The organism is Halobacteriovorax sp. (assembly GCF_048381875.1).
Lineage (GTDB): Bacteria > Bdellovibrionota > Bacteriovoracia > Bacteriovoracales > Bacteriovoracaceae > Halobacteriovorax_A > Halobacteriovorax_A vibrionivorans.
Window position 1 is genome coordinate 1 of sequence record NZ_JBLXBP010000005.1, and the last position, 57,671, is coordinate 57,671.

The 57,671-nt window shown below is 36.0% G+C and carries 52 protein-coding genes (1 of these 52 running past the window's edge); 25 read left to right on the top strand and 27 right to left on the bottom strand.

Features of this window, described 5'->3' with window-relative positions; all coding sequences use genetic code 11:
• Positions 1-472: 472 nt before the first annotated feature.
• The 7 genes from pheT to ACN5L8_RS13555 form a co-directional block, all read right to left on the bottom strand.
• Positions 473-2,899 (bottom strand): phenylalanine--tRNA ligase subunit beta, encoded by a 2,427-nt coding sequence (pheT, locus tag ACN5L8_RS13525; RefSeq protein ID WP_419173278.1) that lies wholly within the window; start codon positions 2,897-2,899, stop codon positions 473-475.
• Between the two features lie 19 nt (positions 2,900-2,918).
• Positions 2,919-3,980: a phenylalanine--tRNA ligase subunit alpha gene (gene pheS / locus ACN5L8_RS13530; protein WP_114706256.1), complete on the bottom strand. Its 1,062-nt coding sequence runs from the start codon at positions 3,978-3,980 to the stop codon at positions 2,919-2,921.
• A gap of 89 nt (positions 3,981-4,069) precedes the next feature.
• Positions 4,070-4,585 carry a DUF4416 family protein gene (locus ACN5L8_RS13535; protein ID WP_419173279.1) on the bottom strand — a complete coding sequence of 172 codons (516 nt, stop codon included), beginning with the start codon at positions 4,583-4,585 and terminating at the stop codon, positions 4,070-4,072.
• Between the two features lie 7 nt (positions 4,586-4,592).
• A complete protein-coding gene (locus ACN5L8_RS13540; protein WP_419173280.1) occupies positions 4,593-5,615 on the bottom strand; it encodes a bifunctional heptose 7-phosphate kinase/heptose 1-phosphate adenyltransferase in 1,023 nt (340 codons plus the stop codon).
• Between the two features lie 10 nt (positions 5,616-5,625).
• Positions 5,626-6,693, bottom strand: a complete 1,068-nt coding sequence (locus tag ACN5L8_RS13545) for a glycosyltransferase family 9 protein (protein WP_419168587.1) — start codon at positions 6,691-6,693, stop codon at positions 5,626-5,628.
• The gene (gene cmk, locus ACN5L8_RS13550) at positions 6,690-7,379 is read right to left on the bottom strand and encodes a (d)CMP kinase (RefSeq protein ID WP_419173281.1); all 690 of its coding nucleotides are present in this window, start codon (positions 7,377-7,379) and stop codon (positions 6,690-6,692) included. Before cmk ends, ACN5L8_RS13545 begins: the two co-directional genes overlap by 4 nt.
• A gap of 88 nt (positions 7,380-7,467) precedes the next feature.
• Complete coding sequence (locus ACN5L8_RS13555) at positions 7,468-8,397, bottom strand: lytic transglycosylase domain-containing protein (protein ID WP_114706261.1); 930 nt, start codon at positions 8,395-8,397, stop codon at positions 7,468-7,470.
• A 172-nt stretch (positions 8,398-8,569) separates the two neighbouring features.
• On the opposite strand from ACN5L8_RS13555, the gene ACN5L8_RS13560 reads away from it, so the two are divergent.
• Both ACN5L8_RS13560 and ACN5L8_RS13565 read left to right on the top strand, forming a co-directional pair.
• Entirely contained in the window at positions 8,570-10,633 is a 2,064-nt protein-coding gene (locus ACN5L8_RS13560) for a thioredoxin domain-containing protein (protein ID WP_419173282.1), read from the top strand.
• A complete protein-coding gene (locus tag ACN5L8_RS13565; protein WP_419173283.1) occupies positions 10,626-11,564 on the top strand; it encodes a CoA transferase in 939 nt (312 codons plus the stop codon). The genes ACN5L8_RS13560 and ACN5L8_RS13565 overlap by 8 nt, the downstream gene beginning before the upstream one ends.
• Here ACN5L8_RS13565 and ACN5L8_RS13570 read toward each other — a convergent pair.
• From ACN5L8_RS13570 to ACN5L8_RS13580, 3 genes are read right to left on the bottom strand one after another with little or no spacing between them, the layout of a single operon-like run.
• Positions 11,548-11,928 carry an MAPEG family protein gene (locus tag ACN5L8_RS13570; RefSeq protein WP_114706264.1) on the bottom strand — a complete coding sequence of 127 codons (381 nt, stop codon included), beginning with the start codon at positions 11,926-11,928 and terminating at the stop codon, positions 11,548-11,550. The genes ACN5L8_RS13565 and ACN5L8_RS13570 overlap by 17 nt on opposite strands.
• Positions 11,929-11,957: 29 nt before the next feature.
• A complete protein-coding gene (locus ACN5L8_RS13575) occupies positions 11,958-12,794 on the bottom strand; it encodes a mechanosensitive ion channel family protein (RefSeq protein ID WP_419173284.1) in 837 nt (278 codons plus the stop codon).
• Positions 12,787-14,658 (bottom strand): hypothetical protein, encoded by a 1,872-nt coding sequence (locus ACN5L8_RS13580; RefSeq protein ID WP_419173285.1) that lies wholly within the window; start codon positions 14,656-14,658, stop codon positions 12,787-12,789. The genes ACN5L8_RS13575 and ACN5L8_RS13580 overlap by 8 nt, the downstream gene beginning before the upstream one ends.
• A 149-nt stretch (positions 14,659-14,807) precedes the next feature.
• Between ACN5L8_RS13580 and ACN5L8_RS13585 the strand changes: the two genes are divergently transcribed.
• Positions 14,808-15,245 (top strand): GNAT family N-acetyltransferase, encoded by a 438-nt coding sequence (locus ACN5L8_RS13585; RefSeq protein ID WP_419173286.1) that lies wholly within the window; start codon positions 14,808-14,810, stop codon positions 15,243-15,245.
• On the opposite strand, the gene ACN5L8_RS13590 is transcribed toward ACN5L8_RS13585, so the two are convergent.
• On the bottom strand, positions 15,242-15,640 hold the full coding sequence (locus tag ACN5L8_RS13590; RefSeq protein WP_419173287.1) for a hypothetical protein: 399 nt from the start codon (positions 15,638-15,640) through the stop codon (positions 15,242-15,244). The two genes, ACN5L8_RS13585 and ACN5L8_RS13590, sit on opposite strands and share 4 nt — an antisense overlap.
• Positions 15,641-15,765: 125 nt before the next feature.
• Here ACN5L8_RS13590 and argS point away from each other — a divergent pair, with 125 nt between their 5' ends.
• Complete coding sequence (argS, locus tag ACN5L8_RS13595; protein WP_419173288.1) at positions 15,766-17,532, top strand: arginine--tRNA ligase; 1,767 nt, start codon at positions 15,766-15,768, stop codon at positions 17,530-17,532.
• A gap of 5 nt (positions 17,533-17,537) precedes the next feature.
• Here the strand turns inward: argS and ACN5L8_RS13600 are convergent, their stop codons facing one another.
• Positions 17,538-18,155, bottom strand: coding sequence for a DUF938 domain-containing protein (locus ACN5L8_RS13600; protein ID WP_419168590.1), 618 nt, complete (start codon positions 18,153-18,155; stop codon positions 17,538-17,540).
• Positions 18,156-18,179: 24 nt separating this feature from the next.
• Here ACN5L8_RS13600 and ACN5L8_RS13605 point away from each other — a divergent pair, with 24 nt between their 5' ends.
• Positions 18,180-19,439: a pseudouridine synthase gene (locus ACN5L8_RS13605; RefSeq protein WP_419173289.1), complete on the top strand. Its 1,260-nt coding sequence runs from the start codon at positions 18,180-18,182 to the stop codon at positions 19,437-19,439.
• On the opposite strand, the gene ACN5L8_RS13610 is transcribed toward ACN5L8_RS13605, so the two are convergent.
• Complete coding sequence (locus ACN5L8_RS13610) at positions 19,402-20,265, bottom strand: rhomboid family intramembrane serine protease (RefSeq protein WP_419173290.1); 864 nt, start codon at positions 20,263-20,265, stop codon at positions 19,402-19,404. The two genes, ACN5L8_RS13605 and ACN5L8_RS13610, sit on opposite strands and share 38 nt — an antisense overlap.
• Positions 20,266-20,459: 194 nt before the next feature.
• On the opposite strand from ACN5L8_RS13610, the gene ACN5L8_RS13615 reads away from it, so the two are divergent.
• The 6 genes from ACN5L8_RS13615 to ACN5L8_RS13640 are packed head-to-tail and all read left to right on the top strand — an operon-like array spanning position 20,460 to position 26,190.
• Entirely contained in the window at positions 20,460-20,894 is a 435-nt protein-coding gene (locus ACN5L8_RS13615) for an RrF2 family transcriptional regulator (protein WP_158536812.1), read from the top strand.
• On the top strand, positions 20,887-22,320 hold the full coding sequence (gene sufB / locus ACN5L8_RS13620) for a Fe-S cluster assembly protein SufB (protein ID WP_114706274.1): 1,434 nt from the start codon (positions 20,887-20,889) through the stop codon (positions 22,318-22,320). Before ACN5L8_RS13615 ends, sufB begins: the two co-directional genes overlap by 8 nt.
• 24 nt (positions 22,321-22,344) lie before the next feature.
• Positions 22,345-23,103 (top strand): Fe-S cluster assembly ATPase SufC, encoded by a 759-nt coding sequence (gene sufC, locus ACN5L8_RS13625; RefSeq protein WP_114706275.1) that lies wholly within the window; start codon positions 22,345-22,347, stop codon positions 23,101-23,103.
• Positions 23,104-23,131: 28 nt separating this feature from the next.
• Positions 23,132-24,382: a Fe-S cluster assembly protein SufD gene (gene sufD / locus ACN5L8_RS13630; protein WP_419173291.1), complete on the top strand. Its 1,251-nt coding sequence runs from the start codon at positions 23,132-23,134 to the stop codon at positions 24,380-24,382.
• A complete protein-coding gene (locus tag ACN5L8_RS13635; protein ID WP_419173292.1) occupies positions 24,382-25,602 on the top strand; it encodes an aminotransferase class V-fold PLP-dependent enzyme in 1,221 nt (406 codons plus the stop codon). The genes sufD and ACN5L8_RS13635 overlap by 1 nt, the downstream gene beginning before the upstream one ends.
• A 24-nt stretch (positions 25,603-25,626) precedes the next feature.
• Positions 25,627-26,190 (top strand): NifU family protein, encoded by a 564-nt coding sequence (locus ACN5L8_RS13640; protein WP_114706278.1) that lies wholly within the window; start codon positions 25,627-25,629, stop codon positions 26,188-26,190.
• Between the two features lie 450 nt (positions 26,191-26,640).
• Here the strand turns inward: ACN5L8_RS13640 and trhA are convergent, their stop codons facing one another.
• Positions 26,641-27,273 (bottom strand): PAQR family membrane homeostasis protein TrhA, encoded by a 633-nt coding sequence (gene trhA, locus ACN5L8_RS13645; RefSeq protein WP_114706279.1) that lies wholly within the window; start codon positions 27,271-27,273, stop codon positions 26,641-26,643.
• 101 nt (positions 27,274-27,374) lie between these two features.
• Positions 27,375-27,602 (bottom strand): hypothetical protein, encoded by a 228-nt coding sequence (locus ACN5L8_RS13650; protein ID WP_114706280.1) that lies wholly within the window; start codon positions 27,600-27,602, stop codon positions 27,375-27,377.
• Positions 27,603-27,778: 176 nt separating this feature from the next.
• On the opposite strand from ACN5L8_RS13650, the gene ACN5L8_RS13655 reads away from it, so the two are divergent.
• Entirely contained in the window at positions 27,779-27,928 is a 150-nt protein-coding gene (locus ACN5L8_RS13655; RefSeq protein ID WP_158536813.1) for a hypothetical protein, read from the top strand.
• Here the strand turns inward: ACN5L8_RS13655 and hemF are convergent, their stop codons facing one another.
• The gene (gene hemF, locus ACN5L8_RS13660; protein WP_419173293.1) at positions 27,929-28,828 is read right to left on the bottom strand and encodes an oxygen-dependent coproporphyrinogen oxidase; all 900 of its coding nucleotides are present in this window, start codon (positions 28,826-28,828) and stop codon (positions 27,929-27,931) included.
• Positions 28,829-28,915: 87 nt separating this feature from the next.
• Between hemF and ACN5L8_RS13665 the strand changes: the two genes are divergently transcribed.
• The 5 genes from ACN5L8_RS13665 to ACN5L8_RS13685 all read left to right on the top strand — a co-directional run bounded on the left by ACN5L8_RS13665 (position 28,916) and on the right by ACN5L8_RS13685 (position 35,652).
• Positions 28,916-29,278, top strand: a complete 363-nt coding sequence (locus ACN5L8_RS13665) for an ArsC/Spx/MgsR family protein (RefSeq protein WP_114706282.1) — start codon at positions 28,916-28,918, stop codon at positions 29,276-29,278.
• Positions 29,279-29,451: 173 nt separating this feature from the next.
• A complete protein-coding gene (locus ACN5L8_RS13670) occupies positions 29,452-30,834 on the top strand; it encodes a FecR family protein (protein ID WP_419173294.1) in 1,383 nt (460 codons plus the stop codon).
• A 132-nt stretch (positions 30,835-30,966) separates the two neighbouring features.
• Entirely contained in the window at positions 30,967-32,538 is a 1,572-nt protein-coding gene (locus ACN5L8_RS13675) for a hypothetical protein (protein ID WP_419173295.1), read from the top strand.
• Between the two features lie 11 nt (positions 32,539-32,549).
• Positions 32,550-34,826: a CHASE2 domain-containing protein gene (locus tag ACN5L8_RS13680; protein WP_419173296.1), complete on the top strand. Its 2,277-nt coding sequence runs from the start codon at positions 32,550-32,552 to the stop codon at positions 34,824-34,826.
• 151 nt (positions 34,827-34,977) lie between these two features.
• Positions 34,978-35,652, top strand: coding sequence for a transposase (locus tag ACN5L8_RS13685; protein ID WP_419173297.1), 675 nt, complete (start codon positions 34,978-34,980; stop codon positions 35,650-35,652).
• Here the strand turns inward: ACN5L8_RS13685 and ACN5L8_RS13690 are convergent.
• The 3 genes from ACN5L8_RS13690 to adeD all read right to left on the bottom strand — a co-directional run bounded on the left by ACN5L8_RS13690 (position 35,649) and on the right by adeD (position 40,088).
• The gene (locus ACN5L8_RS13690) at positions 35,649-37,700 is read right to left on the bottom strand and encodes an alpha-ketoacid dehydrogenase subunit alpha/beta (protein WP_419168596.1); all 2,052 of its coding nucleotides are present in this window, start codon (positions 37,698-37,700) and stop codon (positions 35,649-35,651) included. The two genes, ACN5L8_RS13685 and ACN5L8_RS13690, sit on opposite strands and share 4 nt — an antisense overlap.
• Positions 37,701-37,834: 134 nt before the next feature.
• Positions 37,835-38,338 carry a hypothetical protein gene (locus ACN5L8_RS13695; protein ID WP_419173298.1) on the bottom strand — a complete coding sequence of 168 codons (504 nt, stop codon included), beginning with the start codon at positions 38,336-38,338 and terminating at the stop codon, positions 37,835-37,837.
• On the bottom strand, positions 38,328-40,088 hold the full coding sequence (adeD, locus tag ACN5L8_RS13700) for an adenine deaminase (RefSeq protein WP_114706289.1): 1,761 nt from the start codon (positions 40,086-40,088) through the stop codon (positions 38,328-38,330). The genes ACN5L8_RS13695 and adeD overlap by 11 nt, the downstream gene beginning before the upstream one ends.
• Before the next feature lie 55 nt (positions 40,089-40,143).
• On the opposite strand from adeD, the gene fbaA reads away from it, so the two are divergent.
• The 3 genes from fbaA to ACN5L8_RS13715 all read left to right on the top strand — a co-directional run bounded on the left by fbaA (position 40,144) and on the right by ACN5L8_RS13715 (position 42,984).
• Positions 40,144-41,169 carry a class II fructose-bisphosphate aldolase gene (gene fbaA / locus ACN5L8_RS13705; RefSeq protein ID WP_114706290.1) on the top strand — a complete coding sequence of 342 codons (1,026 nt, stop codon included), beginning with the start codon at positions 40,144-40,146 and terminating at the stop codon, positions 41,167-41,169.
• A gap of 95 nt (positions 41,170-41,264) precedes the next feature.
• Positions 41,265-42,194: a TIGR01777 family oxidoreductase gene (locus ACN5L8_RS13710; RefSeq protein ID WP_419173299.1), complete on the top strand. Its 930-nt coding sequence runs from the start codon at positions 41,265-41,267 to the stop codon at positions 42,192-42,194.
• 19 nt (positions 42,195-42,213) lie between these two features.
• Positions 42,214-42,984, top strand: coding sequence for a sulfite exporter TauE/SafE family protein (locus ACN5L8_RS13715; RefSeq protein WP_419173300.1), 771 nt, complete (start codon positions 42,214-42,216; stop codon positions 42,982-42,984).
• On the opposite strand, the gene ACN5L8_RS13720 is transcribed toward ACN5L8_RS13715, so the two are convergent.
• The 3 genes from ACN5L8_RS13720 to pepN all read right to left on the bottom strand — a co-directional run bounded on the left by ACN5L8_RS13720 (position 42,971) and on the right by pepN (position 46,973).
• Positions 42,971-43,483, bottom strand: coding sequence for a hypothetical protein (locus ACN5L8_RS13720; protein WP_419173301.1), 513 nt, complete (start codon positions 43,481-43,483; stop codon positions 42,971-42,973). The genes ACN5L8_RS13715 and ACN5L8_RS13720 overlap by 14 nt on opposite strands.
• 76 nt (positions 43,484-43,559) lie before the next feature.
• Entirely contained in the window at positions 43,560-44,345 is a 786-nt protein-coding gene (locus ACN5L8_RS13725) for a nitroreductase family protein (protein ID WP_114706294.1), read from the bottom strand.
• A gap of 12 nt (positions 44,346-44,357) precedes the next feature.
• Complete coding sequence (gene pepN, locus ACN5L8_RS13730) at positions 44,358-46,973, bottom strand: aminopeptidase N (protein ID WP_419173302.1); 2,616 nt, start codon at positions 46,971-46,973, stop codon at positions 44,358-44,360.
• Positions 46,974-47,145: 172 nt separating this feature from the next.
• Between pepN and ACN5L8_RS13735 the strand changes: the two genes are divergently transcribed.
• A complete protein-coding gene (locus ACN5L8_RS13735) occupies positions 47,146-47,877 on the top strand; it encodes a hypothetical protein (RefSeq protein WP_419173303.1) in 732 nt (243 codons plus the stop codon).
• Here ACN5L8_RS13735 and ACN5L8_RS13740 read toward each other — a convergent pair.
• Positions 47,843-48,805 carry a hypothetical protein gene (locus tag ACN5L8_RS13740; RefSeq protein WP_419173304.1) on the bottom strand — a complete coding sequence of 321 codons (963 nt, stop codon included), beginning with the start codon at positions 48,803-48,805 and terminating at the stop codon, positions 47,843-47,845. The genes ACN5L8_RS13735 and ACN5L8_RS13740 overlap by 35 nt on opposite strands.
• A gap of 106 nt (positions 48,806-48,911) precedes the next feature.
• Here ACN5L8_RS13740 and spt point away from each other — a divergent pair, with 106 nt between their 5' ends.
• Genes spt through ACN5L8_RS13755 form a run of 3 tightly spaced genes read left to right on the top strand, consistent with a single transcriptional unit; the run spans position 48,912 to position 52,238 of the window.
• Positions 48,912-50,120 (top strand): serine palmitoyltransferase, encoded by a 1,209-nt coding sequence (gene spt, locus ACN5L8_RS13745; protein ID WP_419173305.1) that lies wholly within the window; start codon positions 48,912-48,914, stop codon positions 50,118-50,120.
• Between the two features lie 16 nt (positions 50,121-50,136).
• Positions 50,137-51,267, top strand: a complete 1,131-nt coding sequence (locus ACN5L8_RS13750; protein ID WP_419173306.1) for an N-acetyltransferase — start codon at positions 50,137-50,139, stop codon at positions 51,265-51,267.
• Complete coding sequence (locus ACN5L8_RS13755; protein ID WP_419173307.1) at positions 51,264-52,238, top strand: NAD-dependent epimerase/dehydratase family protein; 975 nt, start codon at positions 51,264-51,266, stop codon at positions 52,236-52,238. Before ACN5L8_RS13750 ends, ACN5L8_RS13755 begins: the two co-directional genes overlap by 4 nt.
• Here ACN5L8_RS13755 and ACN5L8_RS13760 read toward each other — a convergent pair.
• The 4 genes from ACN5L8_RS13760 to ACN5L8_RS13775 form a co-directional block, all read right to left on the bottom strand.
• Entirely contained in the window at positions 52,235-52,849 is a 615-nt protein-coding gene (locus ACN5L8_RS13760; RefSeq protein WP_419173308.1) for a sterol desaturase family protein, read from the bottom strand. The two genes, ACN5L8_RS13755 and ACN5L8_RS13760, sit on opposite strands and share 4 nt — an antisense overlap.
• A gap of 364 nt (positions 52,850-53,213) precedes the next feature.
• Positions 53,214-54,293 carry a metallophosphoesterase gene (locus ACN5L8_RS13765; protein ID WP_419173309.1) on the bottom strand — a complete coding sequence of 360 codons (1,080 nt, stop codon included), beginning with the start codon at positions 54,291-54,293 and terminating at the stop codon, positions 53,214-53,216.
• Positions 54,294-54,295: 2 nt separating this feature from the next.
• Positions 54,296-55,258, bottom strand: coding sequence for a GGDEF domain-containing protein (locus ACN5L8_RS13770; protein ID WP_120404615.1), 963 nt, complete (start codon positions 55,256-55,258; stop codon positions 54,296-54,298).
• A gap of 9 nt (positions 55,259-55,267) precedes the next feature.
• Entirely contained in the window at positions 55,268-56,935 is a 1,668-nt protein-coding gene (locus ACN5L8_RS13775) for a hypothetical protein (RefSeq protein ID WP_419173310.1), read from the bottom strand.
• 213 nt (positions 56,936-57,148) lie between these two features.
• Between ACN5L8_RS13775 and ACN5L8_RS13780 the strand changes: the two genes are divergently transcribed.
• Positions 57,149-57,671, top strand: partial view of a L,D-transpeptidase family protein gene (locus ACN5L8_RS13780; protein ID WP_419173311.1) — the start only. 539 nt of this gene lie beyond the right edge of the window; 523 of the gene's 1,062 nt are visible here — the first part of the coding sequence; the start codon lies at positions 57,149-57,151; its stop codon lies off the right edge, out of view.

Genomic DNA, 57,671 nt, shown 5'->3' on the forward strand with positions numbered 1-57,671 from the left:
TCAGATCTTTCAAAAACCGTTTAAAACTTTTTTTGGATTTCTTCTCATCTTGATTGCTACCGAAGCAGCAAATCTTTAATACTTTATTTGAATGTTAAAGAGCTGTCCGAGACTACATGTTCATGTTCAACATGTAAAGCCTTTTTTTAACAATGTGAAAAAAAGTTATCAGCGTTGTTTTCCAACGTTTGTTTTTTTTCGTTTGTTGTTTGGAACGAGATGCATATTATGAAACCGTACCTGGTCCGTCAATACTTTTTTTAAGTTTTTTTCATTTTTTTTTATCTTAATTTCAATAACAATATTAATTACTTACGATTATTAGAGTGTACTTAACTTGGATAGTAGCTTAACCTACTGACAAACCTGTAACATACTGAAAACTCGAAAAGTCGAGATATGTAAAAAATGCATAAAAAAAGGCCACTCTGTGAGTGGCCTTTTATAATCGGTAGAAATCTAAAATCTTTAACTATTTTTTTAGTGGAAAACCATTTTTTTCGAGAGTTTCAACGATCTTATTACTTGCTTCAGTAATAAATTCTCCAGATAAAGTGCTATTTGGATCCAAGAACTCACTTCTTAATGTTACTGACTTCATATTATCGTGCTTATAAATGTCTGCAATAGTTGTAGAAGTTAATTCTTTAATCTTAAGCTTAGATAAACTCTTTAAGATATCACCTACAGCGACTTCTTCACTTACTTCAACTGTACAGTCAAAAGTAGAACCAGGGAATTTTGCTAGCGGTTGATACTTTACTTTATCTTTTTGTGGACGCGATTCAAAAGCACTCATATTAACAAGAGCAATAGAAACATTACCTTTAATCTTAAATTGTTTTAGTACTAGAGGATGTACAGAGAAGATTACACCATCCATCTTTCCTTGAATTCTTAAGTTATAAAACTCGTAAGGATGAATACCATTCCAATCTTCATCAACTGCATTACTTTTAAACTTAGGGTTACGATCATTTAATTGATAATTAATATTAACACTATCAAGTAAGCGAGTTGTATCGTTTAAGAGATCCATGAACGGAGTTGCTTCTTTATCAAAATAAAGTGCTCCATACACACTCTCTTCTTTAACAAAGTCTTTATCATTTGCATGATACGTACGACCAATCTCAAAGAATTTGAATGCACTAGAGTTCTTAGCATTGGTCGCAGCTGCTTCTAAGAAACTTGGGACTAATGACTCTCGCATAAGTGCAGCGTCTTTAGAAAGGGCATTAATGAGCTCTAAACCACCTTTGTGATCATACATTGCTTTCTTTAAAAGTTTTGGTCCAATCATAGGATATGTCATGACTTCAAAAGCACTTGCATGGTTAACCATAAAGTTTTTCATGCTACGATGAAGTTTCTGTGCTGGTGAGAGCTTTACTGGAGAGATATCAAGTTTTGGAGAAGTCGGAGCAATATTATCAAAGCCGATAACACGTCCAACTTCTTCTACAAGACATGATCCTGTTTCAATATCTTTCGTAGCTCGATAACTTGGAATATGTGCAATAAACTTGTCTGCACTTCCCTCAATTTGAATATCTAAGCTTGTAAAGATTCTCTTCATTTCATCAAAAGAAACTTCTTTACCAAGTGCCTTATTAATTTTTGCAGCACTTGATTCAATTGATACTGGTTTAATCTCTGAAAGATTAGGGCCATCATATTGAATATCACCAATAACTTTAGCTTCAGGGTTTTCTTTTAGGATATATTCTAGAGTTCTTAGTAGTGTTCTCTCTAGCATTAAAGAATCAAGAGTTTTTTCATAACGAGATGAAGAGTCTGTACGAAGACCTAAACGCGTTGATGTTTTTCTAACTTCAGCAGCTTTCCAATTAGCAACTTCAATGAAAATCTTAGAAGTATTTTCATCAACTCCACTATTAAGCCCGCCCATAATACCTGCAAGAACAAGAGGCTTATCACTATCACCAATTACAGTATCTCCTGCAACAAGCTTGCGTTTTTCTTCATCAAGAGTTGTAAATTCAGTTTCATCTTTTAGAGAACTGATTACAACAGTATCACCACTAATCTTTTCACGATCAAAGATATGTAGAGGAATCCCTAGCTCAAGCATAACGTAATTAGAGATATCAACGATATTATTAATAGGACGAAGGCCAACAGCTTGAAGGCGTTTCTTCATCCATAGAGGAGACTCTCCTACTTTTACGTTATCGACACTAAGGCCAAAGTAACCAAGACAACTTGTCCCTTCTTCAACTTTAATTTTCATTGGAGCTGCATCACTAGAGAACTTAGACTTCAAGTCCTTTGACCAAGCTTCATTAAATGGGTTTTGTAACTCATTTTCAAAAATCGTTGCAAATTCACGAGCAATACCAAAATGCCCCCAAAGATCTGGTCTGTGAGTTAAAGACTTATTATCTACATCTAAAAGAACATCTTTCTTTTCGTTATAAAGCTCAAGCATATTCTTACCAAGCTCTGGGTTATCAAAAACCTTATCAAGTTCAATGATCCCTGCAGAGTCTTCAGCGAAACCAAGCTCTTCTTCAGAACAAAGCATTCCTTCAGATAAAACGCCACGAATCTTCTTTGGCTCAAGAGTTAATCCATTTGGTAATGTAATTCCCAATGGAGCATATGCAGTACGCATTCCAACGCGAACGTTTGCAGCACCACAAACAACTTGAAACTTATCCTTTCCATTTGTGAATGTAACAAGATTAAGCTTATCAGCTTCAGGGTGCTTTTCTTTTTCTAATACTTCAACAACAGTAATAGCTTCTAAGTGATCTCCAACAGAGAGAACATCTTCTACTTCTGCTGTGGCCAGAGTAAATTTTGATCCAATTTCATTTGCATCTAAGTCTGGAACTTTTACGAAGTCTTTAATCCAATCGATACTAATTAACATATATATTCCTTAAACCTTTCTAATATTCTTTAAATTGTGAATTAAATCTTAGATCACCTGATTGTAAGTGGCGGATATCATCAATCCCATACTTCATCATTACAAGTCGATCTAAACCAAGACCAAATGCAAATCCATTATATTCTTCAGGATCAATGCCACCTGCTCTTAGAACATTTGGATGAACCATTCCACACGGAAGTAGCTCGACCCAACCAACTTGTTTACAAACAGAGCATCCCTTACCGCTACAAACTTGGCATTTAATATCAAGCTCAAATCCAGGCTCAACAAATGGGAAATAACCTGGACGAAGTCTAACTTCGACGTCTTTTTTGAAGATCTCCGTTAGGATTTCTTTCATGAAGTAGATTAGGTTTGAAACAGAAATATCTTTTCCAACCATCATTCCTTCTAATTGTTGGAAGACCATCTCATGCGAAGCATCTGTTCTTTCACAACGAAATACAGTTCCAGGAGCAATAAAGCGGAATGGAGGCTTGCGAGACTGCATCCCTCTGACCTGAATTGTTGATGTGTGAGTTCTAAGAAGGTGCTTATTACCTTCAGGAGATTTCTCATCTTTAAACCAGAAAGTATCTTGCATATCTCGTGCAGGGTGATCTCCTGGGATATTTAGTGCCTCAAAGTTATAGAATTCTGTTTCAATATGTGGGCCATCAAGGACCTCAAAGCCCATTGATAAGAAAATATCTTCTACTTCTTGCTGAACTAGAGTTCTTGGGTGAAATCCACCATGATTATTATTTTTGGCCTTTACAGCATCTGTAAAAGTAATATCGATCTTATTTTTACTAAGTTTTTCATTTATTTGAGCTAATTCAATATCTGAAAGCTTCTTAGCAACTAATTTCTCAATTTCTTGTTTAATTTCATTTGCTTTTGGTCCAATCTCTTTTCTCTCTTCTGGAGTTGCATCCTTTAGTGATTTAAGGATCTCAGAAACGGCTCCTTTTTTCCCAAGGTAACTCGACTTAAGAGATAATACATCAGCTTGTGCACTAAGAGTTTCAATTTCAGCTTGAAACTTTTCATAAGCCTCATTTAGCTTATCAATCATAATTCCCACCTATTCGACTATTTATAAACATTCAATAATAACCTTGGGAGTTTTTCATGCGGTGTGCGAAAAGGCAAGACGTGGGGTGTTTAAAGTGCCAATAAAAATGAGCGAAACCAGTTAAATTGCTGGATGATTTCGGGATGCTGGTAATCAGGATATGTCCACTCTAATTGATGGTAGCTATTTGCTTTAAACTGATAAGTTAGTTCCGCGTAAACGCCGTCTTTTAGATAGATTCGATGAGAGTATGGTTTACCACTACTTAATAGAACTTGATCAAGAGTTATAAGACCAGGATCAAGATTGAACAATCGGCCACTTGTTTGCTGACGGCCTTTTTCAAGCTCATCACAATACACCTTAATGCTAACAAGCTCTTCACGAGAAATAGGCTTAGGATAGAAAATAAAAGAGCGTGAAAGCTCCTCACCCATCTCCTTACTATAATACTCTTTCATTGGAAAAAAATCGTGTTTAAAAATAATAGGTCGTTCATAACCACTTCCCAAAGTGGCAATGATATCTTCTAAATTACACTTCTTATGATTATAGAGAACGCTAATAAATAGCAATGCATCTGTAGCTGGCCTTAAATCACTCAAGAAATACCTATTTCATCTTTTCTTTAAGAACTTCGTAGTAATTTCTTAGCTCATCTTGAGAAACAGTTGCCGTTCCTACTTTTCCAACAACAACACCAGCACCACAATTGGCAACCCATGCTGCTTCCTCAAGACTGCCTCCTGCTTCTAAACAGGCAACAAGAAGTGAGATCGTCGTATCTCCTGCACCAGAAACATCATAAACTTCGTTTGCAACAGTTGGGATCATATGTAGCTTACCATCACCTTTAGTATCAAGCATTGCCATACCACGTGCTCCAAGAGTGATGATGATTTTTTCTAGCTGCAACTTATCGACTAGAACATCTGCAATTTCTTCAACCTGCATATCCTGCGAGTAACCTAATTGATTTACCATTAACTTGGCCTCAACATGATTTGGTTTAAGAAGAGAAACCCCTTTGTAAAATAATGGAGGTGTAGTGCGACTTGGGTCAACAGCGATTAAACTCTTTGACTCTTTAAATTCATTAACAAGTCTTGAAATAAGACTTTCAGTGAGAACCCCTTTAGAGTAATCCTCTAAGATAAGGGCACCATGGTTTTCTTTTAATTCGTTAATTCGCCCAATTAGTCTCTTTTCAACATCTTCACTAATTGGCTTCTTTGATTCGTAGTCGATACGACATATTTGTTGGTGATCAGTTACAATTCTTTCTTTAAAAACAGTTGGCCTTTCTTCACAACGAACAACTCCCCATGTAGAAAGCCCTGCTTCCTCTAGAAGATCCTCAAGAACATTAGCGTTAAGATCATCACCCATTACTCCACAAAGAGTAGACTCTACTCCCAAGGTCTTTAAGTTTTCTGATACGTTTGCTGAAAGACCAAGCTTTTGCCATTCCTTTTGTACTTCAACTAAAGGAACAGGTGCCTCTGGGGAAATTCGATTAACGACTCCAGATGTATACTTATCGATCCCTACATCTCCAACCACTAAGATCGGTTTGATATTACTAAGGTTAGATACAATTGCATCAAAGCGTTGAGGTGAAATTAATTTTGTCATAGTTATTCCATTATTTATTTAAAACTGATTTTGCTATTTCAATTACTCTATCTTCTTCTAATTTTGCCATACAATCATAATAAGGACACTCTATTCCTAGGCAAGTATCAGGCTCGCCACATACAACATTTGGGGTAATATTTTTAATAAAGCCCTTACCTTTCGCTCCCCAGCGTAAAGAAGATTGGCTCTTGATGGGAGAAAAAATTGCAATTAACGCCACTTCAAGAGCTGCGGCCATCTGAATTGCTCCAGAGCTTGGCCCGATAAATAGTTTAGCGTGTTTTAAGATATTTAGAAAGTTAACAATTCCACCTTTCTTTCCATCAAAGTAAAATATGTTTTTTTCTTCATGATCCACCAGCTCATTCTTTATTGGCGCCACATACTTCATATCTGAAGGTATATGAGAAATAATAAAATTAAATCGGTTAGGATAGATGTTGTTAATTCTTTTGATAAAAGTTGCAAAATTCTTCGCAGGCCAACTTAAAATCCCCTCAGATGCACCCGGATGTATGAAGATAAGCTCTTTACTAGAATCAAGTCCTTGTGCTTCTAATTCTTTATTAAAGTCACTTATATCTGAATCACTTTCTTTAAAATTAAAAAATGGCAGATATTCTTTATCTTGAATTTTTGAATAATTTTCAAGCTCACCAAGTAAGGCCAGATTATAGAAAACTTCATGTCCTTCAACCTCAGAGCGTACTTGTCTAATTGCTCGATTTAAAGTGAAGTTTGATTGCCATCTCTTTAAATGACCTCCGCGAAAAGGTATCTTTTTAAGCCAGGCAACAAAGTTTGGCGTTTGAGAGCCTCCTGTATACAGATAGACATCTGGCTTATATTCATTAAATATTTGCAGAGACTTTTTTACTTTCTTTGGATAGGAGCTTGCTCGATCTAAAATAAAAACCTTATCAACATAAGGATGGTTCTTAAAAAGCACAGCAGAAGTTTTTGACGTTATAAAGGCAACAGTCGCATTTGGGTCCATTTCTTTTATGGCCTGTGCCATTGGCATTGTAAGTATATTTGATCCAATGGCGTCAGTACGACTGATGAGATATTTCACAGATCTATTCCAACCTCTTTTGCACGAGCATGAACGTCTTGTTTTAGAGTTGAGATAACTTTTGAGATATCCATCTCGCTAGTATCAACAAGTGTTGCATCATCTGCTTTAACAAGAGGAGCAACTTCTCGACCCATATCTTTTTCATCTCGTTTTTTAACATCTTTTATAAGTTGTTCTAGATCGATATCGCTTTGACCTTTCTCTATTAGTTGGTCGTATCTTCTTTGTGCTCTAATATCTATTGAAGCTGTAACAAAGAACTTAATAAAAGCATCTGGAAACACAATTGTACCGATATCTCGGCCTTCCATGACACACACTTTTTCCTTAGCTATTGATCTTTGGAAATCAAGAAGCATAGTTCTTACGACAGGAATTTGTGAAATAATAGAAGCAAGCTTTGATACGTGGTGCTCACGTATTCTTTGACTTAAGTCCTTACCATCGACTTTTACAAGAGCATCAGCTTGTCCGTACTCGAGTTTGATTTCTTTTAAGAATTTTTCTACTGCTTGGTGATCATGAAGATCAACATCGGCATCATGGGCAGCTAAGCCTATCGCTCTAAACATCGCTCCAGTGTCGATATAGAGAATCCCCAATTCCTTGGCCAATAGTTTTGCAACAGTTGATTTACCACTTCCACTTGGGCCATCAATGGCAATAACTGATGAATATGTCATACAACTTCCTTATCCTGTGAATTATAAGGAATGAATATAGCAATTTTTGAAAACTATTTGAAGTTGAAAAGATGACTCGATGCAGTCGTTAGTTTTTCGCAAGGCGTGAGTTTTTCATATCTTTACTAGCTAGCTTTAGTTCTTCCTTAGTTGGAACAATATCAAGACCTAAATAGTAATTAATGTCAAAAGTATGATTTTTAACGTGAATTATACTCTCGTGACCATATTCACGTGATTTTTCTCTTAGCGAGTCAACAGCTGCTAGCAATTTCTTGTAATTCTTCTTTACCTTATCGTAATAGACATTCTTGATTCCTACTGGACGATTATAACGAAGACTACGACGAACAAAGCCTGGTCCCATATTATATGCAACAGTTGCATAACGATAAAGACCAAATCTCTTATAAAGACGACTTAAATAATATACGCCTAGCTCCATATTCACATGTGGAACTCGTAAGATTTGAATAATATCTTCTTTATTTAGTGATCTTTTAAGAAGCTTATGAAGAAATACTCCTGTCTTTGGCATAATCTGCATTAAACCTTGTGCCTTTACATAACTTTGGGCCTTCGGATTAAAATGACTTTCTGTCCATGCAATTGAAATTACCCAAAGAGGATCAAGTTGTCTTTGTTCAGCAAAGTGTAGAAGTGAAGAAATATACTTCTTAGCTCTTTTATCTATTGGATGTTCCATATGATCGATAAGAGCGTCTTCAAGAGTCTTTTTATCGATTGAAGAAAGGTATCCTAAATGAAGTCTTTTAAAGAATGGGTTTGTATCCTTAAAATTATAAGTATTATAAGGAGTGAAGGCTTTCCCCTCAGAAGAGATTCCTGCAAGTAGACCTAGATCACGAAAATTTTTCGTAGCTGGGGTCCAAAAGAAGTCAAAAGAAATCACGGCCGTCACTGCACACAGACCTAAAATAAACAAAGATCTTACATTCATGCAGTAAGCACTAAAATGTTCAAGATGTGAGTTATATCGCTCACTCGAAGCTTTCATAACGGGCTTTTTACCCCCGTTGAACGCTCTCGTCTAGTTAAAATAAACTTATAACGCACTACTATAGTAGTATTTACAAAAAATATTCATTTAATTACAGGATATTAAGAGGTTATCCTTTAAATTTCATATATTTCACGCATAATAGATATATAAATTTTTAGGAGTTGAAATGACAGATATTGGATTTAATCGATTAAAGGATGAAGAATCAACATATTTAAAACAGCATAAGGACAACCCAGTCCACTGGTATGCTTGGGGACCAGAGGCCCTAACAAAAGCAAAGGAAGATAATAAACCAATCTTTCTATCAATTGGTTATAGCTCATGTCATTGGTGTCATGTCATGGCAGAAGAGTCATTTTGTGATGAGGAAACAGCAAAGTATCTAAATGAGCATTTCATCAATATCAAAGTTGATCGTGAAGAGCATCCAGATATCGACAATTATTATCAACAAGCATGTCAATTATTTACAAACGGTGGTGGCTGGCCATTAAGCGCGTTTCTTATGCCTAACTTAAGGCCATACTTTGTTGGAACTTACTTTCCTAAAGAAGCAAAAGGAAAATCAACTGCATTTAAAGATGTTCTAAAAGAACTTGTTAGGGCCTATAACGAAGAGGTTGAAACAGTTACTGAGAATTCGAATAAAGCTTTTGAGGCAATTGAAAAAGGCTTCATCTCTCCAGAGAAGGTAGACTTCCAGGGACACTTCCCTCACCCAAATTCAGTAATGGATGTTCTTGAGCAATTTAAAGATAATGAAAACGGCGGTTTTGGAGAGGCTCCAAAATTTCCACAACTAGCTTTCTATGAATGGGCCATTGAGCAAATGCTTGAAGGTGTTGTTAAGAAAGAACATGGTGAGCATATAATAAAATCCATTGAAAGAATGCTTATGGGTGGTATCTACGACCAAGTTCGAGGTGGAATGCATCGCTATAGTACAGATAATAACTGGACTGTACCTCACTTTGAAAAGATGCTCTATGACCAAGCTGGTCTTTTAAAGCTTCTTGCAAAAACAAGTATGCTCTACCCATCACCTTTAATCTTTGATGGTATCTTTAATACGCTTGAGTACTTAAAAGCAGAAATGCTTAACGAAGAAGAAAACTTTTTCTTCTCTGCCCAAGATGCTGACAGTGAAGGAGTCGAAGGACTATATTTCACATATACTCAACAAGAGTTTGAAGATGCACTAGGACGATTCGATACAGAAGATGAAGCCCTTACTAAGAATATGGACAAATTAAAAGAATGGTTTGGCGTAACAGAAAAAGGAAACTTTGATTCTGGCTTAAATGTTTTAACTATTAATAACGAAAAGGCTCAAGAAATTTTCACACCTGAGTCTTGGGACTTAATTAGAAATGCTAAAAAAGCATTATTAAATGAAAGAAAACTACGTATTCCTCCTATGACAGATAATAAAGGGATCGCAAGTTGGAACTTTCATATGATCTCTGCACTTTCAGATGTAATGCAATTTACTCAAATTCCAGCAATAAGAAGTGCAGCAAGTACTCTATTTAATCGTATCGTAGAAGGAACATATAAGAAGTTTCTTGAAACAACACCAAAAGGAATGCGACTAAGACATACAACAACACGTCCAGTTGGAGTTTCACTACTAGAAGACTACGTATTCTTTGCTGAAGCACAATTAAGAATCTATGAGCTTAGTGGGAATCCTGTATTTAAAGAAAACCTAAAAGATACTCTAGGTTTTATTATAAAAGACTTCTTAGTAGATGGACGTCTAAAGTCACGAGCAATAAGAGATCAAGATGCGGAACTTTATCCAAATCAAGACTTCACAAGTTTTGATCAATCATTCCGCTCACCTGTTAGCACACTTATTCAACTTGTAAGAAGATCAAGTGTACTATTTGGTGAAGTCGATATGCTTGAAGATATCAAAGAGCTTATGGAAAATGTAACTCACGATGTACTAAAAAACCCAGCGGGATCAGGAGAAGGTCTAAGAGCACTTTCATATCCAGCAAATGCTTATAAGGTAATTAAATGTCCAAAAGCATGGCTCACAAATCAAGAGTTTGCAGGTTTTATCTGCTACTTCCTTCCACGTTTTGTTTTCGACTTCCACGAAGACAAAGGTGAAAGATGGGAAATTTGCGGAACAAATGAATGTGAGATGACTGGTGAAGGACTAGATCACTTCATTGAAACCTTAAAGCCAAACCAACCACAGGCAACAGATGAGTAGTACACACGAAAGGCCGTTGGCCGAAAAAACGATTATAGACTTTTCACATCGCCTACCAGGGCCACTTGCAGGGAAATTACTTGCAGGCCTTGGAGCTGATGTAATCAAGATAGAAGATGCTAAATTTAAGGACCCGTTTATCTATGGCCTATTTGCAGAAATGGATAATTCTTTTCCTAAGTGGTACGAAGAATTGAATGCAAATAAAACGATTCTAAGACTAGACTTCAATAATGAGGCTGCACAAGAGCAAATTAGAGAAACAATCTTTAAGGCCGATGCCATAATTATGGGGATTCCAAAAAAGATTCAACAAAAACTTGGTATCACAATTGAAGACATACAAAAGAATGTAAAACAAAGTTTTGCAGCAGTGATTCCACTTGCCTCAAAAGAGGCCATGAGTCACATGCATGACCTTAATGCACTGGCCATGACTGGCCTACTAAGTCTTCATCTAAGAAATATTAATTCTGTTGAAGATGTTGCCCCACCGTTCTTACCTCTTGCAGGTATTAACTTTGGACAAAAAATGGCATTTGATCTTCTTGGAGCAATGTATAAGTCTAAAGAATCAAATAAAGTTGAAACAATAAACTCATATCTTTATGAATCAACTCAAGAAGTATTTGATGCATTTTGGCCGAAAGATATTAGAGATACAGATCACAAGTTTCTCCATAATGGACTCTACCCTTGTTACAATATCTACCAAACAAAAGATTCACACTTTGTCGTTATGGCATGTGTAGAAGATAGATTTTGGCAATCATTTAGAGAAGCATTTTCATTTGAAGCAAGTGATGAAGATCGTTTTAAGACTGATGGGTCAATTCATAAAAGGCTTAAAGACCTTTTCGGTGAGATGACTTCCCAACAAGTCAAAGAAAAGCTGGGAAGCCTTGATATCTGTATTAACCTAATAAAGTAATACTTATAGCAAATAATGCCACGATAATGACGCCGGTACCAAACATTCGATAGATTGTTGAGCCGGCCGACTTTCTAAGTCCAATAAAATGTGAAATTCTCGATAATACCAGACCACCTAAAAGAAAGTGAATCGCCATCAGATTAATTGCATTCTTTTGAATAGCAAAATAAGTAAGCATAAGAATAAATGGAACATATTCATTATAATTTCCATGAATTCGAACTGCTTTAGTCATATGCTCATTCTTACCATGCCCAAGACCTACACGATGCTTCCATCTCATTCGAATGACGTAGAAAGTTAGTAATAAGTAAATAAGACCAAGTACACCGCAGTAGCGGTAAAAGATTTGTAATTCCATATCAACTCCCTCTAATAAATATGTGACGACTAAAACGATGTAGAAGAAATCAATGAGTCTTCCAAACTCTCATCTCTTAAGCCTTGATAAAAGCGTTTTGTAATATCGGTCGTGAAATCTTTTTCGTATTTTGTTTCTAAAACATAGGCCTTAACAGTAATTTTTAAGCCTACTATTTCTTCAAATTTTTCACTCGATGTAATAATCTTAACAGGCTTATTTAGATAAGCAAAACGACTAGTTCTCGTTACTTCATCTAAAATTGGTAAAACCTGATTCAAATCAACATTGTTTTTAAAGTAATAATCACTACAGACCATCATATCTCTTTCACCAGAGTTAGCAGAAGAGACATTTTCACTTAGAAATAAATTATTTGGGATTGTAACAACAGAGTCTTCTAGTGTTCGTATTCTTACAGATCTGAGACCAATCCTAATAATATCGCCATAATTATCTCGAAAGCTAATACGATCCCCCACCTGAAACGGGCGATCAAAAATGAGAATAATCCCTGCAATAATTGAAGAAACTAAGTCCTTTAGAGAGAAACCTATCGCAACCGCTCCAGAGCCCATAATGGCATAAACCATTTCTTTAGAAGGATTAATAGCAACATAGAGAATCCATAAGCTTCCTACGATATAAGTGATATGAGTCGCAATTGTATTAAATTGAAGAATCGATAAGCGATAAGAAGGTATCTTTATAGCTAAGTATTCAAGTGCCCAGTTTAAGGTCTTTGCAAATAAATAAAGAAATAAAAACCCAAAGAAAATACTCAATATGACTTCAGAACTAATCGAACTAAATAAGCTTGCTACTTTCTCACTAGATTGAATTGTATCCTTAAGCGCTTTATTCATAGATAAAGTTCCTTTTCTTTAAAATCTTCTTTAATTCGTATAACCAATCCTTCCTGATAAGATAGCTATTATCTTCTTTATCCTTATCAATAATGCCTTTATTAAGACCATTTTTTAGAACAAAGTTAACAACCTTTTCACTAAGATCAGTTGTTGCTGATATCTGATCGATATTTAATCTTTCATGCGAAAGTATTGCAGAAAGGACAAAGAGAGACTCATCTGTTAAACTCTCTATCTCATGTATTGGTTTCTTACTTGGAAGGTGTAATTCGATACTCTTATCATCGATACTCAATATTGATTTCAACCACGTATTAATCGCGGCCTGAGGATTACCACCAGTTTGTTTTCCTAAAATTCTAAAGTATATATCAAGTGCATTTTCAATGCTTCGATCAGCACCAAAATGGCACATAACTTCAAATAATTCCGGCTGAAAACGTATCTCTAACTCGCTTTTTTCATGACGTTTAATAATGAGATTTTTAAGCTCTTCTTTATCCCATGGTCTAATGAAAACGGAGTCTGCAGAAAGTTCATATTTATTATAAATATGCTTGATAAGATTTAAAGAATTAGCATTCCAAATCGTCAGCCAAAACACATTCTTTGAACTACTATTTATAATATTAAAAAGCGCATCAAAGGCCTTAAACCCATTAAGCTTTGACAAGAAGAGATTATGAGCGGAGTTTACAATAACAAATTTCTTCTCATCCTCATCCCCATTACCTACAAATTGTTCGAGTCTTTTATGTAGAATACTCCCTTCAGTAATCTTTTCATGAATATTTATTTTAAAAGAATTCACTGAAGAGTAACGTTTTAGAATCTTATTTAAGATATGATTCTTACCACTTCCCGCACCTCCAGAGAAGGCCAGGTGGTAAGAAGGATTAACACCATTTAACCATTCATCAATGCGATCATAGGCCATTGCGGCAGGATCGGGTTTACGAACGATTTGAACATCTTCTTCATTTTCAAAACAAGCTTTATAATCTTCAGGAATATCAATTTCATTAAAGCTATCTTGTCTAAAGTTTTCAAGGTGCTGCTCGAGGAGTCCTGATAATATATTACGACTCCAATCTCTAGTGTTATTAGCAAGTAAAATAACGAGGTAAAGAGAATATAAAAGCGTATAAATGTAAAAGACTAGAGGCAGTACATAATGAATTACAAACTTCGGAATATGCTTTGCTCCAATTGATATGGAAGAAGGGATAATCTTTGCAAGTATGATGTCTGCATACTTTTCATAATCCAGTAAAATTTTTGTATAAATAATAAAGAAAATTATACTTATAATATTATGCCCAAGAAAAGTTGAGAATAAATTATACAATACGATATATATTAGTGTTGTAAGTGTAATTATATATCTTAATTTCTTACTATCTTTTACAAAGTCTTTATTACTTCTTTTAAAATAGACTCTAAAGTTTAAATTTAGAAAACTATGTAGGTAGCCAATATTTATATAGAGAATGTAGACGAGTAGAAAATTTCCAAAAATATGCATGGCCAGAAGATAATCAGCACGATTAAATTTCTCTAAATAGCCATTGAAAATATCAAGACATAAAAAGATAATGATGTAATACGAATTGAAATCAATAAATCGATATAAGCTAGAACGTGCTCGATCCAATTCGTCTAATTCTCTAAGTCGATACTTTCGATATCCTAAAGTGATAATCCTAAGACCAATTATTCCACATACGAAGATAATAAAGGCCTTTAAGGGCGTTGATATAATAAAATGATCAACACGACTGATTATTAATTGCGACTCCTCCTTAAACATAAGAAAGAGTTTCTCTAAAAATTGTTGAACTTGTTTGATGCTAAATGACATGTGTTTATTATAACCAAGCACCTAATTCCTTAATATATGGGTATAATTGCCTATAATATGTAAAATACCGACTATCATAACAACTTAACTTGTTCTTAATTAGGTCTTTATTGTGACATAACCTCAAATATCTGTTATAAAGACAGACTATGATAGTAAAAAGAATCCATTTAAAAGATACTTACGGGATTAGGAAGAAGGTTCTTGGAATTGAGAACGTTGAATCTAGTTATCTATTTGAAGGTGATACTGAGTCGGGAACTTTCCACTTAGGAGCTTTTATAGAAAATAACCTCGTATCTGTAGCCTCTTTTTACTTTAATAGAAACAGTAAGTTTAATATTGATAATCAATATCAACTTCAGGGAATGGCAACTCTTGAAGACTTCAGAAAACAAGGCCTCTCACGAGAGCTTTTAAATGTAGCGTTTCCAATAATAAAACAGAACTTTTGTAATCTTGTATGGTGTAATGCAAGAATTGAAGCAGCTCCTTTCTACCAGAAGCTTGGTTTTGAAATAAGTGGAGACGAATTTGATGTTGAGAATATAGGAAAACATATTCTCATGTATCGTGAGATCAATTAATCCACAGAGTCACAAAAATTATCAATTCTTGATTTTAACATAACTTCATATTGCTCACTAAAACATTGTTTTTGGTTTTGAAACTTCTTGATTATAAGACAACTCATTTGAGGTCTTTGAGCACAATTTCTAATAGTGTCATTATTAACACATGCGAAATGGCGACGAGAACACAAGTAAATGAGATGAGGGCCCTTATTTAGTCCATTACCAATTGAAGACTCTGTTTGAAAACGACGAAATTCATCCGCTTCGCGCTGTTCTTTGAGTTTTTGACGAGTAAAGTCCTCAAGCGGAGTCAGTGTATCCTGTGCTTTAACATCACTAGATATAGTAAAGAGCATAGTCATTATGATCGAAAAAATAAGGAAAATAGGCTTTATTTTGTTATCCATTGATTTATTATCCGCTTCTACTTAAAGCTTTTAAGGCCAACTTTTAAAAAATTTACTATAATAATATAATACGATAATATCATAAATATAAAAAATAGCGATAAAGTACGATTGGTGAAATGCAAATGGAAACGAATACAATTTTAACAAAACTTACAGATATTCTTGAATCTTCAATTAAATTAGCCTACCCAGATGCGCAATTTAATAGAAAAGATATTTACGATTCAATAGGCCAAGCTCCTAATATTGAGATGGCCCATTACGCATTCCCAACATTTCGTTTTGCGAAGGCCATTAAACAAGGACCACCACAAATAGCAGGTGCAATCTTAGATAAAATCCAAGAACAAGAGACATCAAAGCTAATAAAAGATGTTAAAGCACAAGGCCCATACCTAAACTTCACTCTTAGTGCAGATGCATATTTTGAAAACTTAATTAGTGAAGTTAGAAGTGGAAACTTTTTCACAAAGAAGCTTACCTCTAATGAGCCTAAGACTATGATTGAGTACTCTCAGCCAAATACTCATAAAGAGCTCCATGTGGGACATATGAGAAACCTATGTTTAGGTAATGCCTTGGTTAGAATTAAAGAATACTGTGATGTGGATGTTCACCCTGTGACTTATCCAGGAGACTCTGGAACTCACGTTGCAAAATGTCTATGGTACTTAAAATACCACAATCAAGACACGATCCCAGAAACTAATAAGGGAGAATGGCTAGGAAGAATCTATACACTTGCAAATACAAAGCTAGAAGACGAGCTTGGAAGTGATAAAGAAGATGATAATAGAGCTAAGCTTACAGAGATCTTAAAGCAGCTTCATAGTGAAAGCGGTGAATTCTATGATCTTTGGCAAGAGACACGACAGTGGTCTATTGATCTAATGAAAAAAACTTATGAATGGGCAGACGTTGAGTTTGAACGCTGGTTTTTTGAATCAGAGATGGATGCTCCATCACTTAAGATTTGTGAAGACTATTACAAAGATGGAACATTTATTAAAGATGATGGCGCTATTGGAATGGATCTAAGTGACGATAAATTAGGATTTTGTATTCTGATTAAATCAGATGGAACAGGCCTTTATTCAACAAAAGACGTGGCCCTAGCTATTAAGAAGTTTGAAGAATTTGGTGTGGAAAAAAATATCTACATTGTCGACTCACGTCAGGCATTTCACTTTAAACAAGTATTTAAAGTTTTAGAAAAAATTGGTTTTGAGCAAGCTAAAGATTGCTATCACCTACCATATGAGATGGTTGAACTTACAGATGGAGCAATGAGCTCACGTAAGGGTAATATCGTTCCTCTAACTGATCTTATTAATAAAATGGAAACTAAGATCAAAGAGGACTACTTAAATAAATATAAAGGCGAATGGGATCAAGCAGAGATTGACGAGACAGCAACTAAAATTGCAAATGGTGCCATCAAGTACGGGATGATCAAAATTGATAATAATCGTAAGATTGTTTTTGATATGAATGAATGGCTCAAACTTGATGGAGATACAGGTCCATACCTTCAGTATGTTTATGCTCGTATCAACTCATTACTTGTAAAACAAGGCTTTGATAAATCTAAAGAATTTAACCTTGCCAATGCTGCAAGCCTAGAAAATATTAAAGAATATGAGCTAATGCAAAAGATTTCATTATTTAATGATGTTGCAATTAAGGCCCATGAGCAAAACAAAACAAGTCTTTTAACAACTTACCTATTTGAGCTTGGAAAGTTATTTAATAGCTTCTATGCAGCCTGTCCTATCGCTTCAAGTGAAGAGAGTCTTAAACAAGCAAGACTTGAACTTGCTTATGCAACAAGTGAAATCATTAAGCATGGACTTGCTATCTTAGGAATCAAAGTACCTGGCCGAATGTAATTAAATTACTTAGAAAAAATCAATAATTGATTATTTGCAGGCATCTTAATATCTTCTTTTAAAAAGACTCCTTTCTTTAAGAAGTTATTACAGATGTCTTCGAAGTTTCTTATTCCACTTTGTGGGTCTCGCTCTTTGAGATGCTTATCAAATTGCTCATTAGACTCCGAAGTGAACTTTCCATGATACTTAAATGGGCCATAAATAAATAGGACAGAATCCTCATCCATGGCAGCCGCTAGATCCTTAATGAAGGTCTTAGCTTCTTTCCAAGACATAATATGCATTGTATTTGCGGTATAATATGCACCATATCCTTTAGGAACTTTATTAAAGCCTGCCTCGTAGACCTCTGGGCCATTTAAGTTCTTAAAGCTTTGCTTATAATAACTTAGGCACTTCTTAAGTGTTTCTTGATTGGCCCTAATTTCAGAAGTTATAAAGTCTACATCACTAAACTTTTCTGCAAAGTAAGCACTGTGCTGACAAGTCAGAGAGCCAACTTCAAAGAACTTAGGCTTTTTGATGCGTTGATTACTACCCTTTTCCAAATAAGGGGCAATAATATTAAAAATTGGTTCTTTATTTCTTTCACATGCTTCAGAAATTGGTAAATCAGTCATGTTAAACATGATACAATAGATTTCGTGAAAAAAAGACTTAAAATTCGATTATCTGAAAATGATATTATATTTGAAGATGATAACTATATGGCCTTAAATAAAAAGGCCGGCTGGCCTGTACACAAAACTCTCGATCCAATGCGAGATAATTGTACAGACGCCCTTAAAAGCTATCTCAAATTCAGAGAGGATGGAAAGTCTCCTTATCTCGTCTTAGTACATAGGCTTGATGTTGAAACAGCAGGTATTCTTCTCTTTGCAAAATCAAAAGAAGCAAATAAGTATCTACAAGAGCTATTTAGCTCTCACCAAGCAGATAAGATTGATAAGAGGTATCTTGCAATTTGCAGTGGTAGGCCAGAAGCTGATGAAGGCACAATAGAGAATTTTATCAAGGCCCAAAGAGAAGGTCGTAAAGAGAAGATGGTGGTTGTTTCCTCTGGCGGAAAGAAGGCCATTACAAATTACTGGGTAAAGGACTTTAAAAACGACTACTCACTTATTGAATTTCAGATTCTAACAGGAAGAAAGCATCAAATTAGACTTCATGCAAAGTCTATTGGTCATCCTATCTTTGGTGATCCAATTTATTCAAATTCAAAAGAACAAGATGGACAAAGGTTATGTGCTTATAAGTTGAGCTTCTTTGATAAGTTCTCAAATCAGATGATTAATTTAGAAATTAAGCCAGCGTTTGATCTTGATAATTTTAGAACAAAAATTAGTGATGAATTTAAGTATATTATTTTTAATAAGCCTTATAATGTCCTTTGCCAATTTGGAAAGGATCATAAAGATCAACTAAGCCTTATTGATTACAATCTTCCAAAAGAGCTCTACCCTGTTGGACGACTTGATAAGGATAGCGAAGGACTTTTAATTTTAACTAATGATGGAAAATATAAAGACCGTATGGCAAATGCTAAGAGCAAAGTTGAAAAAACATATTTGGTACAAGTTGATGGTGATATCACCAATGAGGCAATTGAAGAGCTAAAAAAAGGCGTTGTGATTAAAGATAATTACAAGACTAAGCCAGCAAAAGTTAAAAAAATTGAATCAAACCTTGTGAAAGTAGAACAAAGAGATCCACCTGTGCGCTTTCGAAAAAATATTCCAACAAGCTGGATTGAAGTGAGAATTTCAGAAGGAAAGAATCGTCAAGTACGCCGAATGTGTGCGGCAGTTGGCTTTCCGACACTTAGGCTTATTCGTACAGCAATTGGAAATATCAAACTAGGCGAACTTAAGCTTGGTCAGTTTGAGTTTTTTGACGGTCAATAAGAGCAAAGATAATTCCTAAAATAGCACCACTTACTAATCCACCACCATGGGCCCAATTGGCCATCTTAAAATTAAAGACATCAAAAAAGCCGAGAAAGAGCCATCCAGTCATCAAAACGATATCTGTCGTTGGCAGCTTAAATTTGAAATTGGGATTTAATCGCGAATAAGGCCAAAGAAACCCAAGTAAACCGTATACAACTCCAGAGAGGCCTCCAAAGAATCCAGGGCTCATTGCAGCTTGGAGAAAATTAGAAATAATCCCTGTAAATAAAAGAAGGAGAATAAGAAAGAAGCTTCCTTTTGTGAATTCAATTAACTTTCCTAATTCCTTCCACCATAAAAGATTAAAGAATACGTGCATGAATCCAAAATGAATAAAGGCCGGAGTAATGATTCGCCAATACTCCCCTGCATTTAAATTATGATACGGGTCTAGCTTAGAAGTTGAAAATGCGAAGAGATAATAGAGATTTTCATTCTTTAGAATCCAACCAAATATGAAGACAATTGCACACAAGGCGAGAATTATAATAGTAGCTGGTCCCATTCTTAGGCTTTGTACATATTGCCAGTCTTTATTAACTTCGATGGGTTTTGCTCCCCCAATATAGACACGATAAACTTCACGTGCTTGAGAGAGATCTTTTAACTCAACGACAAAGAGATGAAAGAAGTCGTTTTCGAACTCTTTTCTTATATGAATACCTTCATTTAATAATTGTTTCTCTATTACACTTACAATCTGTTCATCTCTTAGAGAGCCAATATAGTGTAGTCTTTTCAGGTCGTTATCTTGGTTTGCGTCATTTTCTTGATTTGCCATGATCATATTCTGCTACAGGCCTCTATAAAAGTCGAGCAACCAACAAAATAAATCGAAGAAGAGATAGGTTTAACCATAGAATTTTGATAAGATAGACCTAAATAAGTTGTTTTTTGACTTATTTTACGTTAAGTATGAATCATAACGTAAATTATTAATAAATGGGAATACCTAAGGGGTATTTAACTACGAGTATGTATAAAGTAAGTAAGAAAACACAATACGCACTTACAGCTCTTAAGCATATGCAAGAGTATGGACACACGTGCGAAGAAAATCTTACTTCGGCCAGAGAAATTTGTGACAAATACGATATGCCATTTGATCCGGTTTCTAAGGTCATGCAGAAGTTAAATAACTCGGGAATTCTCTCTTCCATTAAAGGTATCAAAGGTGGCTACTTCCTAAGTCGTCCCCTAAGTAATCTTAATCTTTTTGAAGTAAGTAATATTATCGAAGGAAAGGTTAAAGAGACAGCATGTGATGCTCTTAAAGGAAAATGTGACAAATACTTAGCTTGCGAATTAATTTCACCAATAGAAAAAATTAACTCTCATGTGAATCACCATTTGATTTCGGTTTCACTTGAGGAGTTACTAATGAATAAAACAGGGGTCACACATGAGTGATACACAGTTAACAAAGTCAGAATATAAATATGGCTTTTTTACAGACATTGAAACACAAGAATTTCCAAAGGGATTAAACGAAGACATCGTTCGTATGATCTCGGCAAAAAAGAAAGAGCCAGAATGGTTACTAGAATACCGTCTTAAAGCATTTCGTCTATGGAAGAAAATGCCAATGCCAAATTGGGCAAAGCTAGAAATTCCAGAGATCGACTTTGAAGACTTATATTACTATGCAGCTCCAAAGTCGACAGAGAGTGCTCCAAAAAGCTTAGATGATCTTGATCCTGAGCTTTTAGCAACTTTTGAAAAGTTAGGGATTCCCCTATCTGAACAAAAGAGGATTTCAGGTGTAGCTGTTGATGCTGTCTTTGACTCAGTTTCAGTTGGAACAACTTACAAAGAAGAGCTTGAAAAAGTTGGTGTTATCTTCTGCTCTATTTCAGAAGCTGTACAAGACTATCCAGAGCTTGTGAAAAAGTACTTAGGAACAGTAGTTCCTCCAGCAGATAATTTCTATGCAGCACTTAATGCAGCAGTATTCTCTGATGGTTCATTCGTCTACATCCCTGAGGGTGTAACTTGTCCAATGGACTTATCGACATACTTTAGAATAAACGCTAAAGAGACTGGACAGTTTGAGAGAACACTTGTTGTTGCTGATAAAGGAAGTTACGTAAACTACCTTGAAGGTTGTACAGCACCTCAACGAGATGAAAATCAATTACACGCGGCCATTGTTGAACTTATAGCACTAGATGATGCTGAGATTAAGTACTCAACTGTTCAAAACTGGTATGCAGGAGATGAGCAAGGAAAAGGTGGAATTTACAACTTCGTTACAAAGCGTGGTAACTGCCTAGGAAAGAACTCTAAGATTTCTTGGACACAAGTAGAAGCAGGTTCTGCAATTACTTGGAAGTACCCTTCTTGTAATCTTATCGGTGATAATTCACAAGGCGCCTTCTACTCTGTAGCTCTGACAAATAACAAAATGCAGGCCGATACTGGAACAAAAATGATCCACATTGGTAAGAATACAAAATCGACTATTATCTCAAAAGGTATCTCTGCTGAGCAATCAGAAAATAACTACCGTGGACTAGTAAAGGTTATGCCTTCTGCTGTCGGTGCAAAGAATTACTCACAATGTGATTCGATGCTAGTTGGTGATAAATGTTCAGCTAATACATTTCCATATATTGATGTGAAAAATAACAGCGCAACAGTAGAGCACGAAGCTTCAACTTCTAAGATCTCAGAAGACCAACTCTTTTACCTACAACAACGTGGGATGGATATGGAGAAATGTATCTCAATGGTTGTAAACGGTTTCTGTAGTGAAGTTTTCAAAGAGCTTCCACTTGAGTTCTCTGTTGAGGCAGTAAAGTTAATTGAGATGAAATTAGAAAATTCAATCGGATAATTTTAAATTATATAAAGGATAAATATGAGCTTACTTACAGTTAAAGATGTTCACGCAAGAGTTGAAGAAAAAGAAATCCTAAAAGGAATTTCTATTGAGGTTAAACCAGGTGAAGTACACGCAATTATGGGGCCAAATGGTTCAGGTAAAAGTACTCTATCAAAGGTAATTGCTGGTCACCCATCATTTGAAGTAACTGATGGAACAATTGATTACAATATCAATGGTAAACAAACAAACCTTCTTGAATTAGAGCCAGATGAAAGAGCAAAGAATGGTATCTTTCTTGGTTTTCAATACCCTATTGAAGTACCTGGAGTTTCAAATATTGATTTCTTACTAGAGTCATTTAATGAAGTTTCAAAAGCACAAGGTGCTGCTGAAATGAAAAAAGAAGAATTTAGAGAATTTCTAAGACCAAAGCTAGAACTACTAGAGATGAGAGAAGAATTTCTCGATCGCCCAGTAAACACTGGCTTCTCTGGTGGTGAAAAAAAGAAGAACGAAATTCTTCAAATGGCCGTACTTAATCCAAAACTTGCACTACTAGATGAAACAGATTCTGGCCTAGATATCGATGCACTTAAGATTGTTGCAAAAGGTGTTAATGCTATTAAATCAAAATATAATGGAATTGTTCTTGTAACTCACTACCAAAGACTTCTTGATTATATTGTTCCTGACTATGTTCATGTACTTAGTGGTGGAAAAATTATTAAGTCAGGTGGAAAAGAACTTGCACTAGAGCTAGAAGAAAAAGGTTACGACTGGCTAGTTAAGTAATACTAATAAGAAAGCGAAAGGTATCGTTATGAATATCCAAGAACTGACAGATCAATATATAAGTGACTTAGGAAATTATACTAAATCACAATCAAATAAAGAGGCTTTTGATAATTTCAAGGCCCGTGGTCTTCCACATACGAAAATGGAAGATTGGCTTTACACAAAGCTTACTGATGTTCTCCCTGAAAACTTCAAAGTGACAACACAAGAAGCGATGTTAAAGAACGTAAAAGTAGCTGGTAAGTACCAAGCAGTATTTCTAAATGGTAAATACTCAAAAGCTGACTCATTTCTACCTGAAGAAATCACTTTAGAAGAAGTCGATCTAGTAGCAGAAGATGCAAATTGTGACGAACAAGATATCTTTGCAATGCTAAACGCTTCAGCAGTTGAAAAAGTTATCAACATCACTGTTCCAAAAAACTATGTTGCTGATGATATTATTTCAATTGTTCACCTATCTGATTTTGAAGGAGAATTTTCACTTCCAAGAATTCATGTAAATGCGGATAAATTCTCAAAAGCTGAATTTGTAGAGATCTTCACTGGAAGTGAAACTAAAGCATATAATATTAGCTCTGTTACAAATTTCAAAATTGCAGATAGTGCGAATATCTCTCATATCAAGGTACAAAGAGAAGGCCTAAACGCCTTTCATGCTGGAAGTGTAAACGCAGACATTGCAAGAGATGCAAACTTCAATTCATTTACTTTTACAACAGGTGCAAAGAAGTCACGTAATGAGATTCGTGTTCGCATGAATGAAGTTGGAGCTACTTGTAGTGTTGATGGACTCTATGCCATCAATGGTGAGCAACACACTGATAACTTCTCATTGATTTCACACATAAAAGAAAGAACTGAAAGTTCACAATTATTTAAAGGTGTACTTGATGACAAGGCCCGCGGTGTATTCACAGGAAAAGTACTTGTTTGTCGTGATGCTCAATTAGTTAACTCTGAACAACTTAATAAAAATCTTCTTCTATCGAAGAAGGCCCACGTTGATACACGTCCACAACTTGAGGTTTACGCCGATGATGTAAAATGTGCACACGGTGCAACTGTTGGTCAAATGAGTGATGAGGAAGCTTTCTATCTACAATCACGTGGACTTTCAAAAGAGCGCGTACAAAAGCTTCTTATTCATGCATTTTGCTCAGATGCAATAATGAAAATTGAAAACCAAAAGCTACAGGACTTCTTAAGTGAAATCCTATTTGATTCGTTTGAGAAAGAGGCATTTGATCACCTAGATCAAAGCGAGGCTAAATAATGGCATTAGAAATTGATAATATTAGAAACCAATTTCCACAACTTGAAAGAAAAGTTCATGATAGGCCTCTAATCTACTTAGATAACGCAGCCTCAACTTTAAAGCACATCAGTGTTATTGAAGCTTTGAATAATCATTACACTAATGATGTTGCTAATATTCACAGAGGTGTTCACTACCTTAGTGAGCATGGGACGATTCAATATGAACAAACTCGTGACTCTATTCAAGATCTTTTAAATGCTAAGTCTCGTTGTGAAATCATTTTCACAAAAGGTACAACAGATAGCTTAAACCTAGTGGCTGCTTCCTTTGTTCCACATTATGTAAAAAAAGATGATGTTATTTTAATCTCAACAATGGAGCATCATTCAAATATTGTTCCATGGCAGATTCAAGCAGAAAAGATTGAAGCAAAGGTAAAAGAGATTCCTATTACAGATGATGGGGATATTGATGAAGAAGCCTATGTCGAGCTTTTAAAAGAAGGTAACGTTAAACTTGTTTCAATGGCACATATTTCAAATAGTCTTGGAACAATAAATGACATAAAGAAATATATTTCTTTGGCCCATGATCATGGTGCCTATTTCTGTGTTGATGCTGCACAATCAATTGCTCATGAGAAAGTCGATGTACAAGACTTAAATTGTGATTTCCTAGCTTTTTCTTCTCATAAGATGTTTGGGCCAACAGGCTTTGGCGTACTATATGGAAAAAAGAAGTTACTAGAAAGCATGCCTCCTTATCAAGGTGGTGGCGATATGATTGATGTCGTAACTATTGAAAAAACAACATATAACGAATTACCACACAAGTTTGAAGCTGGTACACCACATATTGCTGGTGGTATTGGCCTTAAGCCTGCTATTGATTTCTTAATAGATACAGACTTGAATGTGATTAAGAAATACGAGAAAGAACTACTTGATTATGCAACTCAAAAAATTACTGAGATTGAAAAGGTTCAAGTAATAGGGACAGCAAAACAAAAGGCATCAGTACTTTCCTTTGTTGTGGATGGAGCTCACCCACATGATCTGGGGACTCTCCTTGACCGCCAAGGTGTTGCAATTAGAACTGGCCATCACTGCACACAGCCTTTAATGAAAAGGTTCAACGTAAGTGCTACTGCACGCGCCTCATTCTCGTTGTATAATACAAAAGAAGAAATTGATATTTTTATCAAAGCATTAAATAAGGCATTAAACTTTCTTTAAAGAAGTAATACACAGGATAATTATATGAGTGAAGTAAATATTGATATTCAACCAACTCCAAACCCAAATGCATTGAAGTTCATTTTAAATATGGACGTGAAAAAGAATGGATCTTCTACTTTTAGAACTCCTATGGAGTGTGGAGAGGTAAACTTAGGTATTAACCTCTTTACAATTAGAGGTATCGATCAAATCCATTTTTTTGAAAATGTGATTACGATTACAAAATTTAATTATGAAGACTGGGAAGATATCGAAGAAAAAGTAGTGGAAACAATCAAGCATGATCTTCCAAATCACAATCCAGAGTTTGAAGAGTTTGACCCAGAAAAAGAAAGGCGTGAAAACCTTCCTAAAGAACTTAAAGATATCGAAGAAGTTCTTGATAGAACTGTACGTCAATACCTTCAGGCAGATGGTGGAGATATCCAAACTGTATCATATGAAGATAATATTCTACTTGTGAGATACCAAGGTGCTTGTGGAACATGTCCATCTTCAACAACTGGAACGCTTGAGGCAATTAAATCAACTCTGAGAGCAGAATATAATCCAGAGATTGATGTTTATATTGCTCCTGATTGGTAAGCGCACGCGGCATTGATTGGCCAAAGCCAATCAATAGGACGCGGCGCTAGGCCCCCATGCAAAAGAAATTAAAATAATTCAACAAGCCGGGTTCAAGCCCGGCTTTGTTGCTCCTGGGCCAAAGAGAAAGGTCACGCAAAAGAAAAGCGATATTTTAGCGCAGCTAAAATAAGCACCCCCCCCTTAGCACATGAGAAATAAAAAGAGCATGTCACCAATAAAAGCGACATTTTAGCGCAGCTAAAATAAGCCCCCCCCCCCTTAGCACATGCGAAACAAAAAGAGCATGGCACCAATAAAAAAGGACACCCACATGGGTGCCCTAAATAAAACAAACAAGAAGATTTTATGAATTGATATTGCTATCACTCATTTTCTATCTCTATATTATTAAATTCACAGAATATATAAATCTACAAATCCTGACATTCTGACGTTTACGATGTCAGATTAACCTACAATAGAATAAATGATGATGAAGTGTAGAACTGCTGCCACACAAACAAAGAGATGAAAGATCTCATGATAACCAAACCATTTAGCATTTCGGCCAGGCATTTTTAGTCCATAGAATAACGCTCCAATTGTATAGAGCACACCACCAGTAATTAAGAGAACAATATTTGATACGCCAAGCTTTGGCATAAGTTCTGAGACATAAGGCAATACCATATAGCCTGGAATGAGATAAATAAGAGCACTTACCTTTTCAGGTAAATTTGGAAAGAAGATTGATTTTAAAATACCAATTGCAGCAACTGTCCAAATACTTATTAGAAGGGTTGATCCAGATTCACCGTTTAATACAAGCAATGTAATTGGTGTACACGTTCCAGCGATCATAACGTAGATAGCACTATGATCAAGTCGCCCTAAAAGATCTCTTTTACGTGGCTCCCAATGAATGCGGTGATAAAAAGCACTCACCCCAAGCATCATTAGTAGTCCAATTGAATAAACTATCGTCGATATATATTGAGTTGTATTTGCACTCTTTGCGATAAGTAGAGAGCAGGCACCAAGGGAAACAAAGAACATTACCTGGTGTGACCAACCTCTTAATATGGGTTTTTGCTTTTCCATGTTGAAAGCATACGCGGATACAATGTTCAATTAAAGCGATTAGCAAAGCTTTTACATTTATATTACAAACATTGAACAAGTGATTAGAACGGCCTTATTATTTAACTAAACTTGGCCTGAATTAGTTTCTTTTTAACAACACCAAGAAGCTCACGACACTCACCTTCTTCAAGCCCATAAAGTTTATGCGAAGGTTGAAGCTCTTTTGGTTCTTTATATTCATTTGAGAAACTTTGTAGTCGATTATTTAAATTATTTCTCAATGTTCTCATTTGTTTTGGTGAGAAGTTCTCAAGATCAGCTAGTAGCTCTTGTAGTTTTTTTGACATTGGTACCTCGTGATTAAGCTATGCTTACGTAAAAGTCAGCTGGAACCATACATGGAAGTATTTAAAATTACTAGTTAAATACAAAAAAATGAAAAGAGTTAAGTTTTTTCCTCTAGACGCCGATTGTTTGATATGCCAAACTTATATTTAAGAGATCTAACAAGGGGGCCAAGGATATGATGATTAACAATTGCTACCGCCTACTATGCGAAATTACAAAGCTTGAGCAAAAAATTGAAGAAGTTCAATCATTGGCCAAAACACATGGCCTTGAGATTGATACAGATAAGTTACTTCAAGAATTAATCAATAAACAAGCAAGCTAACTAGGCCCAGTCTTTAGGAAAGTAATACTCCATCATTTTCTTATGCTCCGGCTTTTTGGGCTCATAGCGATAAGTAAACTTCACTCTTTTTGGTAGTGAAATTAGGATTGAGTCTGTTCTTCCATTAGATTTTAAACCAAAGTGGGTTCCTCGATCATGAAGTAAGTTAAATTCAACATATCGTCCACGACGGTGTAATTGGAAGTCTACATCTTCATCATCAAATTCCTCATCCATTCTTTTTTCTACGATTGGAAAGTATGACTTAATGAAATTTGAGGAAATCTCTTTAAACATCGCAAGATCTTTTTGAGGATCGCCAGAAAAGAAGTGATCGTAAAAGAAGCCACCAATTCCGCGCATCTCGTCGGCACGATGCTTATTAACGAAGTAATTATCACACTTTTCTTTCCACTCATCCCAATGGCGATATGGTTCACAAGCATCTTTCCAAACCTTGTGAAAGTACTCAAAGTCATCTTCATGAGGATAAAATGGAGTTAGATCAGCTCCTCCGCCAAACCAGACCTTTGAGCCCGCTTGAATCATACGGAAGTTTGCATGAGTTGTTGGAACTCTTGGGTTTGTTGGATGAATGATAAGAGAAATACCTGTTGCCCACATTTGATTATTATCACCGCCAATATTAGCAGCAAATTTTGGGTCAACTTCTCCAAAAACAAGGGATGTATTAACTCCTGCATTTTCAAATATTTCACCTTCAAAAGCACGAGTGATCCCGCCACCTCCAGGGTTCCCAGCGAAGTCCTTGCGTTCCCATATATCTTCATTCAAGTTAATTTTTGTATCGATTCTCTTAAGTTCCTCACTAATTTGATTTTGTAAATCTTGAACGTGAGCGGCAAATTCGTTTTTTATATTTTCAATATCGAAAGACATAGCTAAAATCCTATATAGGTTATTTAAATTACTGAATTTAACATACCAAAATTTTATAAAAATGATAATTAATCAGGAGTTGAATTAATGCTTTATTACCACAACCCACGTTGTTCTAAAAGTCGTAAAGGACTTGAGTATCTTGAGTCAAAAGGAATCCAAGAAGGAGTTGGCTTTCGCGTGAAAGAATACTTAAAAGACGGTGTCGAGGAAAAAGAATTCCTTGATCTAATCAAGTACACAGGACTTGCACCACTTGATGGACTAATCAGAACAAAAGAGGCCCTATTTAAGGACCTAGGTCTTGCTGGTAAAGAATTAAGTGATATGGAATGGGCAAAACTAGTTCATGAAAATCCAAAACTTTTAGAGCGCCCTATTCTCGTCAATGATGATAAGAAAGCGGCCATTGGTAGGCCGGATGCCCATAGTTTTGATCCAATTATATAAATAGCTGAAAACTCATACTGTGGTGGCCCTCACCGCCACAGTTTCTTGTCATATCAAATATATAAGAAATCCCTAAGTCCCTTTATTTCTCAATATTTACGTATATTTAAGCTTAAGAAATAACTTTGAATTACGATAAGTATAAATGAGTTTAATTTGTTGGGGACGACGTCATGAAGCTATTAAAACAATTCATCATTTTTCAAATTGCACTAGTATTGAACTTTTCGATACTCAATGCGGCCGGTGACAAAGGTGTTGCTAAGGTTATGAAAAAAAGAGGGAAAGTTTTTATTACTCAGACAAAGAAAAAACTTAAGAAGGGAGACTGGGTTCCAGAAGGGGCCAGTATTACAACAAAGAGTCGAAGCTTTGTTAAATTGCTCTTCATTGATAAATCAAACCTAACACTTGGGGCCAACTCACAAATGGAAATTAAGCAATTTCCTAAAAAGAAGGCCGGAATTATTAATCTCGTAAACGGACAGCTAAGATCAAAGGTTTCTAAGAACTATCTACAAATAGATAAGAAGAAATCAAAGCTTTTTATTAAAACAAAAACAGCGGCCATGGGTGTAAGAGGAACAGATTTTCAAGTTAACTACAACTCGAAAAACCAGAATACAACACTTATTACATTTGAAGGTGCTGTTGCAATGGGTTCTCTTTCAAAGTTTAAAGTATCTGACTTTAGACAAGATCGCCTAGAAAAAGTTGTTTCTTCACCTACTTCCGTAATGGTTAAAAGAGGTCAGTTATCAGGAGTTATGCCTGCAATCGACTCAAAACCAATTGCTCCAGTTAAAATTAATAAAAGGCAACTTAAGGCCCTTGAAAATAACGATGGCTCAAAAATGACAAATGCTAAGGATAAGAAGAATAAAAAAGTAAGGCCAATGGCAAGAAATATTATCCCTCCAGGAGTTGATAGCAAGAGCTTTAGTGCTTCAACTAATACAGAAGTAGCTGATCAGATGGCAAAAGTTGACAGCAGCATTAGAGGCCCTGCTAGTGAAGCAAAGAAAAAGAAGAAAATTCAAATTTCACAAGATACTCCTAAAGGCTCCTTAAAAGATGGTGGATATGTTGATACAGAGAACGCACTTTATATTCCACCGCCAAAGAATGCAGCGATGGACCCAATGACAAATGAAGTAATCGTTCCTGTTCAAATGGGGAGTTTTGATAAAGAAACAGGTATGTACACAAATGACTACTATGAAGTTGATGAAAGCGGTAACTTTATCGAAAAAGAAGATGATTCATTAACGAGACTACCGGCTTCAACCTCTACTATGGATACAACAAATTCAGACATGAAAGAAGTAACTAATGTATACGATGTCATGGACGAGCAAATGGACGATACAATGAAGATGGAAGACACAACGATATCTCCTCTTACTGATCCAAATCGAACGACAGCTTCAACAGAAGAAGATAAAATGATGGAAGATACGATGAGTGATCGTGACGATATGATTGAATCGACAAAGGACCCACTATCTTCAACAAATCGCACTGTTATCCGAGTTATCTTAGAAAAGCAGCCATAAACCAACTAGAAAAATCAACTATAGGTCGCATTAAGTCTAATGCGGCCAAATTCCCTCTGTTCAACTGCCCTAATTATCAGTAAAATTAATTGGCAAGCACCTAAAATTATAATTAAAGTTAAAGGAATGACTTTGAAGAAATTATTACTTCTATCACTATTGAGCTACTCTCTATTTGCTCAAGGCCTACAATCTATATATCAAGAATTTGAAAATGCTAATTACGAAGATGTAATAGAAAAGCTTAATGAAGAGCAATACAAGAAAAGACAAGATCAGAAATACTTAGGAGTAAGAAGTTATCTTTTAGGAGTCTCTCACGCAAGACTTCAAGACTTTGAGTTGGCCATAAAATACTTTAAGGATGCATTAAAGAATAAGAATGACGCTAAAGAAATCTATTATGAATTAGGGCAGGCCCAATACGCAATTAATCAACTTGATGATTCCATTAATAACTTTAAAAACTCGATAAAAATAAAGTACAAAGTTGAACAATCAACCTATTACATTGCATATATCAATCAGCTTAAAGAGGATCTTCCACAAGCAAAGAAATACTACAAATTACTTTTAAAGAATAAAGATACTTCAATAGAGATGAAGCAAATTGCTTATTATCAAGTTGCCCTTATAAACTTAGATATTGCAAGAGGTACCAATAGAGCATCTGAAATTGTTGAAAAATACATCCTTCCAGATCTTTACCGTGCTATTAATATACTTCCAAATAGCTCCACAGCTGATGATATTGATAAGAGAATTTCGGATATAAGAAAAGAGTTCTATTTAGAAGAAGATAAACTTGTTAACGGTGCTCCCCTACCAAGTCAAAGACTAAACCTAGGTGTAAGTGAAAAGATTGCTTATGATAATAACGTGACGAGATCTGATGACCTTCCATCTTCAACTGGTACAAATAAAGATTCATTCTATTCTCAAACACGCTTTAATATTAGTAAGGCCTATAATTTTAAAAGAAGATATACGCTAACGCCTCGATTTGAACTTACAAGTACGACTTACTCAGACCGAAATGATACTGCTATTTTTTCAAATGATAGTTATAATATCACTCCAGAAGTCGACTTTTCTTTTGCCTATAGATATGAGAAGAAACCTGCTCGTTTTTTTCTAAACTACACATACGATTATCAGGCCAGAGATATTAATAGTGAAAAAGATAGACAATATACTTATCGATCAAATCAATTCAGCTTAGGTACAGAACTACCACATTTTGAAATTGGCAATACATCAATCTCTATTAAGTCTCAAAGTTTTACTTACTACAACGACAGTTTAAACCGTTCATCAACAATTTTCTCAATCGATCAAATTATTAAAAAGAATTACGGTATCTTTATTCTTCTCTACCAATACGATATAAGTGATTACGAAAATAATGAGACACTTAGTACAAACTCACACTTATTTAGACTTGATTATCTCTATCCTGGAATATTTCCTAATACAACTTTAAATATTGGCCTTGCTGATATGCTTATAAGTTACGATGATGTGTCACAAGATGCGGCAAGAGGAATAGAAAGTAATATAAGTTTTAACACAAAGTTCATTCGAGTCATTAATAGAAATCTATCTTTTAATGTTGAATACCTCTACACAAATAATATATCAGATGAAGATGCCAGTAATTATACGGCCCATCAAACATCATTTGAATTAAATTACGATTACTAAAATAGGTTTTTATGAAGAATATTGTTAAGAATATTGGGCTTTTTATAATTATTATCTTTTCATGTGTCAGTGTGTTCTTCTCACTTTACAGTAAAGACTATGAAGCAAAATGGCGTGATCTAACTTCATATGCATCATTTTTTGAAAACCGTTTCTATGACTTTAGAATGCTTCAAACAATGCACAAGAGAAAGCCACACCCAAAAATCATCCTAGCAGATATCGATGACGACTCGATTAAAAAATTAAACTCATGGCCAATCCCTCGAACAAAATGGGCCGAAATGCTTAAGAAGTTACGTGGTTATGGAGCAAAGATTGTTGCATTTGATGTTTTCTTCTCGGAAGACTCAATGACATGTAATGGGCAAAACCCTGATGATGATCTCGTTGCAGCTATCGAGTATTTTCAAGAAGTACCAAATAATAGAGTTATTCTTCCATACAATCTACAAGTCGGAGGAACTGAACATTACACATCAATTCCAGATGATCTTTATATTTTTGCTCTAACGACAAAAGTTGGAGGGGCAAATTATGAGATGTATCCAACATTTATCTCAGACTCAGTCTATCCTCTACAAAAGCTTATTGATGCAGAAACCTCACTTGGTTTTATTGAAACAACAGCAGATACAGATGGTGTTATTAGACATTATAAAGCACTCGCCTTCCCTTACGGTGAAGTTCATGTTCCATCATATGGACTAACTGCCTATATGCACTGGATTGGGGAATTTGACGAATACGATGATCCATCAAAAATGGATAAAATCTTTAAAACCCAACTTGATCTTAGTACAGCCGGTGGGAAGCCCATTTTAAAAACAAAGAAAGGCGATATTGAATTAAATCTCAAAGGTGAAACAAAGGTACGTTGGACAGGTGGAGAAGAAACCTACAAGCGTATTCCAATTTATGACATTATCACAAAGGATCCAAATGATGAGGAGCTTAAAAACTTATTTGAAGATGCTCTCGTCTTTGTGGGTGCAACTGCTTATGGTGCACACGATTTAAGAAATACGCCAGTTCACCCAATGCTTCCAGGAGTAATGGTTCATATGAACTTTGCTCAGATGCTTATTGATGGTTATTATTTTAAACCATTTAAAGAGTCGGCTAAACTATCTTGGCTGCTACTTATTATTTCAGTTATTATTCTTCTATTAGTTCAATTAAAAGAAAATCCAATTTATGACTTGGCCATCTTAGTTGTACTCGTAATGGTATTATTTTATGCAGATACTTATTACTTTGTTGAACAAGGATATGAGACAAAATTATTTTGGTGCTTCTTTGCGCTAACAATGTGCTATGGATGGAACACCATTGTAAATTTCTACATGGCCAATCAAGACAAGGCCTTTCTAAAGAATGCATTTGGGAACTATATTTCTCCAGAGTTAATCGATGAAATGTATGAATCAGGTCACGCACCGACTCTTGGTGGTACATCTGGAATTAGAACCGCCTACTTCACAGATATTCAGGGCTTCTCAAGCTTTTCTGAAAAGTTAAGCGCAACTCAATTGGTTGAATTACTAAATGAATACTTAACAGCAATGACTGATATTCTCTTAGAAGAAAAGGGAACTCTCGATAAGTATGAAGGAGATGCTATTATCGCTTTCTTTGGTGCTCCAATGGAATTACCTGATCATGCCCAAAGATCATGTATGGTGGCTCATCGTATGCAAGAGAAGCTACTAGAGCTTCGAAAGAAATGGGTCTCTGAAGGAGATAAATGGCCAAAGATTGTTCATGATATGCGTATGAGAATTGGTATTAACTCTGGTGATATTGTGACAGGAAATATGGGATCCGCTTCACGTATGAATTACACAATGATGGGAGACTCTGTAAACCTTGCAGCGAGATTGGAAGAGTCAGCAAAGCAGTATGGTATCTTTACTCAAGTTGCCAAAGAAACAGTTGAGATGGCCGGTGATAAATTCCTATGGAGAGAACTTGATACAATTAAGGTTGTAGGAAAATCAATTCATGTAACGACATATGATCTCCTTGGGCTTAAAGAGACTGCTCCTGACTACCTTAAAGAACTATCAGAGAAATTCTCTGCTGCAATTTTATTATATAAAGCACAAAAGTGGGATGAGGCCATTGAGTTATTCAAGGTAACACTTGAATTAGAATATATGCGTTTTCCTGATCTAAAAGGCGTAAAGACAAATCCTAGTGAGATTTACATTAAGCGTTGTGAGGATTATAAGAAACTTCCACCGCCACCAGAATGGGATGGGGTTTTCACATTAACGAGTAAGTAACAAAAAAGCCTGCATATCGCAGGCTTTTCTTTGCAAATAGGTTCCTGGATAATTTTCGGGATGCGATGAGTAAAATTTCATAATTTGAAATAACTTATAATAGGAAGCCTTAATTGCTTTCTATTTTATATCAAAATGTTATCACTTCGCTATGCCAAGAAAACCAACAATTAGAACAAATCTATATCCTTATCATGTTGTAGCCCGTTGTCACAATAAGGAGTGGTTTAAGCTTCCAATAGAGACGATGTGGAAGATTTATACTGAAATTATAAGAGATGTTTGTCGTGAAGAAGGAGCAAAAGTTATCTCCTTTGTCTTAATGAACAATCACTTCCATCTCATGGTATGGACACCAAGAGAAAATATTGACCGGGTAATGTACTGGATAATGAAGCGCTCAACTCAAGAGGTACAAAAAAGAACTGGAATTATAAATTCAATCTATGGTGGAAGATATAAATCGAGTCTTCTTACTAAAGTTCAGTATCAATATAACTGTTATAAATATATTCTAAGAAACCCAGTTGTAGCTGGACTATGCGACTTAGTTCAAGATTACCCCTACAGTACATACCACTATTCCTTCTTTAATCAAAGCTTACCCTTTGAGCTACTCGATAAGTCTTTACCTAACTTATTTGGATCGACTAGAGCACTAGAATCTTGGTTAAATAAAAGCTACACAGACAAAGAGGCCCGTTCAATTAAAACGGGCCTCTCTAGGAATAAATTTGAATTTGCAAAATGTAATAACTCTCGAAAACAAGTAATACCTAACTTAAGCCTTGGAACTATGCATCCCGAAAAGTATCCAGGAACCTAGTAACTAAGGACTTTTAGGGCCGTTTCTACAACACGATCAGTGTTTGGAAGGATTGCTTTTTCAAGGATTCTATTGAAACCAACTGGAGTGAAAGTCGAACCAACACGTTGAACTGGAGCATCAAGAAGCTCAAATCCTTTATCGTTAATCATGGCCGCAACTTCACCACCAAATCCACCAAAGACCTTATCTTCGTGAACAACAAGTGCTCTATTTGTTTTCTTAATTGAAGCAAGAATTCCCTCTTCATCTAGTGGAGCAATTGATCTAAGGTCTACAACTTCTACACTGTAACCTTGTTCAGATAATTTCTCAGCTGCTTCAAGACAGTGATGAACAGTATTTCCATATGTAATTAGTGAAAGATCTGTCCCCTCACGTCTTACACGACACTTACCAAATGGAACTTCAAAGTCCTCTGGTACAACAGTCATAGCTTGTTTTGCGTTATATAGAGCTTTTGGCTCTAGATACAGCGTTGGACCTTCACTTCTCATTGCAGTTCTTAAAAGACCAGCAGCATCGTCAGCAAATGCAGGGCATACGATACGTACACCAGGGATACCTGCAAGGTTACCTTCTAAGTTTTGAGAGTGGTAAAGACCACCACCGATATATCCACCAGAAGCTAATCTGATTAGAATATTTGGAGCAAAGGCACCGTTTGATCTCCAGTAGTCATGAGAACACTCTACGTATTGCTCCATTGCTGGCCAGAAATAATCAGCGAACTCTGCACCTTCAACAACAACGCGGATATCTTTATTATAGCGAGAAAAACCGTTTGCCGTTCCTAAGATATAGTCTTCAGCGATTGGGCCATTAAATACACGCTCTTTACCGAATTCTTGTTGCATTCCTTTAGAAACATTGAAGATACCACCCTTGTCTTTGTTGGCCATATCTTGTCCCCAAATATAAGTGTCAGGATTGTTTCTAAATTCTTTCTTTAGTTGTCCATTGATTGCATCAATGAACTTCATCTCTTCACCTGACTCGTTATGAGTTCCATCAACATACTTTGTTGGAACGTGTGGTTCAGGAAGTACGAAATCATAGATTGACTCTGGAGTTGGATTTGGAGCTTTCATTGCTTTCTTGTGTGCTTCAAGAAGTTCAGCTTTTGCAACTGCATCCATTTCATCAAGCTCTGCTTCAGTAAAGATCTTCTTTGCAATAAGCTCTTTTCTAAATGCAACTAGCGGATCTTGTGCTGCTGCTTCTGCTCTTTCTTCTTCTGAACGATATAGCTCGTGCTTATCAGAGTTAGAGTGAGAGTGAATACGAACACAACGAGCGTGAACAATTACAGGCTCTTGTTGAGTAGCTGCAATTTCTCTAGCTGTTGCCATTGCATTCATTGAATCAAAAATATCTTTCCCATCGCAATGGATGATTGAAAGGTTTAGGAAACCTGTGAAGTTATCTGCAACGTATTCGTTAGCTGTTTGATCACATTTTGGAACTGAAATACCGTATCCATTATCTTGGAATACAAATACTACAGGAAGCTTCTCGCGAGATGCACCGTTGATCGCTTCATAACAATAACCTTCAGAAACTGAAGACTCACCTTGTGAAGAATAAACAACACCATCGTGCTTATAACGATTAAATGCTCTTGCAGTACCTACAGCGTGAAGTGTGTGGTTACCTGTACATGAAGAAACATTATGAATATTCCACTCAGGCTTTGCAAAGTGGTTAGACATGTGACGTCCACCAGAAGCAAGGTCAGTTGCTTTTGAAATACCATTTAAAAGAATTTCTTCAGTAGTTAGACCAGCTGAAAATGCTGTCATCATATCACGGTAGTATGGGTATAAATGATCCTTACCAAGCTCAAATGTTTGACCGATAGCTAGTTGAATTCCATCATGTCCAGCATATGGTGCGTGGTAAGACCAACCAATTGCTTGTTTAAGATAGTTTGGTGCACGGTTATCTAACATGCGTCCAAGTGTCAGTAGTTCATACCACTGCTTTAGTGTGGCCTTATCTGTATTTTTCCAAGTGTACTTCTTCTTAGGCTTAAGAACATTTGCCATTTCAAACCTCGTATTTTCATTTAGTTATAAATCTTGAGTGAGACGGAATTTAACCATAATTTACTAAATTTGGGAAGCAAATATGAGACAGGTATAACAAGGTAAAACGCAACGCATAAAGCGTGAATAAAGAGCTACTTACAGAACTTTTTATGACCTGCCGCACAGGCATATTCGAGATACTTTTTAGCAAATTCTGGAGAGGTGTCTTCAATGAGTGGAGCAAGCTTTCCACAGGCCAGCATAATCCCTCCAGCACCATTTCGACAGGCCTTTTCTAAGAGTACTTGGTAATCAGCGCTTGTTATTTTTGAAAAATTTTTGCTCGCATACTCATAACACGATCGAGGGCCATCAAGGTCACACAAACGTTTTAGATATGTTTGATGAAGCTCATCGTCATTGTCTTTTTGAGCATAGAAACTTCCATCACGACAAGCTTGTAATTGACGTCCTTGGGGAAAATCGTCACGAAAACATATAGTTTTTGCATCAGAGCGAAGCTTATTTGCCTCAACTTGAACTACCCGCTTTTCTAAAAGGGCCATGATAGGATCAAGAAATATGACGGTAATAACAACAATAATTGTTAGGAATAACCAACCAGGAATATAATCTAATAACTTTTTAATCTTCACATTTAAGATCGATGAACTCAAACTTCGTTACATCAACTAATCCCATATCTGTTATTTTTAAAGTTGGAATTACAGGTAGTGCAAGGAAGGCCATTTGAATAAATGGTTCATTTACTGCTACTTCAATTTCCTTACAGGCTTCTTTTAATTGGATAATTCCTTCATTAATTGTTTCAGCTGACTCTAAACTAAGAAGTCCAGCAATAGGTAGAGATAGAGATGCTGTTACTCTCCCCTTATCAACGACACAGAAACCACCGGCATTTTCGATAATTTCGTTTGCCGCAGTTGCAATATCCTGTGGAGTCTTTCCGATGACGACAATATTGTGAGAATCATGAGCAACACTTGAAGCGATGGCCCCTCTCGTAAGCCCCATCCCCTTTACTAAACCAAGGCTTGGTTTTCTTTTTTGACCGTATCTCTCAATCACAGTGATATATGAAATATCATCTTCAGCAAATTCTTCACCATCATACTTAACTTTTAAGTGATTAGTGATGATTTCATCTTTTACAATTTCCATCACATTATAGGTTCCAGCACTTAAATCATAATTAAAATCTGTAGGTGCTAAGAAGCTTCGTTTGATTGTATTCTCTTTTGGAGGTTCAGACTTATTAAGTTTATCCATAACTTTAGATGGAAGATCTAACTCACTTACAAGCTCACCTTTTTTGAAAACTTCTTTCACATCGACATCTTCAAGTTTTCCAACAAGAACAATATCTGCTTGTTTGCCAGGAGCAATTAAGCCTAGCTTCTTTAATCCAAAATGTTTTGCTGCTGAAAAGCTTGATAGCCTATAAGCAATATGAGCAGGTGTACCAAGCTCATTAATCATCTTCTTAATCATATAATTGATATGACCTTCATTGAATATTTCATAAGGATTGCGATCATCAGTACAAAGAAGGCACTGACAAGAGTTGAACTCATTTACAACAGGAGCAAGAGTTTTTAAATTCTTTGCAACAGAGCCTTCACGAATGATTAGTCCCATCCCCTTTTGAAGCTTCTCTTTTGCTTCATCTGCAAAAATAGTCTCGTGACAATTTTGAATCCCTGCTGCGATATAAGCATTAAGCTGTTTTCCACGAAGCATTGGTGAGTGCCCATCAAGATTTAGCTCTGCAAATTCTTCGACTTTTTCAAGCACACCTTCTACACCATTAATGACCCCAGGAAAATTCATCATTTCAGCAAGGCCAAGAACACGAGGATGCTCCTTGTATTTCTTCATATCAATAATATCAAATTGCCCGCCATTTGTTTCAAACCCAGGTAGTGCAGGAATACAAGAGCTCACCTGAACAAAGAGGTTCTGATCCATAAGCTCACTACATCTTAAAAACCAAGAAAACCCACGATCTCCCATTACATTTGTAATTTCATGTGGATCACAAATGGCCGTTGTTGTTCCAAGAGGCAGCGTTAGTCTTTCAAATTCAAATGGATGCATCATTGAAGATTCAACATGAAGGTGTCCGTCAATAAAGCCAGGAACCGCTGTCGCACCCTGGGCATCATAAATACGTTTTGCTGGTTGATCGTCGTATTCCTTACCAATTCCAGCAATCGTTTTACCAGAGATAGCAATTGAGCTCTCAACCACTTCCCCATTGACGAGATCAAGGATTTTTACATTTTTAATAAGTAAATCAATTTCACCATCGCCGCGAGCAGTCTTTAAGACCTCTCTTAACTCTTTAGGTGATAATTTTTGTGTTTCCTTATTTGCAAGTGACATCTTTGACCTCTATAATGTTTTTGAACTCACTTACTATAACTAAAAGGAGCACTGGATGCCAATAGCTACTTACGAACAATATTGCGATATGTTAGATAGCGCAAAAAAAGGCGGATACGCATATCCGGCCATTAACGTCACTTCAACGTCAACTGCAAATGCAGCAATCAAGGCCTTTGCCGATATGAAATCAGATGGAATCATTCAAGTCTCAACTGGCGGAGGAAAGTTTGCATCTGGGCAAGGTCTAAATGATGAAGTCCTTGGCGCCATCTCTCTTGCGCAACACGTTCACCTTGTTGCAGCTAAATACGATGTGCTCATTGCTCTTCACACTGACCACTGTCATCCAGAAAAAGTTGATAGCTTCCTAATTCCACTAATTGAAGAAACAGAAAAGAGAAGAGCTCAAGGCCAGCCTAATCTATTCCATTCTCATATGTTTGATGGATCAGTCCTACCAACAAATGAAAATATCGAAATGAGTAAGAAGCTTTTAGAGAGATGTGCTAAGAGTGAAATCATTCTCGAGATTGAAACAGGTGTTGTAGGTGGTGAAGAAGATGGTGTTAATAACGAAGATGCACCAGCTGATAAATTATACACAACTCCAGAAGAGATGGTTGAGGTAACAAAAGCACTTCGCCCTCTTGGTAAATTTATGTATGCTGCCACTTTTGGAAACGTACACGGAGTTTATAAGCCAGGAAATGTTAAGCTTCGTCCAGAAGTATTAAAAGAAGGACAAGCAGCAGTTGCAAAAGAATTAGGAGCAGATGCTGAAAATTGGCTTGTTTTCCACGGTGGTTCAGGAAGTGAACTTTCTGAGATTCACGAGACACTTGGATATGGAGTTATTAAAATGAATATCGATACCGATACTCAATATGCCTACTCTCGTCCAGTTGTGGATCACATGTTCAAGAATTACGATGAAATGCTTAAGATCGAAGGTGAAGTTGGAAACAAGAAGAAGTACGATCCTCGCGCTTGGATGAAGAAGGCAGAAAATGCAATGACTGAACGTATTTCACAAGCTTGTCGTGACCTTAAGTCCGATGGAAAATCAATCATTCTATAATTAAAATGTTCATAAATGAGTAGGTACAACTAAATCCTAGTGCCTACTCATAATTTCTCGACAAAATTATCACATTCTCTTTTTATACTGACGCCATGAAAGTATTAATAACAGGTGGTACAGGCTTTATTGGCTCATTTCTAACAAACTCATTCTTAGAGCATGGCTATGATGAGGTACGTATTTTAACTCGCAACCTAGAAGGAAAAACAAGCACTCCTAAAGTGAAATACTTTGAGTGGGATGTTGAAAAAGGTCAAATGGATATGGCCGCACTCATGGGTGTTAATGCAATTATTAATTTGGCCGGTGAAAATATTGCAGATGCTAGGTGGACGACAGAGAAGAAGGATCGCATTTATAATTCAAGAATTAATGCGACAAATCTTCTTTATGAAAAATTAAAGCAGCTGCAATCCAGAGGTCTTCCTCTTCCCAATAAACTCATTAGTACTTCGGCCATTGGAATATATGGTGACCGAGCAGATGAGGAACTTAAAACAGATAGTGATGCAAGCGATGACTTCTTGGGACAAGTTTGTCGTGACTGGGAAGCGGCCGCAAAAAAAGTTTCAAAGCTAGGTATTAGTGTGAAAATTATTCGAGTTGGTGTCGTCCTCTCTAGTGAAGGAGGTGCTCTAGCAAAGATGCTTCCTGCTTTTAAGATGGGAGTTGCTGGAAGAATCGGTGATGGCCATCAGTATATGAGCTGGATTCATATTAGGGATCTCGCAGACCTATATCGATTCTTGGTTGAACATGAAACGGAAAAAGATATTATTCACGGTGTTGCACCAAATCCAATAGAGAATATTGACTTCACGGAAACTCTTGGACGTATTCTTCATCGGCCAACTTTCATTCCATTACCGGAGATTGCTGCGAAAACAATATTTGGTGAAATGTCACATGTCTTACTAGATAGCCAAAAGGTTTCATGTGAAGAAACAAAGGACTGTGGCTTTGAATACTCATTTAATTTTCTTGAGGCGGCATTAAGAGATACTCTTCGCAATCGTATCTAAAATAAGGCATAATGCCTTAATGGAAGATATCTCTCTAATTCAAGGAATTGGAATATTTATATTTATACTCTTTGCAGGCTTCATTGATTCCATGGCCGGAGGTGGTGGGCTTATAACAATACCGACATACCTTGCAGCAGGAGTTCCCGCACCTTTTATTCTTGGAACTAATAAATGTGTTTCATGTTGTTCAAAGTCCTTATCAATTTTTCGCTATATAAAGAATAAGAAAATCGACTTTAAGTTTATTCTTCCCCCTACGATAGCAGCATTCATTGCTTCCTTAATAGGTGCACGACTAAGTTCTATTCTAGATTCAAAGCATATGGTCTACATATTAATCCTCGTTATACCTTTTATTTTCATCATGAAGTATTTGAAAGGAAGACGTGGACTTGTGAACCCAAGTAAACTTGAAAAAACTCAAGTAATCATCAGATCATCGATAATCGGCTTAATGATTGGTGGCTACGATGGCTTCTTTGGCCCTGGAACAGGAACGTTTCTCATTATCTCCATGATGTTCTTTCTTCATTTTGATATTTTAAAAGCTTCACCACATGCTGCGTTTATTAATTACACAAGTAATGTTGCGGCCTTTATAACCTTTCTTATAAAAGGAGTAATCATGTGGAAAGTTGTGGCCATTGCACTTCCGGCCGGTTTAATTGGAAACTACCTTGGATCAAACCAGGTACTTAAAGAAAATAGGACAACGGTAACAACAGCATTTAATGTCGTCCTCGTTGGCCTATTAGTAAAATCCATTTATGACATTAGTATGATGTAGGACAAGTAACTTTCTTTAAAATAAAAGAGAATCCGCGGTCAATACTTCTGATATGAGAAATCAACTCAACTCTCCCCTCGTAGAAATCACCTCTTTTTTCTATAAAAAAGCTCATACGATGATCCACTTTCTTATAGGCATAAGTTCTTGAATCTCTCATATAGATATCTTCATCAATTTCATAAGAAAGACTGGCCTCACCTGACTCATACTTTCCTAAGTTCTTAAAAAATACCATTGGTGAGTAGGAATAATAGACTTCATCTCTAACACCTTGAAAGAAAGTGAAAACATTAATCTGCTCTGCACGATTAGACTGAATATTACGGTAAGTATAAGAAGTCCCAAAGTCCTCGAAGGTTGATAAATTACGTTCGTAATCTGGCCCATACGAGATAGATGAATCATTAATTTTAATTGTTTCAAAACACCCCATTAGATCATTTGGAGTTAATGCAAAAATATTAATAGAAATTAATAAGCATAATAAGTACTTCATAAGAAAATCCTTTTTCTATAATTGAATTACTATTTTAATAAAGATCTGTGTAAGAAACAAACAACCAATTCTTACATTAGTGCTTCTTAATGAACTCTTCCTTAGGGAATCGAAATTGTGGCCCATATACCCCATTTTCAGATCTCTTCCCAACGCCCAAGATCATCGTAATATGATCATGACATCCTAGACCTAGTAACTTCTTTGCTCTCTTAGCATCAAAGCCTTCCATCGGAAGAGTGTCATATCCCTGAGCTCTTACAGAGAGCATAATATTTTCACAAGCTAATGCTGTTGTTTTATGGGCCCAAGTTTTAAGCTCGGATGGAAACATTGGCTCGCGAAAGATCACTTGGAAAAGACCAATTGTATTGAAGAAGAGCCATTTAAAAGGAGATAAGATTCCAAAAGGTCCCATATAACCATAGGCCATCGGAGTGACCTTACTATAGTAGGCCTTTACTGCCTTTGGCACTTCCAACCCTTTCTTTTTATTTACTTCTTCTAACGAAGAAATCATTCGTTTTGAATTCTTTCTCCAAGTATCAGTCTTTGCCACACAGACAATTAAGTGTTTGGCCGTCTTAGCTCCATTTTGTCCAAAACAAAACTTTGCTAAACGACTTCTCGTATCGTCACTTTTAACCCAATGGAATTCCCATGGTTGTAAGTTTGATGAGTTTGGTGCCAGCAGTCCATGTTCGATTGCCTTTTGAACAACTTCATCAGGAACTTCTTCATCACCAAAAACACGGACACTTCGACGTGAAGTGATAACCTTTTCAAATTCCTCAAAGTTGATCTCAGGAGCAACCTCTGTGTAATTCAACTCAAGTTTCTCTGTAAAAATGTCATCACTCACGTCTAATATCCTTTATGAATTTAATGTTTTAGATAATTTTTCGTAAACATTCTTAGATGTTTTATCACTTTCAACAATAGCAGTAAGTTCGGTCTTTGCTATCTCTTTAAGATCAGCAGGCATCTTACGGTAATCATTAAATGCACCAGCAAGTCTTGAAGCAGATTGTGGGTTAATTGCATCAACCTTTCTAATCATTTCAGCAATAAATTTCATCCCTCGTCCACTTTCATGGTTAAATTGAACTTTATTACGTGCAAATGAACCAATTAGAGCTGAAACAAGATTTGGAACATTCATATCAAAGACTTCGTCTTTCATTAGCTCTTGAACCTTATCAAAAGTAGTATCATCACAAGATGAAGCTTGCACACTTAGCCACTTTTGCATAACAAGAGTTTGTTCTTTGAACTTATCATAGAACTCTTTTAATGATTCCTGACAACCTGGTAAGTTTTCATTAACCATAACACTTAATGAGTTCATCATATCTGTCATATTCGTTGCGTACTTGAAGCATTCACGAGCAAGCTCTTTATGCTCTTCAACTGTTGAAAGACACGCTAGAGCAAATCCTCTTAGCTTTCTCTCTCCCATCGCCTTAGCATCGACCTTAAATGGTCTCTCTGTACTAAGATCATTATAAATTGAAGCTAATTCTAATTTGTAAGTATTAGCAAGAAGCTTAAATAGCTTATCTTTTGCTTCATGGATTGCACGGTAATCTGGAATATCAATTGTTGCAGCAACATCAATCATCGATGGAAGAGAAAGACAAACTGCCTTAAATTCTTCATCAATATTATTATCATTTAGAATCGATCCCCATGCTTTAATGAATAGTTCATCAACTTGATGATTTTCATCTTTTAGCATGGCGTGAATATTCTTTAAGGCAAGAGCTTGTCCAGCTTCATAACGGTTAAAGTCATCATTATCATTTGCCATTAAGAAAACGAAGTCCTCATCAGTTAAGTCAGAGCGAAGAACAACTGGCGCACTAAAATTTCTATTTAGTGAAGCAACTGGTCTTTCATTAACATTGGCAAATACAAATGTCTCAGTATCCGCTTTTATGTGAAGGAGTCCACGATCGAGATCATTTTGATCATCACGGTTCTTTAAAGTTAATGTCATATCATTTCCAGCACTATCAAGAAGCCCTAGCAAGAAAGGCATATGAAAAGGCTCTTTCGTTGGCTGCCCAGGAGTTGCAGGAGTCGATTGATTAACTGTTAAAGTAAATTCTTTAGCTTCTTCATCATATTTAGTTGTTATATCTAAAACAGGTGTTCCCGCTTGGTCATACCATCTTCTAAATTGTGAGAAGTCATAATTATCATTGGCAACACTCATAGCATGAGTGAAGTCTGCCGTTGTTACGGCCTGTCCATCATAAAGCTCAAAGTACTTATCCATCCCTCTTTGGAAGCCTTCTTCACCTAGAAGTGTATGGTACATACGAATTACTTCAGCACCTTTTTCATAAATCGTCATTGTATAGAAGTTATTCATTTCGATATATGACTTTGGCTGAATTGGGTGTGATTGAGGACCTGCATCTTCAGGAAATTGAGCGGCCTTTAGGTTTCTCACATCATTAATACGACATACTGATCTTGAATTTAGATCGGCAGAGAATTCTTGATCTCTAAACACTGTTAGACCTTCTTTAAGTGTTAGCTGGAACCAGTCACGACAAGTTACACGGTTTCCTGTCCAATTGTGAAAATACTCATGACCAACAACTGACTCAATACCAAAGAAGTTTCTATCTTCAGCAGTTTCTTTTGAAGCAAGTACATAAGCTGAATTAAAAATATTAAGGCCTTTGTTTTCCATCGCCCCCATATTGAATGAATCAACAGCGACGATCATATAAATATCAAGGTCGTATTCAAGTCTAAATCTTTCTTCATCCCATTTCATCGACTTCTTAAGTGACTCCATTGCATGATGTGATTTTTCTTCATTACCTTTATCAACGAAAACCTGAAGCTTAACGTCACGTCCAGACTTTGTTTTGAATGTATCTTCAATAACAGCAAGATCTCCAGCCACAAGAGCATAAAGATAAGCAGGCTTTGCAAATGGATCATTCCATACAGCAAAATGTTTTCCATCTTCAAGATCTCCACTTTCAATTAAGTTTCCATTTGAAAGAAGAAATGGATAGTCTTTCTTGTCTGCAATGATCTTTGTCGTAAAAACACTTAAGTTATCAGGACGATCGATAAAGTAAGTTATTCTCCTAAAGCCTTCTGGTTCATTTTGTGAACAAAACATCCCACCAGACTTATAAAGGCCATCAAGAGCAGTGTTTGCTTTAGGGTTAATTTCATTATGAATCTCTAAAGTGAAAGCTTCGCTAGGAAGACCAATAAGAGTTAGAATCTCGTTTTCTTCCTTATAATTTGAAAACTCTTCTCCATTAACCTTTACGCTTTTAAGCTTTAACTCTTCACCATTTAATTCAAGAGTATTTCCATTAACTGGTGTGATTTTCATTTTTGAAAAAACTTGAGTTTGTGTATCATCGAGATGAAATTCAAGGTCCACTGTTTCAATTTTATGAGTTGGGGCCTTGTAGTCGGCCAAATACTTGACTACTGGAGTTTCTGTTTTCATACGTACGTCCTTTTTAACTATCTATAAGTATCTAAAATAACGATTTTGCTCATTATAAGGCATTTATTTCTAGAATTTGCCACAATTTGAACTGAATGAAAACTTTGATTAAAATATATTTAATATTAAATAGTTAACGCAATAATTCAATAATTTAAAGTGAGCTAGTAAGATGGATGCTAATAAGAAATTTTATTTCTCTGAAATCCCCAAGGATGAGAGGTTAAGTTTTTTAAGAAGGGCCGTAAGTGACGGACTTAGCGTAGAGGTTTGGCAAAAAGGTCATGACAAAGACAAAGTCGAAAAATTTAAAATAAAATCTCTCGATGAAGACAACCTTGAACTTTCAGTAGATTTTGACGCAAGCATCATTGCAAAGCTTGCTGGTTCAAAGAATAAAGAAAGTGAAGTTCTAATTAAAATCACTTTTAAGTCTGTATACCTATTCTCTAGCTCGTTTCTAAGTTTCAATTCAGCAAGTGAATTATATAGTCTTAAAGCAGATCGACCTTTCTATAAAAGTCAGCAACGTACTAACTATCGACTACACGCAAACTCATATATCCCTATTCAAATTAAAATCGAAGAAGATGTATTTGACTGCAATGATATTTCTGCTGGTGGAATAAGCTTTAATTGCTCTTCTGAATTCAAAGAGAAGTTTGCAAAAGAGACCATCTTTGCCAAGGCCACTGTAAGACTTGCTTCTAAGCGCTTTGAGATTCCTCAACTTAAGATTGCAGCAACTTGGCCAAATGATTCTGATTCAGAAAAGCCTTTAGGTATTGGTGCCGCTTTTCAAAATATGGATAAAGATGTTGAGGAAGACCTCGTTCTTTCAATTAACTCAGAGGCCCGTGGAGAAGAGCTTAGAAAGCAGGCGGCGATGAAGAAAGGCACTTAGACTCCTTATTGCTCTTAAGCTTTAAAGACGAAAAATACTTATCAAGTTCTTCTTGATTAAGAGTCTCTTCTAATACCTTCTTATTTTTATGATCTATCAAATCTTTAAAAGACAATATCGTTGATATTTGAGGACAACCAATAGGCATAGAATTAATAAAGGCGTTTATTGCAACTTTATTATCACTAGCTAGAAACTTCTTATAATAAATATCGTGCCACCCATTTTGATAACGAGCTAAGTAAACAGCGACACCATCAAGATTCTCATTTATTTTAAAAAACCTCTTAGCAATAAAGGTTTTCAGTCCCTGATGATTTGGGATTGCACTTATAAGTGGCCCTAGTTCTTCATATTTTAAGACTTTAGCATCTATTAACTCTAAGTATTTCTTTAAATAGCCGGCCTTATCATACCAAGGAAGCGGTAACTTAACCGCCATAAGATAATATGATTTAAGTGAGAGCTGTGAATCAAAAGAGTTGGCCAATTTTAAAAGCTGGGCCTTATTTTGTTGAAAGTAGTCATGACATAGACGGTGATGGCAACTTGCAAGACCTTTCATATACAATTCAAAAGATACTTTAGAAGCCTTATCAATTTGTATTTCACGACATCCTCCGACACTAATTAAGCTTGCGCAGACATAGAATAAGTCGTTTCCATACGTATCAAAGAATTGATTAAAGTTATTATCAATCTTCTCTTTTAGAGTTTTTCTAAATTCAATTGGGCCATTAAGTGAGCTAATAAGTTGTTTTTTCGTACACAAAGTACTTAAATCACAAGGTAATTTCCAGTCTTGTACTTCAGAACTTACAGTCTGAGAGACCTCTTTATCTCCCCCAATACACGATGCACAAATCGTTAAGATGATGAAGTGAATCATGGCACTTAAAATAGAAGAAAAGTTGAATAATTTAAACATGATAAGTACTACCTTAACGCATATATCTAAGTTGACTTGTCAACAATATATGGATAAATTCACTGCTACCTCTATTTATTAATACAATTCTAATGAGATGTGAAATATGTCGTTGAAATTTTCAAGTGCAGCTGACCGTTTAATGGACAAAGCAAATATGCTTAAGTCTAAAGATCTTTATCCATTCTTTCGTCAAATTGGTGACTCAGAAGGAACGGTTGTAAAAATTGATGGCCGTGATCAAATCATGATCGGCTCAAATAACTACCTTGGTCTAACTCACCACCCACATGTGAAAGAAGCGGCCATAAAGGCCATTGAAAAATACGGTACAGGTTGTACAGGTTCAAGATTTCTTAATGGAAATTTAACGATACACGAAGAACTTGAAGAAAAGCTAGCTACATACCTTGGCCATGAAAAGGCCCTTATCTTTTCAACAGGTATGCAAACGAACCTTGGTGCTCTATCTGCTATTTGTGGACCAAGAGATTGTATGCTCTTTGATTCTGAAAATCATGCTTCAATCATTGATGCTTCACGTTTAGCAATGGGAACAACTTTTAAATATCGTCACAACGATATGGAGTCTCTTGAAGAGCAACTTGAAGCTAATATCGATCGCTTCCAAAAAGTTATCATCGTAGCTGACGGTGTTTTCTCAATGACTGGTGATATTGCAAACCTTCCAGAAATGGTAAGACTTGCAGAAAAATATGGTGCCTATATCTACGTTGACGATGCTCATGGTATCGGTGTTATGGGAGAAAAAGGTGCAGGAACGATGAGCCACTTTGGTGTAACTGATAAAGTACACTTAAATATGGGAACGTTTTCTAAATCATTTGCTTCTATTGGTGGTGTACTTTCAGGTGATGCTGAAACTATCAACTACGTAAAACACTTAGCGAGATCATTTATGTTCTCTGCTTCAATGGCCCCTTCAGCAGTTGCGACAGTATCTGCATGTATCGACGTTATCAATGAAGACGACACTCTTCATGAGAACCTATGGGATAACGTACAATTTATGAGAAATGGATTCCAAGAAATTGGGTTCTATACATATAATTCGCAAACACCAATTATTCCAATCTTCATCGGTGACGATGTGAAATCGATGCTTGTAACAAAATTCCTAAGTGATCACGGAGTTTTTGCAACTCCAGTTGTTCCACCAGCAGTACCTAAGGGAGAGGCCCTTATTAGAACAAGTTATATGGCAACTCATAGTAAGAGTGAGCTAACAAAAGTTCTTGAGGTATTTGCAAAGGCCAAGAAGGAATTTGATCTTCCTTCAACAATGGGACACTAGAAAGAAAGGAGCTTAGATGGCCATCTATATTGAGAAAGTAGACGTTTTAAACGATAAAAAGGCCCGTAAACGATTCATTGATATTCAATTTGAAATATATAAAGATGATAAGTTTTGGGTTCCTCAATTAAGAATGGAGCTAAATAAGTTATTCAAGTCAGGTCACCCTTTCTACAATACGGCCCAATGTGCTTTCTATATCGCCATTAAAGATGGAAAAGATGTTGGAAGAATCATGGCCATCAATAATCATAACTATAATAAATTTCATAATTCAAAAGAAGGACATTGGGGATTCCTCGATGCCATCGACGATATAAAAGTTTTTGAAAGCTTATTTAATGCAGCGGCAGAATGGTGTTCATCACTAGGCATGGAAAAGTTTATTGGCCCATTTAATCCTTCAACAAATTATGAATGTGGAACACTAATCAAGGGATATGGAGAGATTCCTGTTCTTATGATGATGTATAACTACGAATACTATCAGCAACATATTGAGTCTCTTGGCTTCACAAAAGCAATGGATCTACTTGCTTATCACATGAAAACCGAAACTCAGATGCCTGAAATTATTAAAAAGATTGCAGAGCGTGCAGAAAAGAAAGAGTCCATTACTTATCGTTGTGTTTCTAAAAAGAGATGGCAAGAAGAAATAAAACTCATGTATGAGATTTACAACGATGCTTGGGAAGAGAATTGGGGATTTGTTCCAATGACCAAGGATGAATTCTTTGCCATGGCCGCAGACCTAAAAACAGTAGCAGATGAAAAGCTTATTTTATTCGCTCTTGTAAACGGTGTTGAAGCTGGCTTTATTGTATGCCTACCCGACTTTAATCAAGTTCTACATAAAATCCCAAATGGAAAGCTATTACCAACAGGTATATTTCAAGTCCTAAGGGCACCTAAATTAATCGACGGTGTTCGAGTTATTACAATGGGTGTGAAGAAGAAATACAGGCTTTATGGACTAGAATCAATTCTCTATTTCCGAGCTCACGAAAATATTGCAAGCTATAAGAAGTATAAGAATATTGAAATGAGTTGGATTTTAGAAGACAACTTAAATATGAATAAACCACTTCTAAAAATGAATGCGGTTCCATATAGAAAGTATCGTATTTTTCAAAAAGAGCTCGTATGAAAGTTTTAATTACTGGAGCGACTGGCTTTGTTGGCTCCCACCTATGTGATAAATTATCAGAACAAGGACATGAAGTTTACGCTTTAGTAAGAAATGAACAAAAAGCACTAAACTTAGAGCTGCCTGGAAAATATATTACAGGAAACCTCGATGAAGAATCAATTTCATCATGGGTAAAGAAACTTCCCTCAGATCTCGACTGTGTTATTCACACAGCAGGTGTTGTCTCTGCTAAGCATTCATTAACATTTGCAAAAACAAATCAGCTAGCAACACAAGATTTAATAAATGAATTAAGTAAGCGTTATGAGAAATTACATTTTCTTTTAATCTCATCACAAGCAGCTGCTGGCCCATCTCAATCACCTATTGATGAGGCCCATGAATGTAATCCAGTGTCAGCATATGGTCATTCAAAACTAGCAGCTGAGCAGGCGCTAAAAGAGCTAGCTCCTGAAAATTGGAATAGTACAATCATTAGACCTCCAATGGTAATTGGACCAAGAGATAGTGCCGTACTTGATGTCTTTAAGATGGTAAAATCGAGATTCGTCACTGGCCCTGGCCTTGGATTTAGATCAAAGCGCTACAGTGTTGTAAATGTCTTCGATCTTGTTGATGCAATTATCTTATGTGCAAAACAACAAAGTCCAAAGAATGAAGTTTACTATGTCACATCTGTTGATGAAGTAACTTTTGAGGAATTAATCAATACAATCTCAAGTACTCTTGGTGTGAAGAAAGTATTCTTTATGTCTATCCCAATTTGGATACTAAGAATTGTAGCAGGTGCACTTTATACGCTGCCTATTCACCTTCCATTAACGAGAGATAAGATTAATGAGCTTGAGGCACATGCGTGGCTTTGTAAAAGTGAAAAGATCAGGGCCTTAGGACATATACCTCAACACGATCTAAGATCGACTATTGAGATGACAGCAAAAGATTATCAAGGGCGCAACTGGCTCTAATAACCTTCTTCCTTTTCTCCAGTAACCGTACGAAATACATAGTCCCAAAGTGGTGAACTTACACCATACTTTGCCTTTTCATGACGAAAGTGATGTTGAAGATGAAACTTCTTTAAGTAGCGCCCTACTCGACCAGTCATTTTAAAGTGGTGAGTTGCATAGTGTATATAGTCGTAACAAAGATAGCCTACTGTAAAGAATGCCATAAAACCCGAAAGATAATACGCTGGAATAAATAGTGAAAAGAATCCCCATATCAATGCCATAATTAAAATGGCCGGAACAGGAGGCATAACAAGTCTTGTTGGATCATTTGGATCATCGTGATGGAGTCCGTGAAATAGGAATACAAATCGTTTTGTCAGTGGCCCTATAGGTTTTAAATGAAAAACAAAGCGGTGAAGTAAGTACTCTGTCAGAGTCCAAATAAGAAGTCCGCTAATGGCACAAATAATCATTTCAAAATGTGTATAACCTAAAGCAAAGTAAGAGCGATAGATAAGAAAAATGACAAAGGGCATCCAAAGCAGCAATGGTATTATTGGGTGTACGTGAGTCATAGACTCAAGAACAGGGTTCTTAAATATTCTAATTGATTCGTATTTTTTCACTTTTTATATCCTATAAGTAGAAAAACCTATAAACACTAGTATTCATAACAAATAAGAAAAGAATAGTCAGCTTTTAGCTTCTTTTAAACTAATTTAAACCTATTTTTTATTGATGTCAGAAATCAAGAAAACATATTTTATAGAGCATGTAAATGCCTATACAGTAACGTATTAGAATAATGGACTAAGTTAATTTCTCATGCGAGTTACTGTAAGAAAAAATCCCTTGTTCTTTCTGTAAAATCGAATAAACTTATTAATAAGCAGAGACGAAATAAAGACACTTCGGCGTTTCGGGAAAGGACTTTTTAGGAACGTCGTCTTTTATTTCATTCAAAAAAAACAATCCCAAATCATTTAAATTTTAACTAGTTCGAAGCTCTTCGATATATGGCTTCCATTGTCCCATCCATTGATTCATCGATGCATTTATTAGAGAAGAACTCTCCTGATGAACATTAACGGTACAATAAGTTAGGCTAAGAGTATCCTGATGTTTTCCAGCATCAATTGAAGGGATATTATTCCAAGTTCCAGTATTGAAATAGTATCGTCCTTCCGGAAAACGACGCCACTCCTGAAGATGAGTATGCCCCATAACAACCGTATGAATGGACGAATTGCGATCAAGAATCCTTCTGGCCATCCTTTCGTACTTTGGATAGATGGTAATCTGTTGTAGAATTTTAATCGTCGTTTTAAAGTTTGTATTTTGACGTGTGTAATAATTTGAATAAGTCTTAATAACGTAATTTACACAAGTAAACATGAGTCGCCAAAAGAAGCGTGTATCATTGAATAGACACCATTTCACATAAGACGACATAGGCCTGACCTTATCAATATAAGGGCGCTCCTTCTTTAAACGAGGAAGAACATTGATACAAAATAAAGATCCCCAAGGAAAGTTTAGAATCTCTTTTCCAGCTGGACCTTTAATGAATTGCTTTGTTTTTGGAACTGTATTAATTGCTTCAAAACGATGTCCATGTTCAACATGTAACCCATTTTCTATAAATGTTTCAGTAAAGATAATTTCATTGCCACAGATTTCTTTAAATCTTTGTTGAGCTCCTTCAAAGAGCATTCCAGCATCGTGATTGCCAACAACATAAACAACACGCTTATGTGGTGCGCGCAAAAACTTCTTAAGGCCAGCAAAGAAGCGCGGGTGTCCTTTTGCAATATCATCAATCTGTCTTACAGTCATGTGCTCATCGACAACATGAGTAAAAACCCCATCAGTATCAATTTGAATAAGATTTAGTATGTCACCATTTAAGACAATGGTTACAGGCTTTGAATAATACTCATTTGTGGAAAAATAATCACAAAACTCATAGAAGCGATCATCCTCGAAGAAGTCTTCAAGAATATTGAATTCTCCGTTTTGCAGATAGCTGCCTTTTCCAATGTGAAGATCAGATAAAATTAGGTACTTCATATTTATGAGTCTGCAACACAGACTTTACCACGTCCAGACTTTTTTGCTTCATACATCATTTTATCGGCCATACCGATAATTTCATTTCGACTCGAAGCATTTACTGGGTAATTAGCGACACCAATAGAAACACTTAACTGTACGTCCTCATCCTCTTTAGAATTGATTTCAAGGTCAGCTTCAATCTTATATATTGTCGACTTTACTCTCTTTAGAATTCGCTCTCCAATATGCTTGGCATCTTCCAATGTTGAATATGGGGCCAAGACAACAAATTCATCTCCACCATAGCGATAACATAAGTCATCTTCTCTTACAGTTGAGCGAATTGTTTCAGCTACTTGTTTTAATAGACTTGTCCCAATTAAGTGGCCATGACCATCATTGATACTTTTAAAGTAATCGATATCGATAAAAATAAGTGAAAATGATCTCTCTAGAGTTTCATATTCTCTAATTGATGCTTCAATATCACTTTTAAACTTTCTTTGATTATAGAGTCCAGTTACATCATCAACATGAGCAAGAGATTGTAGTCGCTTAAGCTCTTTTATATGTAACAGACTTCTAAATTTAGATTGAATATAATTTTCCAACTGTGAAAATACTTGCGTAGAGAATTCACCATTAACAACGATAAAAAGATTTTGGCTTCCATTAAAGCCGACATCAATAAATCGGTACTTATCCCCTTCAATATCCACATGTAGGTGCTGAGTTTTAAGCGCCCCCATTAATTCCTGATAAACCTTATCTGGGTACTCCCCAGATATTTTATTATTATAGAAGTCTCGGATAATAGGATTACCATCATCAGTTTGGATGGTCGCAAATACCAGAGGAGTCTTTGAGTTAAACTCATTTTTGATAAAATCACGAAAAGATTTAAGAACAATATTGAAGTTCTCTTCTTCCACATTCTGGCAGATATAATTTAATAGTGCTTCGTATTGTTTTTCCAACATAATCGTTTTTTAGTTTTCCATTTCAATATCGCTCAAATCCAAATCAATTGTATCTGAAACAATGCTTAAAGATCCTCTTAAGTTATTAATTAATCTTTCAAGTTTCTGTTGAGCGAGCATGCGCTCTTTCTTGGCCTGTTTTTCATTGATGGCCATATTTTCCATATTAAACTCTAATGTATCAATCTTTCTCTTAAGTTCTAAGATTTTCTCATCGCGAGCTTTTATTTTATTATCACTATCAATTGCCATAAGCTCTAGCTGACTCTCAAGTTCTTGCTCACGAGCACGAACGCTTGCGTGATCTAATCTCATGCGACTGCCGATTTCATTCATTTCTTCTTTCATCGCTTTATTTTTAGCTTCACTTAATTCAAGCCCATGCTTGTAATTATCCAACTGAGACTTTGTCTCTTCTATTTCAAAAGCATGTCGCTTTTTAGCAATAGTTAATTCAATTGATTTCTCATCTGCTTCAGTTCTTAAATTAAGATTTTCTCTTTTTAAAATCTCAACCATAGATTGAAGTTCATTTATCTCATTTAATAAATTAGTGCGATCCGTTTTTAACTCATTTACAGTAACTCGTAGGTCCATTAACTGCTCTTCACTCATAGACGAAAGAATATGCCCAGGGTGAATCGTAGCTGCAGGAGACTGTGCAACGCCACTAGAATCATGAACAAATGAATCATGTTGTTGTGATTTGTTATCTTGGCCAACACCGATATTATAACTTGCTGTTTGCTCATTTGAATTCATCGGTGCATGCACTGTTTTTGTTTCTTCAGCTTCATTTGAAGCAACCGCAGTAACAGTGGCCTCCTCTTCTTGTGGCCTAGGTGCTTCATTTACCATACCATCCAGTTGGGCCAGAGTATCTTCTTCTTGTTCTTGCCCTTGAACTAAGTCTTTATCATGATCATCTTCACTAAGTCCTAGCTCCACTTCTGCTGTATCTTCAACCTCAGAATCAAGAGAGTCCAGGTCCTCGTCAAGCTCATCATCAAGACTACTATCAAGATCAATATCCAGATCATCATCCAAATCAGCACTCGCCTCTAAGTCATCGAGCTCACCTAGATCATCTAAATCACCTAAGTCGTCTAGGTCACCAAGATCATCCAAGTCGTCTAATTCACCAAGATCATCTAATTCATTATCAATATCACTTGAAGCTTCTAGCTCTTGAGTATCTTCTTCAGATGGGAGCTCTTGATCTTCTTGTGTAACTGCTTCGACCTTTTTTTCTACTATGATCGGATTATTATCTAAGTCTAAGTCATCTTCTCTTGCTGCCTCTGCTGGTGCATTGGGAATATCTTCACCTTTGGCAGTTAAATCGATAGAAAGGCTTCCAGAAATATCCAGATCCATATCAGTTGGGGAACTTGCATCTGCTGGGGCATTTTCTACTTCATCACCATCCCCACAAAGAGACATATCTAAATCATCATCGAAATTTAATTCAATTCCACCCTCATCTGCCTCTTCATTTGAAGAGTTAAATTGAGACAGATCCATATCTGTTTCCACAAGTGTTAATGAAGTCTTATCTTCTTGATCGGCCATTTGTGCTGAATTATCAGAGTCTGAACCTAGAACATCGTCTACAGCGCTCTGAATCTTGTCACTTTCTTCCGTCAATTCTTCTTGTGCTTTCTTGTGTGCTGACATATTTTTCCCCAATAAAGTGCACTAAATTTGTTTAAATCTAAGTTTTCTTGCTTTCCTACACTCTCCTTTTCGCCTTTTTTTGAAAAAAGTTAAGTATTTACGTCGCATAAAGTCATTCTGTTTAAGAATATTCAAAATAGATGAGGTTTCTACTTGAGAACTAGTGAGGAAATGTTCTACAATATTAAGCAGTTATCAAGATAAAGGCTATCCATGATTAAGAAACTACTAATTTTATCCAGTATTTTAACAACGACATTAATTTCGCTAAGAGCGAATGCTCAAGACTTTCTCCCATCAAATCTACTTTTGATGAATGATTACTTTGCTCACCATGTGATTGTTGCAGAGAAATCTACTCATACATTATATCTCTATGAAAATGATGAGGGAAAACCAAGACTAATAAAAACCTTCCAAATGGCCACAGGTCAAAAAGTTGGAAATAAAGAATATCAAGGAGACAAGCGAACTCCTGAAGGTGTTTACTTCTTTAACCAATTCCTGGATCACAATGACTTAATCAAACGTCATGGTGAACTTGGAGCACAATACGGAGTTGGTGCCTTCGTTCTTGATTACCCTAATCCTATTGATAAAGCACAAGGGAAAACAGGTGGCGGAATTTGGCTACACTCAACAGATAATGAACCAAGAATTGATAAAGGTCTTGATTCTAAGGGATGTCTTGTTGCCCACAATGTTAACCTAATTGATATCGCTAGATATATTGAAA

What these genes read in the sequence shown, in the direction of transcription:
- ACN5L8_RS13600 (WP_419168590.1), bottom strand. Translation starts at nt 18,155, where the DNA reads ATGACTGATTTACCAATTTCTGAAGCATGTGAAAGAAATAAAGAACCA.
- pheT (WP_419173278.1), bottom strand. Translation starts at nt 2,899, where the DNA reads ATGTTAATTAGTATCGATTGGATTAAAGACTTCGTAAAAGTTCCAGAC.
- sufB (WP_114706274.1), top strand. Translation starts at nt 20,887, where the DNA reads ATGAGTGATACACAGTTAACAAAGTCAGAATATAAATATGGCTTTTTT.
- ACN5L8_RS13715 (WP_419173300.1), top strand. Translation starts at nt 42,214, where the DNA reads ATGGAAGATATCTCTCTAATTCAAGGAATTGGAATATTTATATTTATA.
- argS (WP_419173288.1), top strand. Translation starts at nt 15,766, where the DNA reads ATGGAAACGAATACAATTTTAACAAAACTTACAGATATTCTTGAATCT.
- ACN5L8_RS13765 (WP_419173309.1), bottom strand. Translation starts at nt 54,293, where the DNA reads ATGAAGTACCTAATTTTATCTGATCTTCACATTGGAAAAGGCAGCTAT.
- ACN5L8_RS13710 (WP_419173299.1), top strand. Translation starts at nt 41,265, where the DNA reads ATGAAAGTATTAATAACAGGTGGTACAGGCTTTATTGGCTCATTTCTA.
- ACN5L8_RS13575 (WP_419173284.1), bottom strand. Translation starts at nt 12,794, where the DNA reads ATGAATAAAGCGCTTAAGGATACAATTCAATCTAGTGAGAAAGTAGCA.
- ACN5L8_RS13735 (WP_419173303.1), top strand. Translation starts at nt 47,146, where the DNA reads ATGGATGCTAATAAGAAATTTTATTTCTCTGAAATCCCCAAGGATGAG.
- ACN5L8_RS13665 (WP_114706282.1), top strand. Translation starts at nt 28,916, where the DNA reads ATGCTTTATTACCACAACCCACGTTGTTCTAAAAGTCGTAAAGGACTT.
- ACN5L8_RS13690 (WP_419168596.1), bottom strand. Translation starts at nt 37,700, where the DNA reads ATGGCAAATGTTCTTAAGCCTAAGAAGAAGTACACTTGGAAAAATACA.
- cmk (WP_419173281.1), bottom strand. Translation starts at nt 7,379, where the DNA reads ATGACATATTCATCAGTTATTGCCATTGATGGCCCAAGTGGAAGTGGT.
- trhA (WP_114706279.1), bottom strand. Translation starts at nt 27,273, where the DNA reads ATGGAAAAGCAAAAACCCATATTAAGAGGTTGGTCACACCAGGTAATG.
- ACN5L8_RS13670 (WP_419173294.1), top strand. Translation starts at nt 29,452, where the DNA reads ATGAAGCTATTAAAACAATTCATCATTTTTCAAATTGCACTAGTATTG.
- adeD (WP_114706289.1), bottom strand. Translation starts at nt 40,088, where the DNA reads ATGTCACTTGCAAATAAGGAAACACAAAAATTATCACCTAAAGAGTTA.
- ACN5L8_RS13750 (WP_419173306.1), top strand. Translation starts at nt 50,137, where the DNA reads ATGGCCATCTATATTGAGAAAGTAGACGTTTTAAACGATAAAAAGGCC.
- sufD (WP_419173291.1), top strand. Translation starts at nt 23,132, where the DNA reads ATGAATATCCAAGAACTGACAGATCAATATATAAGTGACTTAGGAAAT.
- ACN5L8_RS13635 (WP_419173292.1), top strand. Translation starts at nt 24,382, where the DNA reads ATGGCATTAGAAATTGATAATATTAGAAACCAATTTCCACAACTTGAA.
- ACN5L8_RS13640 (WP_114706278.1), top strand. Translation starts at nt 25,627, where the DNA reads ATGAGTGAAGTAAATATTGATATTCAACCAACTCCAAACCCAAATGCA.
- ACN5L8_RS13570 (WP_114706264.1), bottom strand. Translation starts at nt 11,928, where the DNA reads ATGGAATTACAAATCTTTTACCGCTACTGCGGTGTACTTGGTCTTATT.
- ACN5L8_RS13590 (WP_419173287.1), bottom strand. Translation starts at nt 15,640, where the DNA reads ATGGATAACAAAATAAAGCCTATTTTCCTTATTTTTTCGATCATAATG.
- ACN5L8_RS13755 (WP_419173307.1), top strand. Translation starts at nt 51,264, where the DNA reads ATGAAAGTTTTAATTACTGGAGCGACTGGCTTTGTTGGCTCCCACCTA.
- ACN5L8_RS13615 (WP_158536812.1), top strand. Translation starts at nt 20,460, where the DNA reads ATGTATAAAGTAAGTAAGAAAACACAATACGCACTTACAGCTCTTAAG.
- ACN5L8_RS13720 (WP_419173301.1), bottom strand. Translation starts at nt 43,483, where the DNA reads ATGAAGTACTTATTATGCTTATTAATTTCTATTAATATTTTTGCATTA.
- ACN5L8_RS13740 (WP_419173304.1), bottom strand. Translation starts at nt 48,805, where the DNA reads ATGTTTAAATTATTCAACTTTTCTTCTATTTTAAGTGCCATGATTCAC.
- sufC (WP_114706275.1), top strand. Translation starts at nt 22,345, where the DNA reads ATGAGCTTACTTACAGTTAAAGATGTTCACGCAAGAGTTGAAGAAAAA.
- pheS (WP_114706256.1), bottom strand. Translation starts at nt 3,980, where the DNA reads ATGATTGATAAGCTAAATGAGGCTTATGAAAAGTTTCAAGCTGAAATT.
- ACN5L8_RS13580 (WP_419173285.1), bottom strand. Translation starts at nt 14,658, where the DNA reads ATGTCATTTAGCATCAAACAAGTTCAACAATTTTTAGAGAAACTCTTT.
- ACN5L8_RS13585 (WP_419173286.1), top strand. Translation starts at nt 14,808, where the DNA reads ATGATAGTAAAAAGAATCCATTTAAAAGATACTTACGGGATTAGGAAG.
- hemF (WP_419173293.1), bottom strand. Translation starts at nt 28,828, where the DNA reads ATGTCTTTCGATATTGAAAATATAAAAAACGAATTTGCCGCTCACGTT.
- ACN5L8_RS13680 (WP_419173296.1), top strand. Translation starts at nt 32,550, where the DNA reads ATGAAGAATATTGTTAAGAATATTGGGCTTTTTATAATTATTATCTTT.
- ACN5L8_RS13560 (WP_419173282.1), top strand. Translation starts at nt 8,570, where the DNA reads ATGACAGATATTGGATTTAATCGATTAAAGGATGAAGAATCAACATAT.
- ACN5L8_RS13540 (WP_419173280.1), bottom strand. Translation starts at nt 5,615, where the DNA reads ATGACAAAATTAATTTCACCTCAACGCTTTGATGCAATTGTATCTAAC.
- ACN5L8_RS13555 (WP_114706261.1), bottom strand. Translation starts at nt 8,397, where the DNA reads ATGAAAGCTTCGAGTGAGCGATATAACTCACATCTTGAACATTTTAGT.
- ACN5L8_RS13685 (WP_419173297.1), top strand. Translation starts at nt 34,978, where the DNA reads ATGCCAAGAAAACCAACAATTAGAACAAATCTATATCCTTATCATGTT.
- fbaA (WP_114706290.1), top strand. Translation starts at nt 40,144, where the DNA reads ATGCCAATAGCTACTTACGAACAATATTGCGATATGTTAGATAGCGCA.
- pepN (WP_419173302.1), bottom strand. Translation starts at nt 46,973, where the DNA reads ATGAAAACAGAAACTCCAGTAGTCAAGTATTTGGCCGACTACAAGGCC.
- ACN5L8_RS13775 (WP_419173310.1), bottom strand. Translation starts at nt 56,935, where the DNA reads ATGTCAGCACACAAGAAAGCACAAGAAGAATTGACGGAAGAAAGTGAC.
- ACN5L8_RS13655 (WP_158536813.1), top strand. Translation starts at nt 27,779, where the DNA reads ATGATGATTAACAATTGCTACCGCCTACTATGCGAAATTACAAAGCTT.
- ACN5L8_RS13650 (WP_114706280.1), bottom strand. Translation starts at nt 27,602, where the DNA reads ATGTCAAAAAAACTACAAGAGCTACTAGCTGATCTTGAGAACTTCTCA.
- spt (WP_419173305.1), top strand. Translation starts at nt 48,912, where the DNA reads ATGTCGTTGAAATTTTCAAGTGCAGCTGACCGTTTAATGGACAAAGCA.
- ACN5L8_RS13770 (WP_120404615.1), bottom strand. Translation starts at nt 55,258, where the DNA reads ATGTTGGAAAAACAATACGAAGCACTATTAAATTATATCTGCCAGAAT.
- ACN5L8_RS13610 (WP_419173290.1), bottom strand. Translation starts at nt 20,265, where the DNA reads ATGGCAAATCAAGAAAATGACGCAAACCAAGATAACGACCTGAAAAGA.
- ACN5L8_RS13565 (WP_419173283.1), top strand. Translation starts at nt 10,626, where the DNA reads ATGAGTAGTACACACGAAAGGCCGTTGGCCGAAAAAACGATTATAGAC.